Source organism: Pelomonas sp. Root1237 (genome assembly GCF_001425055.1).
Taxonomy (GTDB): domain Bacteria; phylum Pseudomonadota; class Gammaproteobacteria; order Burkholderiales; family Burkholderiaceae_C; genus Pelomonas.
The window spans coordinates 1-57,671 of sequence record NZ_LMDK01000003.1; the positions used below are offsets into that span (position 1 = coordinate 1).

Annotated in this window: 41 protein-coding genes and 1 pseudogene (1 of these 42 running past the window's edge); 16 read left to right on the forward strand and 26 right to left on the reverse strand. The window is 65.0% G+C overall.

All coding sequences use genetic code 11. The annotated features are described in order from the left end of the window. Positions 1 to 45 precede the first annotated feature (45 nt). The 7 genes and pseudogenes from xylB to ASC91_RS04925 all read right to left on the reverse strand — a co-directional run. Positions 46 to 1,305: xylulokinase (xylB, locus tag ASC91_RS04900; protein ID WP_235531831.1), on the reverse strand; the 1,260-nt coding region annotated here is incomplete at its 5' end. 1 nt (position 1,306) lies between these two features. After that, a pseudogene (locus ASC91_RS30175) lies at positions 1,307 to 1,606 on the reverse strand (FGGY family carbohydrate kinase); the annotation flags it as partial. Next, complete coding sequence (locus ASC91_RS04905) at positions 1,606 to 2,838, reverse strand: ROK family protein (protein ID WP_056193159.1); 1,233 nt, start codon at positions 2,836 to 2,838, stop codon at positions 1,606 to 1,608. The pseudogene ASC91_RS30175 and the gene ASC91_RS04905, both read right to left, overlap by 1 nt. 151 nt (positions 2,839 to 2,989) lie before the next feature. Next, positions 2,990 to 3,817 (reverse strand): DUF1080 domain-containing protein, encoded by an 828-nt coding sequence (locus tag ASC91_RS04910; RefSeq protein ID WP_082532435.1) that lies wholly within the window; start codon positions 3,815 to 3,817, stop codon positions 2,990 to 2,992. 80 nt (positions 3,818 to 3,897) lie between these two features. Further along, positions 3,898 to 5,175: an L-fuconate dehydratase gene (locus ASC91_RS04915; RefSeq protein WP_056193164.1), complete on the reverse strand. Its 1,278-nt coding sequence runs from the start codon at positions 5,173 to 5,175 to the stop codon at positions 3,898 to 3,900. A 2-nt stretch (positions 5,176 to 5,177) separates the two neighbouring features. Then, positions 5,178 to 6,032 carry an ureidoglycolate lyase gene (locus ASC91_RS04920; RefSeq protein ID WP_056193167.1) on the reverse strand — a complete coding sequence of 285 codons (855 nt, stop codon included), beginning with the start codon at positions 6,030 to 6,032 and terminating at the stop codon, positions 5,178 to 5,180. 50 nt (positions 6,033 to 6,082) lie between these two features. Next, positions 6,083 to 6,835, reverse strand: coding sequence for an SDR family oxidoreductase (locus ASC91_RS04925; protein WP_056193466.1), 753 nt, complete (start codon positions 6,833 to 6,835; stop codon positions 6,083 to 6,085). Positions 6,836 to 7,093: 258 nt separating this feature from the next. Here ASC91_RS04925 and ASC91_RS04930 point away from each other — a divergent pair, with 258 nt between their 5' ends. Beyond that, on the forward strand, positions 7,094 to 8,434 hold the full coding sequence (locus ASC91_RS04930; protein ID WP_056193170.1) for a GGDEF domain-containing protein: 1,341 nt from the start codon (positions 7,094 to 7,096) through the stop codon (positions 8,432 to 8,434). Between the two features lie 12 nt (positions 8,435 to 8,446). Here the strand turns inward: ASC91_RS04930 and ASC91_RS04935 are convergent, their stop codons facing one another. The 16 genes from ASC91_RS04935 to ASC91_RS05010 form a co-directional block, all read right to left on the reverse strand. Further along, complete coding sequence (locus ASC91_RS04935; RefSeq protein WP_235531832.1) at positions 8,447 to 9,424, reverse strand: YeiH family protein; 978 nt, start codon at positions 9,422 to 9,424, stop codon at positions 8,447 to 8,449. Positions 9,425 to 9,739: 315 nt separating this feature from the next. Then, positions 9,740 to 10,513: a ferredoxin--NADP reductase gene (locus ASC91_RS04940; RefSeq protein ID WP_056193177.1), complete on the reverse strand. Its 774-nt coding sequence runs from the start codon at positions 10,511 to 10,513 to the stop codon at positions 9,740 to 9,742. After that, entirely contained in the window at positions 10,510 to 10,809 is a 300-nt protein-coding gene (locus ASC91_RS04945; protein ID WP_056193180.1) for a DUF971 domain-containing protein, read from the reverse strand. The genes ASC91_RS04940 and ASC91_RS04945 overlap by 4 nt, the downstream gene beginning before the upstream one ends. Further along, positions 10,809 to 11,669, reverse strand: a complete 861-nt coding sequence (locus tag ASC91_RS04950; protein ID WP_235531857.1) for an ABC transporter ATP-binding protein — start codon at positions 11,667 to 11,669, stop codon at positions 10,809 to 10,811. Before ASC91_RS04950 ends, ASC91_RS04945 begins: the two co-directional genes overlap by 1 nt. Before the next feature lie 5 nt (positions 11,670 to 11,674). After that, positions 11,675 to 12,625, reverse strand: coding sequence for an ABC transporter permease (locus ASC91_RS04955; RefSeq protein ID WP_056193470.1), 951 nt, complete (start codon positions 12,623 to 12,625; stop codon positions 11,675 to 11,677). A 5-nt stretch (positions 12,626 to 12,630) separates the two neighbouring features. After that, entirely contained in the window at positions 12,631 to 14,091 is a 1,461-nt protein-coding gene (locus ASC91_RS04960) for an ABC transporter substrate-binding protein (RefSeq protein ID WP_235531839.1), read from the reverse strand. Between the two features lie 64 nt (positions 14,092 to 14,155). After that, positions 14,156 to 14,494 (reverse strand): ferredoxin FdxA, encoded by a 339-nt coding sequence (gene fdxA / locus ASC91_RS04965; RefSeq protein ID WP_056193188.1) that lies wholly within the window; start codon positions 14,492 to 14,494, stop codon positions 14,156 to 14,158. Beyond that, complete coding sequence (locus ASC91_RS04970) at positions 14,491 to 15,444, reverse strand: HEAT repeat domain-containing protein (protein WP_056193192.1); 954 nt, start codon at positions 15,442 to 15,444, stop codon at positions 14,491 to 14,493. The genes fdxA and ASC91_RS04970 overlap by 4 nt, the downstream gene beginning before the upstream one ends. A 2-nt stretch (positions 15,445 to 15,446) precedes the next feature. Next, on the reverse strand, positions 15,447 to 15,680 hold the full coding sequence (locus tag ASC91_RS04975; protein WP_056193195.1) for a ferredoxin family protein: 234 nt from the start codon (positions 15,678 to 15,680) through the stop codon (positions 15,447 to 15,449). 277 nt (positions 15,681 to 15,957) lie between these two features. Further along, positions 15,958 to 17,685: a fumarate reductase/succinate dehydrogenase flavoprotein subunit gene (locus ASC91_RS04980; RefSeq protein ID WP_056193198.1), complete on the reverse strand. Its 1,728-nt coding sequence runs from the start codon at positions 17,683 to 17,685 to the stop codon at positions 15,958 to 15,960. A gap of 13 nt (positions 17,686 to 17,698) precedes the next feature. Further along, entirely contained in the window at positions 17,699 to 18,487 is a 789-nt protein-coding gene (locus ASC91_RS04985; protein ID WP_235531842.1) for a GntR family transcriptional regulator, read from the reverse strand. A 324-nt stretch (positions 18,488 to 18,811) separates the two neighbouring features. Further along, complete coding sequence (locus ASC91_RS04990) at positions 18,812 to 21,139, reverse strand: EAL domain-containing protein (RefSeq protein ID WP_056193201.1); 2,328 nt, start codon at positions 21,137 to 21,139, stop codon at positions 18,812 to 18,814. Between the two features lie 2 nt (positions 21,140 to 21,141). Next, complete coding sequence (locus ASC91_RS04995; protein ID WP_056193204.1) at positions 21,142 to 24,147, reverse strand: hybrid sensor histidine kinase/response regulator; 3,006 nt, start codon at positions 24,145 to 24,147, stop codon at positions 21,142 to 21,144. Beyond that, positions 24,144 to 24,752 carry a YfiR family protein gene (locus ASC91_RS05000; RefSeq protein WP_056193206.1) on the reverse strand — a complete coding sequence of 203 codons (609 nt, stop codon included), beginning with the start codon at positions 24,750 to 24,752 and terminating at the stop codon, positions 24,144 to 24,146. The genes ASC91_RS04995 and ASC91_RS05000 overlap by 4 nt, the downstream gene beginning before the upstream one ends. Beyond that, complete coding sequence (locus ASC91_RS05005; RefSeq protein WP_056193210.1) at positions 24,752 to 26,590, reverse strand: TonB-dependent siderophore receptor; 1,839 nt, start codon at positions 26,588 to 26,590, stop codon at positions 24,752 to 24,754. The genes ASC91_RS05000 and ASC91_RS05005 overlap by 1 nt, the downstream gene beginning before the upstream one ends. A gap of 314 nt (positions 26,591 to 26,904) precedes the next feature. Then, positions 26,905 to 29,154: an ATP-binding protein gene (locus ASC91_RS05010; RefSeq protein ID WP_082532439.1), complete on the reverse strand. Its 2,250-nt coding sequence runs from the start codon at positions 29,152 to 29,154 to the stop codon at positions 26,905 to 26,907. 58 nt (positions 29,155 to 29,212) lie between these two features. Between ASC91_RS05010 and ASC91_RS05015 the strand changes: the two genes are divergently transcribed. The 4 genes from ASC91_RS05015 to ASC91_RS05030 are packed head-to-tail and all read left to right on the forward strand — an operon-like array spanning position 29,213 to position 32,461. Further along, complete coding sequence (locus ASC91_RS05015) at positions 29,213 to 29,854, forward strand: DUF1579 family protein (RefSeq protein WP_157281171.1); 642 nt, start codon at positions 29,213 to 29,215, stop codon at positions 29,852 to 29,854. After that, positions 29,851 to 31,059, forward strand: a complete 1,209-nt coding sequence (locus ASC91_RS05020; RefSeq protein WP_056193217.1) for an MFS transporter — start codon at positions 29,851 to 29,853, stop codon at positions 31,057 to 31,059. The genes ASC91_RS05015 and ASC91_RS05020 overlap by 4 nt, the downstream gene beginning before the upstream one ends. Then, positions 31,056 to 32,009 carry an AraC family transcriptional regulator gene (locus ASC91_RS05025; protein ID WP_056193220.1) on the forward strand — a complete coding sequence of 318 codons (954 nt, stop codon included), beginning with the start codon at positions 31,056 to 31,058 and terminating at the stop codon, positions 32,007 to 32,009. The genes ASC91_RS05020 and ASC91_RS05025 overlap by 4 nt, the downstream gene beginning before the upstream one ends. Positions 32,010 to 32,065: 56 nt before the next feature. Continuing rightward, positions 32,066 to 32,461 (forward strand): 4-oxalocrotonate tautomerase family protein, encoded by a 396-nt coding sequence (locus tag ASC91_RS05030; RefSeq protein WP_056193224.1) that lies wholly within the window; start codon positions 32,066 to 32,068, stop codon positions 32,459 to 32,461. Between the two features lie 204 nt (positions 32,462 to 32,665). On the opposite strand, the gene gstA is transcribed toward ASC91_RS05030, so the two are convergent. The 3 genes from gstA to ASC91_RS05045 form a co-directional block, all read right to left on the reverse strand. Then, complete coding sequence (gene gstA / locus ASC91_RS05035; RefSeq protein ID WP_056193227.1) at positions 32,666 to 33,271, reverse strand: glutathione transferase GstA; 606 nt, start codon at positions 33,269 to 33,271, stop codon at positions 32,666 to 32,668. Between the two features lie 130 nt (positions 33,272 to 33,401). Further along, entirely contained in the window at positions 33,402 to 35,210 is a 1,809-nt protein-coding gene (locus ASC91_RS05040; RefSeq protein ID WP_056193230.1) for a response regulator, read from the reverse strand. Continuing rightward, entirely contained in the window at positions 35,207 to 38,296 is a 3,090-nt protein-coding gene (locus ASC91_RS05045; protein WP_157281173.1) for a sensor histidine kinase, read from the reverse strand. Before ASC91_RS05045 ends, ASC91_RS05040 begins: the two co-directional genes overlap by 4 nt. Before the next feature lie 419 nt (positions 38,297 to 38,715). On the opposite strand from ASC91_RS05045, the gene ASC91_RS28725 reads away from it, so the two are divergent. From ASC91_RS28725 to ASC91_RS28730, 11 genes are all read left to right on the forward strand, one after another. Beyond that, positions 38,716 to 48,765 carry an Ig-like domain repeat protein gene (locus ASC91_RS28725; protein WP_157281175.1) on the forward strand — a complete coding sequence of 3,350 codons (10,050 nt, stop codon included), beginning with the start codon at positions 38,716 to 38,718 and terminating at the stop codon, positions 48,763 to 48,765. After that, positions 48,762 to 49,271, forward strand: a complete 510-nt coding sequence (locus ASC91_RS05070; protein WP_157281177.1) for a hypothetical protein — start codon at positions 48,762 to 48,764, stop codon at positions 49,269 to 49,271. The genes ASC91_RS28725 and ASC91_RS05070 overlap by 4 nt, the downstream gene beginning before the upstream one ends. A gap of 301 nt (positions 49,272 to 49,572) precedes the next feature. Continuing rightward, a complete protein-coding gene (locus ASC91_RS29245) occupies positions 49,573 to 50,337 on the forward strand; it encodes a hypothetical protein (protein WP_157281179.1) in 765 nt (254 codons plus the stop codon). A 419-nt stretch (positions 50,338 to 50,756) separates the two neighbouring features. Then, positions 50,757 to 50,954 carry a hypothetical protein gene (locus ASC91_RS05075; protein WP_056193252.1) on the forward strand — a complete coding sequence of 66 codons (198 nt, stop codon included), beginning with the start codon at positions 50,757 to 50,759 and terminating at the stop codon, positions 50,952 to 50,954. Between the two features lie 153 nt (positions 50,955 to 51,107). Beyond that, positions 51,108 to 53,309: a secretin N-terminal domain-containing protein gene (locus tag ASC91_RS05080; protein WP_056193255.1), complete on the forward strand. Its 2,202-nt coding sequence runs from the start codon at positions 51,108 to 51,110 to the stop codon at positions 53,307 to 53,309. A gap of 2 nt (positions 53,310 to 53,311) precedes the next feature. Then, positions 53,312 to 53,830 carry a type II secretion system protein gene (locus tag ASC91_RS05085; RefSeq protein WP_056193257.1) on the forward strand — a complete coding sequence of 173 codons (519 nt, stop codon included), beginning with the start codon at positions 53,312 to 53,314 and terminating at the stop codon, positions 53,828 to 53,830. After that, on the forward strand, positions 53,827 to 54,258 hold the full coding sequence (locus ASC91_RS05090; protein ID WP_394326310.1) for a type II secretion system protein: 432 nt from the start codon (positions 53,827 to 53,829) through the stop codon (positions 54,256 to 54,258). Before ASC91_RS05085 ends, ASC91_RS05090 begins: the two co-directional genes overlap by 4 nt. A 25-nt stretch (positions 54,259 to 54,283) precedes the next feature. After that, a complete protein-coding gene (locus ASC91_RS05095) occupies positions 54,284 to 54,715 on the forward strand; it encodes a type II secretion system protein (RefSeq protein ID WP_157281181.1) in 432 nt (143 codons plus the stop codon). Then, the gene (gene gspG / locus ASC91_RS05100) at positions 54,712 to 55,176 is read left to right on the forward strand and encodes a type II secretion system major pseudopilin GspG (RefSeq protein ID WP_056193266.1); all 465 of its coding nucleotides are present in this window, start codon (positions 54,712 to 54,714) and stop codon (positions 55,174 to 55,176) included. Before ASC91_RS05095 ends, gspG begins: the two co-directional genes overlap by 4 nt. Next, complete coding sequence (locus ASC91_RS05105) at positions 55,127 to 56,407, forward strand: type II secretion system F family protein (RefSeq protein ID WP_056193269.1); 1,281 nt, start codon at positions 55,127 to 55,129, stop codon at positions 56,405 to 56,407. The genes gspG and ASC91_RS05105 overlap by 50 nt, the downstream gene beginning before the upstream one ends. Before the next feature lie 26 nt (positions 56,408 to 56,433). Next, positions 56,434 to 57,671, forward strand: partial view of a GspE/PulE family protein gene (locus ASC91_RS28730; RefSeq protein WP_082532443.1) — the 5' portion only. 394 nt of this gene lie beyond the right edge of the window; 1,238 of the gene's 1,632 nt are visible here — the first part of the coding sequence; it begins with the start codon at positions 56,434 to 56,436; the stop codon falls past the right edge of the window.

The following is a 57,671-nucleotide window of genomic DNA, read 5'->3' on the forward strand; positions in this document are numbered from 1 at the left end:
CGGATCGGGGCGATGGCGTGGAAATAGCTCGTCATAACTCGGGGGTCAGGCACCGCGCAGGCGGCGGTAGAGGTCACGGAAACGCGCCAGGCGGGGRGCCAGGCGGGCATGGCGTTCGGGGTCGGGAGAGAAGAGGGCCGCCACGGGCGGGCGGGTGCAGAYGGTCTCGACAGCACCCCCGGTGGCCAACCAGCCCAGGCGTGCYGCGCCGAGCGCGCCGCCGGCTTCGCTGCCGGTGTGCAGGACGATGTCGACCTGGAGCGCGTCGGCGATCAGCTGGGCCCAGAAACGGCTGCGTGAGCCGCCGCCCACCAGCGACAGCTGRTGGACCTCGGTGCCKGCCGCCCGCAGCGCGTCCAGCCCRTCGGCCAGCCCGAAGGCCACGCCCTCGAGCACGGCATAGGTGCAGTCGGCGCGATTCGTCTGCGCCTTCAGGCCATGGAAGACGCCGGCTGCAAACGGGTCGTTGTGCGGCGTGCGCTCRCCGGCSAGGTARGGCAGGAAGATCGGCGCGTGGTCTGAGGTGCTGACTGCGCTGTCATTTGATGAAAGTTCAGCCAGCAAGGTRGCTTCATCGGCGCCGACGAGCTGGCAGAACCAGCGCAGGCARCTGGCGGCCGACAGCATCACGCTCATCTGGTGCCAGCGTGCGGGAAGCGCATGGCAGAAGGCGTGCACGGCCGAGGCCGGGTTGGGCCGGTAGCGGTCGTTGACGACGAAGAGCACGCCCGAGGTGCCCAGCGAGATGAAGCCRTCMCCKGGCTGCGTGGCGCCGATGCCGATGGCGCTGGCCGCGTTGTCGCCGGCGCCACCGGCGACGACCACCTCCGCGCCCAGGCCCCAGGCCTTGGCGAGTTCGGGCTTGAGCACGCCGCTGGGCTGGCTGCTCTCGACCAGGCGGGGCATCTGCGCGCGCGTCAGGCCGCAGGCRCCGAGCAGTTCGTCGGACCAGTCGCGCCGGGCCACGTCCAGCCACAGGGTGCCGGCGGCGTCCGACGGGTCGGAGACCTTGTCGCCGGTCAGCTGCAGGCGCAGCCAGTCCTTGGGCAGCAGCACGCTGGMCACGCGCTCGAAGACTTCGGGCTCGTGCTTCTTSACCCACAGCAGCTTCGGSGCGGTGAAGCCGGGCATGGCGAGGTTGCCGGCGATGTCGTGCAGGCGCGGCGCGGCGGCCGTCAGCTCGTCGCACTCGGCGTGGCTGCGGCCGTCGTTCCACAGGATGGCCGGGCGCAGCACGGCATCGTCAGCGCCCAGCAGCACCGCGCCGTGCATCTGGCCGGACAGGCCGATGCCGCGCACGGCGGCNGTCGTTCCACAGGATGGCCGGGCGCAGCACGGCATCGTCAGCGCCCAGCAGCACCGCGCCGTGCATCTGGCCGGACAGGCCGATGCCGCGCACGGCGGCGAACTCGGTCGGGTGGGTCGTGCGCAATTGGGCGACGGCGGTGCCGGTCGCGCGCCACCAGTCGGATGGATTCTGCTCGGACCACAGAGGTTCCGGTGCCGACAGCGTCAATGCGCTGCCTGCGGTACCAACGATGCGACCGCTGTCGTCAAGCAACAGCAGCTTGACTTCCGAGGTACCCAGATCAATGCCGAGAAACATCAAGCAGCCTCCGCTGTTTCAAGAAAAATGGTTCCACCGTCAGCCAGAGGTAACGCGGGGCGGGTCAGTCGATAACGTGCCAGCGCTGCAGCGCCGACAGCGACGGCGTTGACGCCGAAGCGCGACGTGCGCACGATCGGCGGTGGCAAACCGGCTGCAGCGGCATAGGCGTTCAGCGTATCCAGCGCCGGCTTAAGGAATGGTTCGCCCAGCTCGATCGCGGCGCCACCGAGAACGATGCACGCGGGGTCGTAAGTGGCAGACAGGTTCTGCAGCAGCACGCCGAGGTAGCGTCCGGCGGAGGCGACGGCATTCTGGGTCTCAGGGTCGTTCCCCAACAGATGGCTGCGTATCCGAGACAGCGAGGTCATCTCCGTCCCCCTGCCGTAGCCCCGCTGCATGGCGCCCATCGAGATCAGCGCCTCCGCGCAGCCCCGGCGCCCGCAGGAACAACGCGGACCATCGAGTTGCAGCACGGTGTGCCCCACTTCGCCAGCGAAACCTCGGTTACCGGTCAGCAGCCGGTCACCGACGATGACACCGGCACCGAGGCCCTCGCTGATGGAGACGTAGAGCAATGGGTCCGCTGCGGTCGAGGAGTTGAACTCCACTTCGCCAACCGCGGCGACAGCAGCTTCGTTCTGAAGGAAGAGCGGCACGTGCGCCAGCGGGGAGTCAGCCAGTCTTTCGGCCAGCAGTGCTGCGAATGGCACATCGCGCCAGCCCAGGTTGGGCGCGAATCGAAGCACGCCACGCGCTGCATCGACGCCGCCGGGCAAGCCGACACCGATACCCAGCGCCTGCTCGCTGGCGGCGAGCTGCCCGAAGACCTTCAGCAGCGATGCGGCAAGTACTCGAATGCACGACTTGGCCGAGCGAATGGCACCGTAGCTGGCGACAGTTTCTGCACGTATCTCGCCCGTGAGGGACGTGGCAACCACGCGCACGGAGTCGACGCCGACTTCGGCACCGAGCAGCAGCAGTCGGGTTGGATCGATGAACAAGGGCGTGGGGCGGCGACCCATGTCGCCTGTCGGGACGATTTCACGCTCGACCAGCCAACCCTCGGTAATCAATTCACGGGCGAGCAGGCCGACGGTGGATTTAGTCAGGCCCACCACAGCAGCCAGATCGGCTCGTGACTGACCTGGTTTGGCGCACAGTTGCCTGACGAGCGCCATGCGATTGATGACTTTGAGGAGCTGTTGGCTCGCGGCGGCTTCGACCTGCAAGGCACTTCTCCCTGATGAACTTTCGTGGTCGGACCACAACTTGTCGTTGTGTTTTTGGTATGACCAATGTTAGTTGGGGCGATGGACAAAGTAAATAGGGGCGCGCGGCTTCGTCATCGCAGGCCGCGAGTCACGGCAGCAGCAGGAGATTTCACCGAGGCACTCCCGGAGCCTGTTGCCCGGTCCGGGAAGTGGCGGGGAGGGATCGGATCCTGATGTTCCGAAACCATACGGGCTGCGATTCCGCCTGCAGCGCGATATGGCCGAATGACAACTGCAGGGGAGCACCGGCATCCAGCAGGGCCTTTGCGCTGTCCTCCCTGGGATCAAGCTGGGGGTGCTGATAGCGCAGGACCTCGACGCCATTGACGCGATGGACGACTTCCTCGTTGCCTCGAACCTCGACCTCCACCGCTACCCACTCATTCAGGGGGAACAATTTCGAGGTCGACTCGATGATGTGGTCTGTCACCAGCCGGCCCTTCATCTCGAGGTTGGTGCCAGGCGTGCACACATTTCCCGTCTGGCGGCCCGCCGTTGCGCCCGCGCTGAGGAACTGGAATTCCATGCTGGCAGGCCAGGCCTGGTTGAGCCCCATCGTCCAGGGCGACTGTGAATGGATCATCACGCCGCTGTTGAGTTTGGCCCAGGGTGGGGCATCTGCAACGGCAGTGCCCGTGATCCGGTACTCGAGCCTAAGGATGTAGTTGGCGTAGGCCAGGTTGGAGTACAGATGGCCGAACTGTTCGTCGAACTTGCCGTAGCCGTCATAGCTGACCTTGATCACGCCGTCTTCCACCCGAAAGGTGTTCGCGTGATTGTCACCAAGCGGATGCTTGTTGATCTTCACGGTCCATCCTGAAAGGTCGCGGCCATTGAACAGCGAATGCCATTCGCCCTCGTCCTGCGCACGCGCGCGCGCTGGGGTCAGGGCGATGCACAGGCAGGCCAGCATCGTTGACAGAGATCGGTTCTTCATGACGTGGACCTATCCGGAAAAAGGCAATCGCGCGGGCTCTTTCGAGGCCGCGCGATGGTGCTGGAACGGTTCTGGCGAGTTCAGCCCCCGAACCGGTATTGCGCCAGCGAGGCCGGTTTCATCGTGATCGAAAAGCCCGGTGCTTCGGGCGGCATGTAGGCCGCGCCGCGCACGACGCAGGGGTCGACGAAGTGCTCATGCAGGTGATCCACGTACTCGATGACACGGCCGTCACGCGTGCCGGCAATGCAGAGGTAGTCGATCATGGACAGGTGCTGCACGTACTCGCACAGGCCCACGCCACCGGCATGCGGGCAGACGGGCAGGCCGTGCTTGGCGGCCATCAGCATGACGGCCAGGATCTCGTTGACGCCACCCAGGCGGCAGCTGTCGATCTGCACCACGTCGATGGCGCCGCGCATCATGAACTGCTTGAACAGGATGCGGTTCTGGCACATCTCGCCGGTGGCGACCTGCATGGGCGCGATGGCCTGCCGAATGGCGCGGTGGCCTTCGACGTCGTCGGGGCTGGTCGGTTCCTCGATGAACCAGGGCTTGGCAAAGGCCAGGTCCTTGAGCCAGTCGATGGCCACGGGAACATCCCAGACCTGATTGGCGTCGATCATCAGCTTGCGGTCCGGCCCCAGCACCTCGCGAGCGATACGCAGGCGGCGGATGTCGTCCTCGCGGTCGCGGCCGACCTTGAGCTTGACGTGGTTGAAGCCCGCGTCCACAGCCTCCTGGCACAGCCGGCGCAGCTTGTCGTCGGGGTAGCCCAGCCAGCCGGCCGAGGTCGTGTAGCAGGGGTAGCCCTCGCGCTCCAGCGTGGCCAGGCGCTCGGCCTTGCCCTCTGCTGCGCGGGTGAGCAGCGCCAGCGCCTCGTCGGGTGTGATGCAGTCGGTGATGTAGCGGAAGTCGATGCAGCGCACCAGCTCCGCCGGGCTCATGTCGGCCACGAGCCTCCACACCGGCTTGCCCTCGGCCTTGGCCCACAAGTCCCATACGGCATTGACGACGGCGCCGGTGGCGAGGTGGATAGCGCCCTTGTCGGGCCCGATCCAGCGCAGCTGGCTGTCCGACGTGACGTGGCGCCAGAAGCGGCCCATGTCGGCGGCGATCCAGCTCAGCTCCAGGCCGACAACCAGGTGGCGCATGGCCTCGATGGCGCGGCAGCAGATATCGTTGCCACGGCCGATGGTGAAGGTCAGGCCATGGCCTTCCAGGCCCGGCGTGTCGGTTTCAAGGATGACGTAGGCGGCCGAGTAGTCCGGGTCGGGGTTCATCGCGTCCGAACCGTCGAGGTGCTGCGACGTCGGGAAGCGCACGTCCACTGTGCGCAGGTTGGTGATACGGGTCATGGTCAGGCGGCAATGGTTTTCTGGGTCTGCACGCCCAGGCCCTGGATGCCCAGGCGCATGGTCTGGCCGGGCTTCAGGTACAGCGGCGGCTTCTGGCCCAGGCCGACGCCGGGCGGCGTGCCGGTGGAGATGATGTCGCCGGGCTGCAGGCTCATGAACTTGCTCAGGTAGCTGACGATCTGCGCAACGCCGAACACCATGGTGCGCGTGTTGCCGTTCTGGAAGCGCCGGCCGTCGATCTCCAGCCAGAGGTCCAGCTGCTGCGGGTCGGCCACCTCGTCGGCCGTGACGAGCCAGGGGCCGATGGGGCCGAAGGTGTCGCAACCCTTGCCCTTGTCCCACTGCGTGCCGCGCTCGAGCTGCCATTCGCGCTCTGACACGTCATTGACGACGCAGTAGCCGGCCACGTGCTTCATCGCATCGGCTTCCTCGATGTAGCGGCCACCTTCGCCGATGACGACGCCCAGCTCTACCTCCCAGTCGGTCTTGAGCGAGCCGCGCGGGATCTGCACCGCGTCATCGGGGCCGCAGATGGCGCTGGTCCACTTGGCGAAGACGACGGGCTCGGTCGGCACGGGCAGGCCGGACTCGGCAGCGTGATCGGCGTAGTTCAGGCCGATGCAGATGAACTTGCCGACGCGGCCGACGCAGGGGCCGAGACGCAGGTCCTGTTGCGGCGTGCCGCTGACGAGTGGCAGGTCCGTCGGGTCGATATCGCGCAGCCTTGCGAGGCCGGCGGGCGTCAGCACGTTGCCTGCAACGTCATCGACAAGGCCTGAGAGGTCGCGCACGCGGCCGTTGTCATCGAGCAGGCCGGGTCGTTCTTGGCCCACGGGGCCGTAGCGGAGGAGTTTCATGAGAAGTTCGTTATTGACGGATCGGGAGATATGCCGAAATGACGCGCGCCTTAGATCGTGACGCCACCATCCACGCAAACGGCCTGCCCGGTGATGAAGCGCGACGCGTCGCTGAGCAGGAAGACGACGAGCGGTGCGATGTCGTCGACTGTGGCCAGCCGGCCCATGGGCTGGCGGGCGATGAAGTCTTTCTCGGCCTGCACGGGATCGGCCGCCGCAGCGATCCGCCCGCGCAGGGACGGTGTGTCCACCGTGCCAGGGCAAAGGGCATTGCAGCGCAGGCCTTGCTTGACGAAGTCCGCAGCGACTGCCTTGCTCAAGCCGATGACGGCCGCCTTGGTCGTGCCGTAGGCGAAGCGGTTCGCAAAGCCCTTCACCGATGAGGCCATGGATGCCATGTTCAGCACCGAGGCGCCGCCGCCGTGGCGTGCGGCCTCTGCGAGCATGCCCGGCAGGAAGGCGCGCAGCGTGCGCAGCATGCTCTTCACGTTCAGGTCCATGCTGAAGTCCCAGGCCGCTTCGTCGCAGTCGAGCACCGTGCCGTGATGCACGAAGCCGGCGCAGTTGAACAGGCCATGCAGAGCAGGCAACCGACCGGCCAGGCTCTGCACCGACAGGGTGTCGCGGACATCGAGAACCTCGGTACGCAGCGCCGAAGACGCCGCTTCCCGGGCCAGCGCGGCCAAGCCGCTTTCCTGGATGTCCGTGGCGATCACCTCGGCACCCGCCGCGAGGCAGGCCAGGGCGCTTGCACGTCCGATTCCCTGTGCTGCTGCGGTGATCAGAACGGTCTTGCCCGTCAGGCAGGCGGAAGGGGCGTGGAAGTCACTCACGATGGTCAGGGTATTGAAGGTCTGACCAGTGTAGGCGAACATGGCATAAATCGTTAAATTGGCCTTACCAATTTCAATTATCGAAGGCGCTGGCGCCCATCGAACCGATTCGCGGCAGTTGGCCAGGCCGCGTTTTTCATGGATTGCCGTCGACGGCGATTTGCCCCGTGAGGCGAGCGCTTCGTTGTGCCGGCGCCCGCCTTTGGATCTAGAGTGCACAGGACGCAAATGCCGAAGTTTGATGGCGTGCAATCTGACCTGACCAGCATCAGATTCCTCATGGGAGGGATCGTGCTCACCGTGGCCGTGCTGGGTGTTCACATGATGCTGCCCGCGCGAACTCTGGATCTGCTGGAGCCGGGCGTGAGCAAGCATTTCCTGGAAGCCCCCCCTCAGGCCGGCGAGGAAGCCGCGGTGCAGTGGGTGGACGCCGGGCAGTTGCGATGGCGTTGCCAATACGTCGCCTCCGAGAAGTACCAGCCGTGCGTCCTGACCTATCTGCTGACCGGCGACGATCTCAGCCGCGGCCGGGATCTGAGCGGTTTTGACCACATCGAGCTGGAACTGAACTACCAAGGGCCGGCGCCATTCCTGCATCTTGATATCCGGAATTTCGATCCGCGCTTCTCCAGGCTCGAGGACGCCAACAGCTCGCGGATGCACGCGGTCACGCTTCGAAGGCGAGACGTTGAGCAACCGGTGCGCATCAAGTTGAGCGAACTCAACGTGCCCGACTGGTGGGTCCAGATGTTCAATCTGCCTCGCGAGTACAACCAGCCGAGCCTGGACAACGCGACTTCGTTGTCCATCGGCATTCCCGGAGAGCTGACCGGCCAGCACCATGAACTGCAGCTTCGCCGCCTGGTGCTGAAGGGCGAATTGATCAGCGACGACCGCGTCTACCTGGGAATCCTGCTTGCCTGGCTTTTTGGTGCTTGCGCCATGGTGTTGCGTGGCTGGCAGCGACTGCGCCTGAGCCATCGCCGCCAGCAGCGGGAGATCGATGCCTTGACAGCGCGCACGCGTCAGTTGCGCATCGAGCAGGAGAACCTGCGCCGCCTGGCTACGGTCGATGAACTGACCGGTGTGTTGAACCGGCGCGGCCTGGAGCAATCGCTGGGTGACATGGAAGAGGCGGCACAGGGGATGTCGCTCGTGCTGCTGGACATCGACCACTTCAAGCATGTCAACGACCGCCATGGCCATGATTGCGGCGACGAGGTATTGCGCCGCGTTGCGGCCATCGTCGCGGCCAACCTGCGCGCGAGCGATGTCATCGGTCGCTGGGGCGGCGAGGAGTTCCTGATCGCCTGCCAGGGCACGCGTGTGCGTGATGCCGCCCGCCTGGCCGAGAAGCTGCGCGAACGCGTGCAGCAGAGCGAGGTCAGCTGCACTGCGGGCCGCCTCGCAATCACCGCCAGCTTCGGCGTGGCGCTGTCGCCGCCGGGAGGGTCGGCTGCGAATGCCCTCAAGCGGGCCGACGAGGCCCTGTATCGCGCCAAGGAGGCCGGCCGGAACCGCGTCGAGATAGACAGGACGCTGCAGAGCGACTCACCGACCACGGTCTGATTTGTTGGACCCTCAATAGAACCGCAATCCCCAGGCGGCGGCGAGCGAAACGGCTGCAAGCCACAAGCTCGTCGCCACCATCAGCAAGATGGGCCGCCAACCTGCGCTGGCGAGGTGCGGGAACGACGTCTTCATGCCGAGCCCGGCCACCCCCAGCATGAGGCAGGCGCGCGAGGCGAGATTGAGCTGCTCCTGCACTGGCCGCAGGCATCCCAGCGAGTTGAGCGTCGCCAGCGCGACGAACAGCCATAGAAAGCCCGGCACCAGCGCGCCGAGTCGCATGACCATCGGTCGTGCCGTGGGAGGCGGCTCGTCGGCCGAACTGCGGCAGGCGATGGACACGCCCAGCACGACGATGAAGAGCAGGCTGACGCGCAGGAGTTTGACGATGGAGGCCGCGTCGCCGGCGGCCGCAGAGATCGAATAGCCCGCTACCACCACCTGCGCCACGTCATGGATGCTTCCGCCGATGAAGAGGCCAGCACCAGCCGGCGACAGCTGCAACTGCCGCGCGATCAGTGGGTAGGCCACCATCGCCGCCGTCGACAGCAGCGTGGCCAAGACGGCCACGACGAGCGCGTGGCGTTCGTTCGGCGTCTCCCCCTCACCGGCACGCGGCAGCACCGCACCAATCGCCAGCGCCGCCGAGGCGCCGCAGATGGCCGTGGCGCCGCCCGCCAGCATGCCGAGCGCCCACGGCAGGCGCAGTGCCTTCGCCAGCCACCGACCGCACAGGAGGGTGCTGGCGACCGCGAACAACACGACGAGCAAGGTCGGCCAACCGAGCCCGGCGACCTGCTCCCAGCTGATGCGCGCACCCAGCAGCCCCACGCCCAGGCGCAGCAGCGTGCGGCCGCAGAAGTCCACGCCAGCGGCCGTGCGGTCCTGCGGGCTCTGGCTGTGCAGCGCCGCGCCGAACAGCAGCGCGTACAACATCGGGGGCCCCTGATACAGCGCGGCAACGAATGACGCAGCCAAAGCGATCAGCACGCAGGTCGCCCACCCCGGCCAGACTCGCCGCAGGGCCTGGCCATGAGCGTCGAAGAAGGCAGCCCGTGCCAGCATGCGGCCCTAGATCCGGCAGTTGGGCACGACCGAGTGGCTGGCGAGGCGGGCCGCTGGCAAGGCGTGACGACGAAGTGGGCTCATGCCCACGAGGAGGAGCAACGCCGCCAGCGGGCTGAAGCGCCAGACCAGCGGGCGTGCAGCGTTGTTCACCGAAGTGGTGAGGACGGACCAAACGCCAAGGTGTTGATGCATCGATTCTTTCGAAGAATGGTGAGCGGTCAACTGCCGGATCTAGGGCTATTTCTCGACGAAGGCCCGCTCGATGACGAAATGCCCGGGATGGCTCATATTGCCCTCGGTCATGCCCATCTCGTCGAACACCGCGCGCGTGTCGCGCAACATCTCGGGGCTGCCGCACAACATGAAGCGGTCGTTCTCCTTGCACAGTGGCGGCAGGCCGATGTCGCTGGGCAGCTTGCCGTTGGCCATGAGCGTCGGGATGCGCCCCTGGTTGCGGAAGGGCTCGCGCGTGACGGTCGGGTAGTAGATGAGCTTGTCGCGCACCTGGTCGCCGAAGAATTCGTTGTCGGGCAGCTCGCGCGTGATGATGTCCTCGTAGGCAAGCTCGCTCACCTGGCGACAGCCATGCACGAGGATGACCTTCTCGTAGAGCTCGTAGACGTCGGGGTCGCGCACGATGGCCATGAACGGCGCCAGGCCCGTGCCGGTGGCCAGCAGGTAGAGATGCCGGCCGGCCAGCAGGTTCTGCGTGACGAGGGTGCCCGAGGCCTTGCGGCCGATGTGCACCGTGTCGCCAACCTGGATGTGCTGCAGGCGCGACGTCAGAGGGCCGTCGGGCACCTTGATGCTGAGGAACTCCAGCGTGTCGTCCCAGTGCGGGCTGACGACGCTGTAGGCGCGCAGCAGCGGCTTGCCGTCGACCATCAGGCCGATCATCGTGAACTGCCCGCTTTGGAAGCGAAAGCCCGGGTCACGAGTGCAGGTGAAGGAGAACTGGCGGTCGGTCCAGTGGCGGACGTCCAGCACCTTGGCGTCGAAAAGGATGCTCATGCGCAAGGCTCCAGGGAGAGTTGATGCAGATAGGGCCAGGGGTAGATGCCGCGGTCGTGGCCGTCGCTGAAGACGAGCTGCAGGCCCTGCGGCCCGACGGGGTGGAGGGCGGTGAGCTGTGTGTCGATAGGCGCCTGCACGGGCTCGCCGCTGCGCCGGCGCTGCTCGCAACCGGCACATTTGCAGGCGGCGCGCAGCACCGGGCCGCTGAGGCGGGCGGCGCGGCCATCGGCCCAGGCCAGCGCCAGCACGCCACTGGCCTGGTGCCAGACGACTTCGATGGGAACGGCGTCCATCAGACGAGGTGCTCCACGCCCTGCGGGCCGATCTCGGTGCACAGGCCCGCCAGCCCGCCTTCGCTCAGTTCGCCCCCCATGGCCGCGATGCTTTCCTCGCGGATCAGGCCCTTGATCTGGCGCACCATGGCGACGAACTCGGGCTCGGAGGTCATGTCCGGCGTGCGCGGCCGCGGCAGCGGCACGTCCAGCTCGGCCTTGATGCGCCCGGGCCTTGCCGTCATCACGTAGATGCGGTCGGACAGGAACACCGCCTCCTCGATGTCGTGCGTGATGAAGAGCACCGAGATGCGCAGGCGCTGCCACATATTGGTCAGGATCTCCTGCATCACCACGCGGGTCTGAGAGTCGAGGGCGCCGAAGGGCTCGTCCATCAGCAGCACCTGCGGGCTGGTGGCCAGCGCGCGGACGATGCCCACGCGCTGCTTCATGCCGCCGGAGAGTTGGTCGGGGTAGTGGTTCTCGAAGGACAGCAGGCCGGCCAGCCCCAGCAGCGTGCGCGCCTGCGCCTCGCGGTCGCTGGCCGACGCACCCTTCATGCGCAGCCCGAACTCCACGTTCGCACGCACCGTCATCCATGGGAAGAGCGAGTACTGCTGGAACACGACGCCGCGGTCCGAGCCCGGGCCCGTGATGGGTTGACCGTCCAGCAGCACCTGACCGCCACTGGGCTTGAGGAAGCCTGCCACCGCGTTCAGCAGCGTGGACTTGCCGCAGCCGGACGGCCCGATCAGCGACACGAACTCGCCGGGCCGCACATGCACGTTGGCGGCGCGCACGGCTTCGAAATCCTGGCCTTTTGAGTGGAAGCGGATGTCCAGCTCGCGCACGTCCACGCGGCCACGGGATGCTGTCGCCATGTCCATCAACGTCCTCCTTGCGAATGGGCCTGCCAGGGCATGGCGAGCTTGGCCAGCAGCCGGATGGCGCCGCTGCACAGCAGCCCCAGCACGCCGATCGTGATCATCCCGAGCGCGATCTCGGCATAGCTGATCAGCGAGTAGGCCTCCCACGTGAAGTAGCCGATGCCGAACTGCCCCGAGATCATCTCGGCGGCGATCAGCGACACCCAGGCCACGCCCATGCCTACCGCCAGGCCCGTGAAGATGTGGGGCAGGGCGCCGGGCAGCACCACGTGCCTGAGCAGGCTGGCCTCGCCCGCGCCCAGCGTGCGGGCGGCGCGCAGCAGCACCGGGTCGATCGCCTCGACACCATGCACGGTGTTGAGCAGGATGGGGAAGAAGGCGCCCAGGAAGGTGATGAAGACGATGCTCACCTCGTTGTCGGGCCACAGCATGATGGACATGGGCACCCAGGCGATGGCCGGGATGGGCCGGAAAACCTCCATCGCCGGCATGGCCAGCCCGCGCACGATGCGGTAGCGGCCGATCAGGATGCCCAGGCCGACGCCCAGGCCCGTGGCCACCAGGAAGCCGAGCAGGATGCGCCGCACGCTGATGCCGATGTTGGTGACGAACTTCGGGCTGGCGTTGACCTCCACCACCTTCTCCAGCACTTGGGCCGGCGTGGGGATGTTGTTGAAGCGGATGTAGGCGTCGAGCTTGTAGCGCGTGGCCAGGTGCCAGAAGAGCAGCACGCTGGCGATGGACAGCGCACCCATCAGCACCGCCGCGCCACGGCCCCGCCAGAAGCGCTGCCGCAGGCTGGGCGCAGCAGCCGCGGGCAACGGCAGGGGCAGCGGCGTGATGCCCTGGCCCACGTGGGCGGGCGGGGCCGCCTTGGGCGCCGCCGCAGGCATTGCAGCAGGCGGCGCCAGGGGCGGCGTGTAGGTTTGGATGCGGGGCAGCGCGCTCATGGTGTTCACTTCACGCTGACCGCGACGACAGTGGCGTTGGCCTGCCCCAGGGCCTCCGCAAAGGTGGCGAGCTTGCCGTGCGTCCTGGCGGCGTAGGCCTCGGCGTCTTTCTTCAGCAGGAAGGGCACGGCCAGCGGCGCCTTGGGGTTGCTGGCGTCGACCGCGTAGAAAGCCTTGTCGGCGACGACCTTGATGCCCAGCTCCTTGTCGTAGAGGTAGGCGACGTTGACCTTCTTGCCCGCCGCCTCGTACTGCTTCACGCCAGCCAGCAGGCAGGCGGGCGAGCTGGCCACGACGATCTCGCCGCTGGACAGCCAGATCTCGCCGGCCTCCTTGGGCCGCGTGACCGGCACCTTGCAGATGGGGTCGTTGCCGGCGATGTCGTAGTTGGCGAGCGTCTGCTTCTGGGCCTCGTAGTCCTGGCCGCGCTGCTTGAAGGCTTCGCGCAGATAGCTCTCGTTGACCCAGGCGACGGCGTCGAACTCCTTCACGCGGCCCAGCTTGGCCAGCACGCCGTGTGCGATCTTGATGGTCTCGACCCAGCGCGGCTTGATGCTCGGGTCCAGCGTGTGAATGCCGCCCGGGCCGAGGAAGAGGTAGACGACCTCCTTCTCGATCTTGGTCCACTCTTCGATCTTGGCGGCGGCCAGCTTGGGGTCCTTGCGCACCCAGTCGTTGGCCTCCATCAAGGCCTTGATGTAGGCCACGACGGCCTCGGGGTATTTGTCGGCGAACTCCTTGCGCACGACGACGCCGTGGAAGGTCGGAACCTTGGTCTGTGCGCCGTCGAAGATCTTGCGGGCGAAGCCGCGCTGCGGCAGCAGGTCGGCGAAGGGCACGAAGTCGCCGTGGGCGTCGATCTTCTTTTCCTGCAGATTGGTGGTGCCCACCTCGGGGCTCTGGCTGACGAGGTTCCAGTAGTCCGCCGGCCAGCCGCGCTCCTGCATGGCCTGCAGCATCATGCCGTGCGCCGCCGAGCCGAAGGGCACCGACACCGTCTTGCCCTTGAGGTCGGCCAGCTCGTAGTAGGGGCTGTCCTTGTGCACCACGACGCCGTTGCCCGAGCCGAAGGCGTTGTAGGCGATGACGGCGACGAGCTGGGTCTCGTTGCCCTTGTTGAGCTGCCCGGTGGCGCCGTTCACCAGCAGCGGGTAGTCGCCCATCATGCCGATCTGCAGCTTGCCGGCGACCATGCCGTTGGTGATGGGCGGGCCGGAAGTGAAGTTCTGCCAGTCGAGCTTCCACTCGATGTTGGCGTACTTGCCCGTCTTGGGCAGGTGCTTCTCCAGCAGCTTGAGCTCCTTGAGCACCACACCGCCGGTGACGGTGTTGGTGGTGGTGTTCTGCGTGCCGATGCCGATGGTCACCACCTCCTTGGCGGCGTGGGCCTGCAGGAGCGTCATGCCGAGCGCGAGGCCGGTCAGGCATCGCAGGATGGCGGCGGGAACATTCGAGAGCTGGGTCATCCTCATCTCAATCTCCTGGGCTATCGGGTCAGATTCACAAAAGTCGGCGCGTCAGTTCCTGTCGTCAGGCCGGCTCGGTGCTTTCGGTCAGCAGGGCGCGCTTGTGCGTCTGGCTGGCCCAGTGCTCGGCGTCGGGCAGCGGTTCCTGCGCGGCAGTGATGAGCGGCCATTGCGCGGCCAGGCGCCGGTTCAGTTCGGCGTATTCGCGCTGTTCGGCTGGCAAGTCCTTCTCGTCGAAGATGGCCTCGACCGGGCACTCCGGTACGCAGACGCCGCAGTCGATGCAGGCGCTGGGGTCGATGACGAGAAAGTCGGGGCCTTCGTGGAAGCACTCCACGGGGCAGGCGGCGACGCAGTCGGTGTACTTGCAGCGGATGCAAGCCTCGGTGACGACGAAGGTCATGCCGCACCTCCATTCATCTGGATGGTGGTGAGTGCGAGCTTGGAGAGCTTGCGCACGTCCGGGTCGGGGTCGCGCAGCGTGCGTTCCAGCGGCGTGATGGCGCGCGGGTCGCCGATCTCGCCCAGTGCGATGACGGCTTCCTTGCGCAGGTTGCTGACCGGATGGATCAGCGCCTCCACCAGCGCCATCACACCGTCGCGCGCCTTCAGCTTGCCCAAGGATCGAGCGGCCTTCACCCGCACCTGCCAGTACTCGTCGTCCATGGCGCGCACGAGGTTGGGCACGCCCAGCGCCGAGCCCGTCTTGGCGAAGGTCGTGGCGGCTTCCTCGCGCACCTGCCACACCGGGTCGTTGAGAGCCCGGCTAAGCGCGGGATGCACGCTGACCTCGGCATCGTTGGCAAAGCTCAGCGCACCGACGGCGACGCGGCGCACCTCGGCGTCATCGTCATGCGCGGCGACTTCGGTCAGCGCCGAGATGGCCTGCGGCTTCTTCAGATAGCCCAGCACGCTGACGGCAGCGCGGCGCACCTTGGCGTCGGCATGGGCGAGCGCGGCCATAGCGGGGTCGAAGGCGGCGTCCACGCGCAGGGCTTTCACGGCCTGCAGCGCGGCGGCCTGCACTTCGGGGTCCGCGTCGCCCAGGTAGGGCAGCAGCGCTGTGGCGGAGGCTGAGTCTTTCAGCTCTGCGAGCGTGTAAGCGACGGCGGCGCGCACCTCGGCGTCCGGGTCCTTCAGCAGTGGGGCGAGCGCCGCCAGCACCTCGGGCTCCTCGAAGCCTTCGAGGGCCTTGGCGGCTTCCAATCGCACGGTGGCATCGGCATCCGAGAGCGCCGCGATCAGGAGCGGCGCGATGTCGTCTTCCTCGTCGGTGTAGGGCAGGTCGATGACGGCGATGCGGCGCACGCCTGCATCGCTGTTGCGCAGCCGGTCATGGATGGTGGCAAGCATGATCACCTCACCAGGTAGGGGATGTCGACGCGCACGGCGCCGGTGGGGCAGTCCTTCTCGCAGGGCATGCAGTACCAGCATTCATCGAACTTCATGAACGCCTTGTTCTTCGTCAGATCGATGGCCAGCACGTCGAGCGGGCAAACGTCGACGCAGACGGTGCAGCCCTTGTCGGCGATGCACTTGTCTTCGTCGATGACGACGGGGGCCTGGGTGCGGGTGATGGTGATGGTCATTGCGGTCTCCTGAGGGCCTGTTGACGCTATGGCAATGGGTCGCGAAGGCCCGCCGCCACGGGCCAATCAAGGCGTGACACGCCGCCCGCACTGATGTGCGGGCAAGTGGCGCAACGCGGAGTGGCCCGTGGCGGCGGGCCTTCCCGAAGGGTTGTGGCCAAAACGACCGCGCGCGGCGTTGCAAATGCTCGCCGGGTGTGCAACCCGGCTCCGCTTTGCGCCTTGCTCGCGGCCGTTTTGGCCACAACGCGACCCGTTGCCATAGCGTCAACAGGCCCTAGGCGGCAGCGGGCGTGGCGACGCGCAGGCGCTGGTAGGCGGACTTCTCTTCCTCGTTGAGCTCCACGACGTAAGGCTCGACCTCGCGCTTGCGGAATACGGCGTTGCCGTTGGCGTCGCTGGTCACGTTGGTGTGGCAGAACCAGTCGGCGTCGTTCTTCTCGGGGTGGTCCACGCGCAGGTGGTACAGGCCCCAGCGGCTCTCGGTGCGGTACAGCGAGGCGCGCGCGGCCAGCTCGGCGCAGTCGCGGATGGTGTGGGCCTCCATCGCGCGCATCAGCTCGTGCGGGTCGGCCGCGCCCATGTGCTGCAGGTCCTCGCGGATCTCGTCGAAGCGCTGCAGGCCGATCTCCATCTTGCGGGTGACCTTGGGCGGCTGCAGGTAGTCGTTGACGATGCGGCGCGTCTTGTATTCGACCTGGAATGGCGTCAGGCCCTCGGTCCTGCCCAGCGGCGCATAGACGCGGGCCTTCTCCTTCTCGACCTGGCCGGCATCGAAGGCCGGCGCCGCGATGCCGCTGACATAGTCGGCCGCGTTCTCGCCACAGAACTTGCCATAGACGAAGGCGCCGAGCATGTAGTTGTGCGGGATGCTGGCGCAGTCGCCGGCCGCGTACAGGCCGGGGATGGAACACTCGCCGCGCTCGTTCGTCCAGATGCCCGAGGCGCTGTGGCCGCTGCAGAAGCCGATCTCCGAGATGTGCATCTCGATCATCTGCTTGCGGTAGTCGGTGCCGCGGCCCTCGTGGAAGCGGCCGCGGCTGGGGCGCTCGTTGGTGTGCAGGATGTGCTCGATCTCGCTGATCGTTTCCTCGGCGAGGTGGTCGAGCTTCAGGAACACCGGGCCCTTGCCGCCTTCGAGTTCGTTGAAGAACTCCATCATCATCTGGCCGCTCCAGTAGTCGCACTCGATGAAGCGCTGGCCGGCGTTGTTGGAGGTGTAGCCGCCGAACGGGCCGGTCACGTAGGCGCAAGCCGGGCCGTTGTAGTCCTTGATCAGCGGGTTGATCTGGAAGCACTCGAGGTTGGTCAACTCGGCGCCGGCGTGATAGGCCATCACGTGCCCTTCACCGCAGTTGGTCGGGTTCTCGTAGGTGCCGAACAGGTAGCCGCTGGCGGGCAGGCCCAGACGCCCGGCCGCGCCGGTGCAGATGACCACTGCCTTGGCCTTGATGACGTGGAAGTCCGCCGTGCGGCAGTCGAAACCCATGACGCCGGCAATCTCGCCGTCAGGCCCGGTCAGCAGCCGCGTGGCCACGACGCGATTGGTGATCTCCACCCGCGCCCGCTTGAGCTGGCGATAGAGCACCCGCTTCATGTGGTGGCCCTCGGGCATGGGCAGCACATAGCTGCCCAGGTGGTGGACCTTGCGCACCGAGTAGTCGCCGGTCTCGTCCTTCTCGAACTTGATGCCCCAGCGGTCCAGCTCCTCGATCATCGGGAAGCTGTTGGCCGCGTAGGCATAGACACCCTTCTGGTCGACGATGCCGTCGTTGGCGACGGTGATCTCCTTGGTGTACTGCTCGGGTGTGGCGTGACCGGGAATGACGGCGTTGTTCAGGCCGTCCATGCCCATGCTGATGGCGCCGCTGCGCTTGACGTTGGCCTTGTCCAGCAGCAGCACCCGCAGCTTGGGATTCTTCTCCTTGGCCTTCACCGCGGCCATCGGGCCGCCGGTTCCACCGCCAACGATGACGAGGTCGTATTCGTGTTCGATCGTGTCCATGCGCAGGCTCTCCTCAAGAGGCTCGTTCGGAAACAGGCACGCGATCGACGCGCACCTTGTACTGGAAGGCGTCACCGCGGTAATAGAGGTGTTCGTAGTCGATGGGCGCGCCGTCGGCGGTGTGCGTCGTGCGCTCGATGAAGAGCACGGGCGAGCCCTCCTCGACCTTGAGCTGCCCGGCCAGCGTCTCGTCGGCCAGCGTCGAGCCGATCTGCAGCTCGGCGTGGCCGAGGGCCAGGCCGTAGTCGTTCTCCAGGATGGCGAAGATGTCGCGCGCGGCCAGGTCTTCCTTGGCCAGGCGCTGGCCGATGGCTGCGGGCACGTAGGTCACGTCCAGCGAGATGGGCTCGCGGTTCAGGAAGCGCAGGCGGTGCAGCTCCGTGACCTTGGCGCGTTTGGCCAGCTGCAGCTTCTCGGCCACCTGCGGCGGCGGCAGCACCGTCTTGATGGACAGCACGCGGGCAAAGGTCTCGTAGCCCATCTGCCGCATCGCCTCGCCGAAGCCCTGCAGGCGCCCCAGATCCTGGAAGGCCTTGGGCTTGGAGACAAAGCTGCCCTTGCCGTGGATGCGGAAGATCAGGCCTTCGTTCTGCAGGTCATTGAGCGCCTGGCGCACGGTGATGCGGCTGACGTCGAACGCGGCCATCATCTCGCTCTCCGACGGCATCTGCTGATGCGGTTGGTAGCTGCCGTCGAGGATGCGGGCGCGCAGGATCTCCTTGATCTGCGTGTACAGCGGCAGCGGTGACGACAGCTTGATGCGATGAGCGCCGTCCGCCTCGGGGGCGGGGACCAGCGTCAAGGATTTCCTAGCTGCAAGAGCGCCTTTGCTCATGGCCGTCCAACTCGTTATGACAAGTCATCACGAGCAGGAGCCGTGCCAGCTTTTCCAGGCTGGGTTTGCACGCGGCTGGTGCCGTAGCGCGGCGTCTGCCGCAGGGCCTGTTTCCGGCGTCTGACGCCCGGGACGGCGGCGTCAGGAAGGTCTCATCGAGACCGCCCGCTGCCCCTCACGCCACGTGTTCTGGCAATGCACCGAAGCGGGTCCATGCCCCAATTTGAATGCGCCAAATGTGTGAATGACCCGCCGCTGGCGGAGCCCTGAAAACCGGACATCGATCCGCCGTCAATGCTCCAGAGGCTGGCGTCGCATGGGCAGCGCGATCCTTTCGCCGGCCGCCCCCGTGCCAGGGGCGGCCGCGGTCATTGCCAACTGCCGGCCCTCCAGCAGCATGCGGGCGTATTCCTCGGCCGGCACCGGGCGGCTGAAGTGGTAGCCCTGGATCTGGTCGCAGCCGCTGGCCCTCAGGAACTCCAGCTGCGCGGGGGTCTCGACGCCTTCCGCAATGACGTGCATGCGCATGCTGTGAGCCATGGCGATGATGGCCAGCGAGATGGCGGCGTCTTCTGGGCTGCGTGTGATATCGGTGATGAAGGACCGGTCGATCTTCACCGAGTTGAAAGGAAAGAGCTTCAGGTAAGCGAGCGAGGAGTAGCCGGTGCCAAAGTCGTCCAGAGACAGGTGCAGGCCGAACTGGCGGAGGTCATGCATGGTGCGCTCGGCCGCGATGGGATCCTGCATGACCAGGGTTTCGGTCAGCTCGAGTTCGATGGCGTCGGCGCCCAGCCCGTTGTCGCGCAGGGCCTGCTCGACGCACTGGCGTACCCGGCCCTCGCGGAACTGCAGGGTCGACAGGTTCACCGCGACCGGCCGCGTCGCGATGCCTCGCGACCGCCAGACCGCCTGCTGGGCGCAGACGGCCTGGATGACCCATTCGCCGATGGGCACGATGAGGCCAGTCTCTTCGGCGATTGGAATGAAATCGCCCGGCGGCACCAGGCCGCGCTTGGGATGCTGCCAGCGGATCAGGGCTTCGGCCGCGGTGATCTGGCCATCGGCCAGATTGACCTTGGGTTGGAAATGCAACACGAACTGCTGCTGGGCCAATGCTTCGCGCAGCTGCCCCTCCATCTCCAGCTTCTCGGCCATGCGGGCATTCATCTCGGGCGAATAGGTGGCATGCTTCTCGCCAGCCAAACGGGCCTGCTTGAGGGCGGACTCGGCATTGCGAAACAGCGATTCGGCACTGGCGCCGTCCTCCGGATACACGGACACGCCCAGGTGGGCGGACAGGCTGACGTCGCTGCCATCGACTGACGTGGGTCGGCCGATGACTTCGTCCAGCACGCGCAGCAGCGTCGCGACGTCCTCGTCGCCCTTGTAGCTGCCGGCGACGGCGAAGTTGTCGCCCGCCAGCCGGGCCACGTTGTGGCTGCGCGCGAATTCGGTGGCCAGGCGCTGCCCGAGTTGTCTCAGCAACTGGTCCCCCACGTGCCGGCCCAGGGTGTCGTTCAGCCGTTTGAACCGGTGGAGGTTGGCAATGACGGCCACCACGCCGCCGCCGGCCGCAGCCGCGGACTGGATGGCAAGGTCAAGGCGGTCCAGGAAGACGAGGTTGTTGGGCAGGCCGGTCAGTGCGTCATAGCGGGACAGGTAATGGACCTTTTCCTCCTGCTCGATGTGCCTGAGCGCAAACGAGATATCGCCAGCCAGCTCGCCGAGCAGCTTGAGCTCGTCTTCGTCGAAGAGATGGGCCTCCGTGGCGTACAGCGCGATGACGCCGACGAGCCGGTCACCGGAAGTCAACGGCAGCGCAATCGCGGAGCCGACCCCCTTCGCCGGCGCAACGGCGTGGACAGCCGCACCCATGTCCTCCTGCGAGAGGTCGTTGCAGTACACGACGCCGCCGCCATCGAGCGCCCGGTAGGGAAGTGAGCGTCGACCTGGCGCGCCGGTGGCGCCCAGAGCGCCGCGCAACTCGTCGAGCTGCCCGGCATCCAGGCCTCGCGCGGCAATGGGGTCGAGCCTCTTCAAAGGGCCGTGGGCGAGGCCGATCCAGGCACTCGCGAAGCCGCCATCCTCGGCGGCGATGCGGCAGGTTTCATCGAACAGCGCCTGCCGGTCGCGCAGCCTGACGATGGCCGAGTTGATGCCGCTCAGGACGCTCTTGATGCGGCTGAGCCGGCTGATCTTCAGCTGCTGGGCCTCGAGCTCCTTGACGTAGCGCTCCAGCATGGAGGTATGCACCAGCGACAGGTGGGTGCGCACCCGTGCCAGCACCAGGGCCGGCGACACGGGCTTGACGATGTAGTCGACCGCGCCGCAGTCGAATCCCGCGGCCTCGTCGCCGACGTCGGCCAGCGCCGTCACGAAGATGACGGCGATGTGCTGGGTCTGGGGGGCGGCCTTGAGCCGGCGGCAGACCTCATAGCCGTCCAGGTCGGGCATCTGGACGTCCAGCAGGATCAACGAAGGCTGGTGCTTCTGCGCGGCGGCGAGGCATTCACCGCCACTGCGCGCGAACGCCAGCGGATAGTGCGGCGCGAGGATCTGCTTCAAGGTTGCGAGGTTGATCGGCTCGTCGTCGACGATGAGGATGGGTCCGTTCGGCATGCCTACTTCCTTTGCTCTTCCAGTTCGGCGACGAGGTCCCGCGCCATCTGTTCCGCGCGCCGGAAATCGAACTCCTCGACGCTGGCAAGCAAGGCGGCCAGCGTGGCCTGCGGCAGCAGCCCGTCCAGGCGCTGGAACACGGGTGCGGCCAGGTCCGGGTTGTCGCTGTCCAGCGCGTCCAGCAGCTCATGAAGCAGGGCCGCCACCCGTGCCCTGTCGACGGACGGGCTGACCGGCGCCGGCCGCGGTTCATTCGCGGCGGCGTCAGCCGTGAACGCCGCAATCGATCGGAGCGCCTGGGCGAAGGCGGCCTCGAACGGCGCCCATTCGTCGAAGGGGTCCCTGCCTTCGATCAGCCGATGCTCCAGGCGGCCGGCAGCGCGTGCCAGCTGGGGAAGAGCCAGGTTGCCCGCAGAGCCCTTGAGCTTGTGCAGCAGGGCGGTGGCTTCCTTTTCTTGCCCCTGGTTGAGCAGCTTGTGCAGCTGCGCCGCGCTGTCGGCGTTGTCGCGGGCAAACTTGGCCAGGAACTTCCGGTAGACGGCGAGGTCCTGCCAGACCTTGCGCGCGTCGGCCACCGAGATGCCTTCAAAGGGCACGCCGTCCTCGGCCTGCGGGCCGACCGGCGCCACGGCCTCGACGGATGCGATGTCGGCCGGCTCGCGCTGCGCGGTCAGGCGCTGAATGGCCGCGATCAGCTCATCGACGGCAAAGGGCTTGGCCACGAAGGCATTCATGCCGGCTTCCCGCGCCTCTTCCTGCTGGACCTTGAACGCGCCGGCCGTCAGCGCGATGACCGGGAGGTCTGCCAGGCCTGGCGTGCCGCGCAGCACGCGCGTTGCCTGGTAGCCGTCCATCACCGGCATCTGGACGTCCATCAGCACGATGTCGACCTCGCCGACATGGACCGTCAGCCAATCCAGGGCCTGCAGGCCGTTCTCGGCCAGCTGCACGGTGGCGCCTTCGGACTCGAGGATGCGCAGCGCGACCTCGCGGTTGATGTCGCTGTCGTCAACGACGAGGGCGCGCAGGCCTACAAGGCGCTGCGTCGCCTCGGCTTGCGGGCTGTCGGACATGGCCGCAACCCCCCGGCGCCGCATGGCCTGGGCGACGCTGTTGTACAGCGAAGAGCTGGTCACGGGCTTGTTGAGCACGCCGTCGATCAGCTCGCTGCCCTCGCTCTTGAGGAGCTCGTCCCGGGAGTAGGCCGTCACCATCAGCACGATGGGCGCTTGCTGTCCCTCCATCGTGCGGCGGATGGCCCGCGCGGTCGCCAGCCCGTCCAGGCCGGGCATCTTCCAGTCCAGCAGGAGCACGTCATAGGCCTCGGTGCCCTGAAGTCGATTGCGCACCTTGCCGAGGGCGGCTTCGCCGGAATCGGTCAGCGTGGGTGCCCAGCCCATGGCCCGAGCGGTCAGCGCAAGGTTTTCGCGCGCCACGTCGCTGTCGTCCGCGACCAGGACTTCCAGTTTTGACAGCGCCGCGGGCTGGTAGTTCTGGATCGGGACCCATTTGAAAGGCAGGCTGAACCAGAATTCGCTGCCTTTGCCAGGCGTGCTGATGACGCCGATCTCTCCGCCCATCTTGGTGACGAGCTGGCGGCAGATCGCCAATCCCAGCCCGGTACCTCCGAAGCGGCGCGTCGTTGACATGTCCGCCTGGGCAAAGGCCGAGAAGATGTGGCTCTGCTTCTCCAGCGGAATGCCGATGCCCGTGTCGCTGACCGAAAAACGAAGGCGAGCCGAGCCGTCGGTGCGCTCCAGCAGCGCGATGCCGACCTTGACGACACCGCTGGAGGTGAACTTGATGGCGTTGCTGGTCAGGTTGATCAGGATCTGTTCGAGCCGCAGCGCATCGCCGTGCAGTTCGCCACCAACATCGGGCGCCGGCGAGATGACAAGCTCCAGATCCTTGTCGCCCGCATTGGCGCTCATGATGTTGGCCAGGTTGTCCAGCACGCCGTCCAGGTGCAGGGGGGCCTCTTCGATCTCCAGCTGGCCGGCCTCGATCTTGGAGAAGTCCAGGATGTCGTTGATGATGGTCTGCAGCGACCGGCCGGCATTGCGGATCTTCTTGACCAGGTCCAGCGCATCGGGCTCCAGCGGCTTGTTCGCGAGCAGGTAGGCCAGCCCGAGCACGGCATTCATCGGCGTGCGGATCTCGTGGCTCATGTTGGCGAGGAAGTCGGCCTTGGCGCGGCTCGCGGCCTCGGCCTCCTGGGTGCGAACGACCAGCTCCGCGGTGCGCCGCTCGACGCGCTGCTCCAGCTCCGCGTTCAGCGTGCGTACGGCCACCTCGGCCGTGCTGCGCTCGGCGATCTCATGCTCGAGCGTCTGCAGCATGCCGTTGAAGGATTCGGCCAGCTCTCCGATCTCGTCCTCGGTCGTCTTGCGGGCACGCAGGCTGAAGTCGCGCTGCTGCATGACCTGCTGCGCCACTTCGCTGACAGCCAGCATGGGCCGGGTGATGCGGCGCTGCAGCCGAAAGGACACCAGCAGGCCCAGGGCGAGGCTGCCACCGAGCACGACGCCGAAGATCAGGAGATAGTCCCGCAGCCATTGGGCGACGTCGTAACGGCCATCGATGTAGACGGCTCCCAGGCGGCCATTGGCGCCATTGACCGGCAGCATCACGATCAGATTGCTGCGCAGGACCTGTACCCCCGCGGATGGCGGCTCGGCAGGCAGGGCCGCGCCAGGAGTGGCTGCGTTCACATAGCGCGCAAACAGCTTGCCGCCTGCCGTGTAGATTGCCGCGGCATTGATATTGGGGTCACCGCGCAACTGGCCGAGGGTGTCGGTGGCAACCTTGGAATCATCGAACTCCAGGGCTGTCGCGCTGCCCTGGCCGAGGATGTCGGCTAGCGTTGTCAGTTCGCGCACCGAGCGGTCGCGGTTCTCCACCATGTCGTGATAGAAGAAGGCGGCGCTGGCCCCAAGCAGTGTGCAAGCGTTGACGGCAAGCACCATCAGCAGCAGCTTGGTGCTTATCGAACGCAGCCGGATCCTCATTCAGAGGCCCCTGGGTTCCCGCGCTGTGCGACAGCCAACAGGCGCGAGCTGATCTTGAGCCCATGCCGCTCCGCGTTGCGGACCGAGATCTCGAAGCGCACCCGGTTGTCCACCAGCATGAAGTTGATGACGCAGCCTGCGTCGATGCCGCCTGGGATGTCCGAGACCGTCAGTGTCGGCAGGGCCTTGTAGGGCTCGAGCGTGCGCCTGAGTTGCGGGGTGTCGGCGCCGCTCACAAAGATGAGCTGGACACTGCGGGGCAGTTCTCCGGCCTTGAGAAGGCGCACCTCGACGGGGTGGTCGCTCAGTGAACGGCCCGACGTGAGCTTGTTGAGCTCGGTGGCGATGTCCCCGGCGCCGACGATGCCGATGGTGAAAGGCATCGTGGCATCCACGAAGGCATTCGGCGGCCACTCCACATAGCCGGCGAACTTGTACAGATAGGCGGCCTTGATCTGGGCTTCCAGCGCACGGCTGTCGTTGTCGGCGGCGCCGCTTTGCGCGGCGGCGAAGAAGAGAAGACCTGCGATCGCCATGCGCCGCAGCACTGGCACATTGCCGCGCCATTGCAGGAGGCACCCGAGAAATAGGCTCAGGCGCGGCATCAGAATCTCGCCGTGGCGGTGATCTGGGCGGTGCGCCCGACCATGATCGGGTCGGCCCCGGTAGCGCCGCCCTGCGCGAACTCGCGGTGATTTGCATGCAGGAGATTGCGCGCCGAGACGGCGAAGGCCAGCCTGTCGGAGTACCGCCAGCCGACACGCGCATCGGCCTCGTTGTAGCCGGGCACGGTGGTGAAGCGCAGCTTGGCGACCCGCCGTAGCGTGACATCGATATCCACGCCCGCCGCCAGCGACCAAGAGGACTGCAGCCGAACCTGGTAGCGGGGATCGTTTCCGGGCGCGATGGCGGCCACGTTGGCGCCGCTGAAGCGCTCGTGCATCGAGGTCAGTCCCGCATGAACAGCCCAGCTCCTGCTGACCTGGTAGCGGCCCCAGGCCTCGACGCCATAGACCTCCGCTTTGGATGCATTGATCAGTACGAAAGTGCGGTCGCTCAGGCGCCGGTAATTGCGCAGGCTCGAGTAGCGGCTGCCGAATACCGTGACCGAGTAGGACAGGTTCTCGCTGGGTTGAGCTCGCGCGCCAACCTCCAGCGTGTTGGCGATCTCCGAGCGGAAGTTGGGGCCGCCCGCCAGCTGGTAGGGAGGCTGCGCTGGCACGAAGAACTCGACGTCGATGCGGGAGGGCGTGCGCACCGCACGGGACGCTGCGCTCCACAACAGCAGTTGGGGCGACAGCTTCCAGCCCAGCCGGGCGCTTGGCATCCATTCCGTGCCCGTGTAACTGTTGTGCTCGGCCTTGGTGCCCAGTGTCAGCGTCGCGGTTGGCGAAAGCTGGCGCTCATGCTGAACGAAGGCATTCGTCCAGTGCAGGCGCCGGGATGCGGGCAGAAAGGCCAGGCTGCCGTAGTTGCCGACTTCGTCCTCGGCCATGCGGTGGCCGCCGCCGAAGATCCACTGGCTGCCCTCGCTGGCAGCCAGCAGGTACTGCAGGTCGACATCGACGACCTGCAGGTTCTCGTTGTAGGAGCCAGGGACATCGCGCCAGGAGCGGTCGACGTAGGTCTGCAGATTCAGCGTTGCGCCGTCGTCCATCGGTCGTACCCAACGCGCCAGCAGGTTGCCACCATGGTGGCGCTGGTCGGCGGCATTGGGCTGGCTGATCGACTCCTTGTAGGCATCGCCCTGCAGCGTCAGCGCGCCGCCGCCGGCGTCGATGCCCGCACGAAAACCCAGCTGGAGCTTCTCGAAGCCATCGTCGGCATCAATGCCGCTGGCTCGCTCGCTGTCCTGGCGCCGGTTGTACTTGGCATAGGCGCGCATGGCGCCGCCGTCGTCGAAGCGCCAGCCCTGGCGCAGCGACAGGCCCTGGCTGAGATTGCCAGCCGCCGCCGACGCGAGCGTTCCCAGGCTGCCCTCGGCGGGCGTCGTGATGACATTGATGACGCCGTTGACGGCATTGGCGCCCCACAGCGTGCCGCCCGGGCCGCTGATGACCTCGATGCGCTCCACGTCACCCAAAGGCACGTCCTGGGATTCCCAGAACACGCCGGAATACAGAGGCGTGTAGACGCTGCGGCCATCGATCAGCACCAGCAGCTTGTTCGCCGTGGCCGAATTGAAGCCGCGCGCGCTGATGGCGTACTGGCTGGCATTGATGCGTGCAACCTGCAGGTTGGGTGCCAGGCGCAGAGCCTCGGCCAGCGTATTGACGCCGGCGCGCTGGATGGCCTCCTTGGTGATGACGTAGATCGAGGCCGGCGCGTCGGCCAGGCGCTGCTCCCGTTTCGACACCGAAGTGATCTCGATGTCGCCGAGCTGTTCCAGCGACAGGTCTGCCAGGTTCGTGTTGCCAGCCGCGCTGGCCACGCCCTGTGCCATCACCAGAAGCGAAAAGAGCAGGCCCAGGCCATGAACGCAGCGCGGCGCGCGCGGCCACCGTTCAACTCTCCCACCTGTCTCCTGTCTCGGCCGGCTGCGCAGCGTCTCAGACATGGCCGCCTCGTTCATTTGATTTGTAGGTCAGCTCATTCTGTGAGTCATGTGCTACAGAGGCAACGCAAACACAATGGCCGCACCGTCGTTATGGTTTTTCGGCCGTTGGTGGGGGAGTCTGAAGTTAGGCCCCGATGCCGGTTGCGCCGCAAGTGTGTCAGTTTATTTGATAAGTTAGCTTTAGGATCGACCGGACGACTTCAGACCGCTCTGTGGCGGATGGCGTCGTCGATCGCAGACAGCAGATCACCCTGGTCAAAAGGTTTGGCAACCCGGCGGAACCAGAGGATCGGCTCGCTGTCACCCTCGGGCATGGTGTCGGCCCCCGCGCTGATGGCGATCACCGGAATGCTGGCGGTACGCGGATCCTGCGACAGCAGTTGAAAGGCCTGGCGCCCGGTGAGTTCCGGCATCCGGTTGTCCATCAGGATGACGGCGGGTGCATGGGCGAGGGCCAGCGCCACACCCTCGCGGCCGTTGCTTGCCGTGATGAGGCGCAGGTCCGGCCGATGCAACAGCTGCGCGCGCACGAGGTCGTGGCTGGGCAGGTCGTCCTCGACCAGCAGCACGGTGAGCTGCGGCTGGATGTCGCTCACGCCGCCGGGGCGCTCCTGCGGGCCGACGCCGATCTCCGGCTTTCGCGACACGGCTTCACCGCCAGCCAGCTCGAACCAGAAGCAGCTGCCCGTTCCGGGCGTGCTGTCCACGCCGATTCGGCCGCCCATCAATTCGACCAGGTGCCGCGTCACGACCAAGCCGAGGCCCGTGCCTTCCACGGCGCCCGGGCCTTCGCCGGAATGCCCCAGCCGATTGAAGGCCTCGAAGAGCTGGGCCAGCTCCTGCGGGCGCAGTCCGGAGCCGCCGTCTTGTACTTCGATGCGCACACGCTCGGCGCCGGAGGGTCGCACCCGCAGTTCAAGCGCACCGCCCGGCCGGTTGTACTTGATGGCGTTGGACAGCAGGTTCAGCAGCACCTGCTTGAGTCGCGTTCGGTCCGCCACCACGGCCAGGGCGTCTGGCGGCGCCTCGAAATTCGTCTGCAGGCCGCGGGCCTGGGCTTGCGGCATGACCATGGCCTCGCACTCGGCCAGCAACTGGCGCAGCGGCAGTACCTGCATGTCGAGCTTCAGCTTGCCGGCTTCGATCTGCGACAAGTTGAGCAGTTCACCGATCAGCGTCAGCAGGTGCTCACCGGCCTTCTGGATATGGGCGTTGAAGGCCGCTTGCCTTTCCGCGGGCAAGCCGTGGCCCGGGGAGGCAAGCATCTGCGAGAAGCCAATGATGGCGTTCAGCGGCGTCCGCAGCTCATGGCTCATGCGGCTCAGGAACTCGCTCTTGGCCTGGTTGGCATGCTCGGCGGCGCGGGTGGCAGCGACGAGCTCGCGGTTGGATGCTTCCAGCTGTTCGGTCCGCAGGGCCACCCGGTGCTCGAGCTGCTCGTTGAGGTCGCGCATGGTGGCTTCCACCGCCTTTTGGACCGTCACATCCTGCAGGGTGCTGAACCATCGCAGGCCGCCGACCTCGGCCACCTCCTCGAGGGGCTCGATCACCTGGGCCACCTGCACGACTTCGCCATCGGCGCGCACCAGGCGGTACTCCACTTCGACTTTGGCCCGCGTGCGCGCCGCTTCGAGGCTCGCGCTGCGGTAGCTGGCCCGATCGTCGGCATGCACCCGTTGGTTCATCCAGTCACGTGTCGTGCGCGGCATGTCCTGCGGCGCGCAGCCGACGAGCTGGGGCAGGGTGTCGGACCAGCGCTCGAAGGAGCCGTCCGGGCGGGTCACCACATGGCTGAGTTTGGCCACCCCCTGGGCGCGCCGAAGGCCAGCCTCGCGCTCGCGCAATGCCGCTTCCGCCTGCATGCGCAGGGTCACGTCAAGCGGTGCGACGAAGCGGGCAGGCCGGCCTTCATAGAGCAGCTCATGCGAGGTGATTTCGACGTAGATCAGCCGCCCGTCCTTGAGCCGATGCCGCCAGACGCCGCTGTTGAACACCTCGGCGGGCGTGAGGCGTACTGACGTCTCCACGGCACCCACGTCTTCCGGTGGACGGATGTCGCGGATGGACATCGAAAGGAATTCCTCCCTCGTGTAGCCGTATTTCTGGCAGGCCACTTCGTTGACGTCGAGAAAGCGCAGCGTCTGCAGGTCATAGACCCACATGGGCAAGGGGTTGCAGGCGAAGAGCTGTTGATACCGGCGTATGTCTGAGCCGCGTCTTCCCGCCAACTCACGCGCCAGCAAGCGCTTCCTGCGCAAGGTTTTTCTGCTTTGGTGAGCCACTTTCCTGGATCTCGTGACCATTCGTCCGCTCCTGCAAGCGTGGCCATAGTTCCCAGCGCGACAGTGCGCTGTCCCGACTCTATGCGCATCCGCGCACGCTCGGCCATCACCGCGGGACGAACGGCCAAGCAAACCGGTCAACGGGCCATGGCACGACGCCGCATCCATAGGCAAAGTTGACGCTCCTGTTCACGAAAGGGACCCTGTGAAGATTCGCTGGAAGCGCATGCGCGCAACGGTCATCGGCATTGCGACGCTCGGCATGATGCTCGGCACCACGCACGCCCAGGACAAGGAGGTCGGCACCGCGCCATCCGTCGCAGCGGCCACCGACTTGCCGCCATGGCTGCGCCGTGGATTGCCTGGCCCGGGCCACGCCATGCTTGCGCCGCTGGCGGGTATTTGGCGCGTGCAGATGGGTGTCTATGCCACGCTGGGCCGAAGCGCCGACGCACCGCCGATCACCTCCGACGACTTCGTCACGCGCCGCGAATGGGTGGCCGGCGGCCGCTACCTTGAGGACACAACCGAAGGCACGTTGGAAAAGTCACGCTATTGGCGCCGCGGCTGGCTGGGCTACGACAACATGGCTGCGCGCTACGAATGGGTCACCATTGACGAGGCGAACGCCGGGATGATGCGTTATGTCAGCCGCACGGGGTCGGGGCCGCAAACAAGCATTGACCTGTTCGGCACGTTCGTGGATCAAGGCGTCGCGGGCGAAGCTTTCGTTGGCAAGACGGTCCCGATGCGCACGGCGATACGCATCGAAGGGCAGGACCGTCACGTCATCGAGCTCTACTTCACGCCACCGGGCCGCAAGGAGGCGCTGGCTACCCGCGCGATCTACACGCGAACCGCACCGTGAGCCGGCAGCCCGACGCGCGCGCCGCACTGGTCGTGCTGGCGGTGGGAGCCTTCGTCTTCGGCACCGCAGAGTTTGTCATCGTCGGCGTGCTGGACCTGGTTGCGCGCGACCTGGGCACGTCGATCAACAGCGCCGGCTATATGGTGATGGCCTATGCGCTGGGCATCGCGATCGGCGGCCCCGTTGCAACGACGCTGACCACGCGCCTGGAGCGGCGCTCCGTGCTCGCGCTGTCGTTGGCGGTGTTCGTCACATTCAACCTCATCGTGATCGTCTCGCATGAGCTCGGTCTGCTTCTGGTCGCGCGCTTCGTGCCCGGCGCCATGCACGGGCTTTTCGTTGGTGCCGCCTCCGTGGTTGCGGCTGGGCTCGTGCGTCCTGAGCAGCGCGGCCAAGCCATGGCGATGGTCTTCGGCGGCGTGGCCGTTGCCACCGTACTGGGCGTACCGCTGGGGACGTGGGTGGCGCAGGCGACGGGCTGGCGCACGGCCTTCGCGGCTATCGTCGCGTTGGGTGCCGCGGCCTGTGTCGCAACGCTGTGTTTCGTGCCGCGCTCGAATGTTCGCCTTGCTGACCCGTTCGGGGTGCAGGTGCGCGCCGCCTTCGCGCCGCGCGTGCTGGCGTTGCTGGGCGTGGCCGCGCTGCTGATGGGCGGGCAGTTCAGCGCTTTCACCTTCATCGCGCCGTACCTGAAGCAGGTCAGTGGCGCAGCGGACGCGACGATCAGCGTTTATCTGCTCGCTTACGGCGTTGCCAGCGCCGTCGGCATGTTTGCCGGCGGGCGTCTTGCGGACCGCGATGCTGGCCTCACGCTGGTGGCGGCGAACGTGGTGCTGGTGGCCGTGCTCGGTCTGTTCTACCTCTTCGGTTCGAGCCCGATGGTGGCGTTGATCGCGCTTGCTGCCTGGGGCCTGGCGGGTTTCGGCATGGTTCCGGCGATCCAGTTGCGCGTGGTGGCGCTGGCGGGCCCTGGTGCCGACCTCGCCGCAGCCCTCAGCGCCTCCGCAGTCAATGCCGGCATTGCAGCAGGATCACTGGCCGGCGGCGTGGCGTTGGCGCGTTTGGGCGTCGAGGCGCCGATGCAGATGGCGCTGCTGCTGTGTGCGCTCGCGCTGCCCGCGACCTGGTCGACCCGGCGCCTTGCCGTACCGAAAGACCCCGTCTTACGCTCACCCGGACAGCCCGCGCACACTCGGCCGCCATGAACACCCACCGGGATAATCCAGGGCCCCCCGACCTCGACCTGCTGAACCCCGTTCTGCAGGACCTGCGGCTGGTGCGTGCGTCGTACTGCCGTACCGACATGACGGCGCCGTGGGGCCTGCAGATTCCGCGTCAGGATGGCGTGTGCTTCCATTTCGTGGTTGAGGGTGGATGCTGGCTGAGGCTGCCGTTGCAAGAACCCTTCTGGATTGGTCCGGGCGACGTGGCCTTGCTGCCGCGTGGCACCGGCCATGCGATCACCGACGCGCCCACGACGCCCGCCCGGCCGCTGGAAGAGTTCGACCAGGATTCGACCGGTCCCACCACGCACAACATGCGTGCCGGCGGTGGTGGCGCGCGTTCACTGATCGTCTGTTGCGCGCTCGAATTCGACGAACCCGCCGTGCATCCGCTGACCCAGTTGATGGACGAGGTGCTGGTGCTGCGGCGTACTGAGGCGAGTGACCCTGTACTGCCTACGTTGTTGTCCTTGATGGCCGCCGAGGTGGCGGCGCAGCGCGTCGGCGCCGCAACGATGATGACGCGGCTCGCCGATGCCGTGGTCACGGCCATGGTGCGTGGCTGGGCCGAGACCCACGCGGGAGACCTGAAGGGTTGGCTGGCCGGTGCGCGCGACGCACCGATTGGCCGCGCGCTGGCGGCGATCCATCACCAACCGGGTCATCTCTGGTCGGTCGTGGCGTTGGCGAAGATCGCCGGCTTGTCGCGTTCGGCCTTCACCGAGCGCTTCACTGCCGCTGTCGGCCTGTCTCCGGCACGCTATATCGCGCACTGGCGTATGCACGTGGCCGGCGCGTGGCTCCGTCATGGCCGCCTGACCGTCGCGGACATCGCACAGCGCCTGGGCTATGAGTCTGAAGCTTCTTTCAGCCGCGCATTCAAGCGCCTCTTCGGCGTACCACCGGGAAGGCTGCGCTGGCGGGCCGGCTGACGCCGCCGGCCGGCGCGGCAATTCACTTTGTTGCATTGCTAAACACAGGAGACACGATGCCCATCATCAACGTCAAAGTCAGCGCGACGCCGTCGCCGGAAATGAGCGCCCGCATCGCCAGCCTCCTGCTCGAGAAGACGAGCCGCATCCTCAAGAAGAAGCCCGAGCTCACCGCCATTGCCATCGAATACGTCGACCCTCACCATTGGATCGTCGGAGGCACTTCGCTGGCGGCGCAGCAAAAGAGCAGCTTCTATTTCGACATCAAGGTTGTCGACGAGACCAACACAAAGGCTGAGAAGGCGCTTTACGTGTCCGAGGTATTCGAGGCCTTTTCGCAATTGCTCGGCAAACTGCATCCGGAAAGCTATGTCTACGTGCAGGATGTCCGGCCAACAGCCTACGGGTACGGAGGTCTAACGCAGGAGTACCGGTTCCAGCACGGGGCGTGATCGCTCCGGAATACACGAGATGGTGGCAGGCAGGTGTGTGGTGCCGCTCGGTGAGTTCTATCACCTCCAGAAATATGTCTGCAACGCCCCGTCGGACGTGTCGCATGGCGTCCCAGTCATTGTTGGTCGCAAGCAGCGCCCGCGCCGCACGGCCTGCGCGCCGGCGCCCGGCACGCTTTTGTCCGGCACGCGATGTCCTGCGTCTCAAGCCTGGCCTTCGGCCTGCAGGGCCGCCTGGACCTCAGGGCGCTGGCGCGTTCGCGCCTGGTGGGCCGCCAGGTTCTCCAGGCCCGCGATGTCCACGCCGACGCGGCCGGCCCAGCCGGTGATCACGAACAGGTAGGCGTCGGCCACGGTGAAGGCCTCGCCCATCAGGTAGGACTTGCCGGCCAGTTGCTGGTTTACCCAGCCAAAGCGATCGAGCAGTTTCTTCTTGAAGATCGGCCTGGCCTCTTCGGGCAGGGCCGGATTGAACAGCGGCGAGAAGCCTTTGTGCAGTTCGCTGCCGACGAAGGCCAGCCATTCCTGCACGCGCGTGCGTGCCAGGGTGCCGGCCGGTGGCAGCAGGCCTCGGTCGGGCGCGCGTTCGGCCAGGTACTGCACGATGGCTGCGTTCTCAGTGATGCGCTGGCCGTCGTCCAGTTCCAGCAGCGGGACATAGCCGCGCGAGTTGATGGCGTAGTAGTCGCTGCCATCGAGCAGTTGGTGGGCCTTCAAATTGACCTGCACGGTTTCGGCGGTCAGGCCTGCTTCCAGCACCACGATGTGTGGGCACAGCGAACAGGCGCCAGGGGCGAAGTAGAGCTTCATGGAAAGGTCTCCTTGCGAGCGAGCGTGAGCCATGCAGGCTAATCCAATCGCTTCAGTCGTTCAAACCTCGAGGATTGCCGGGTGAGGGCAGGGCGCGCAACGCGCCCGCCCGGACCATGCCGCCGCTCAATCAGTCAGCGCCTGCCGTGGGCGGCCATTGCAGGCCGAGCTGCTCTCCGATATGGGCCCGCAGCGCTTCCAGGGACACAGGCTTGGTCAGGAACACGTTGACGCCGGCCTGCAGGCAGGTGGCACGGTGCTCGGCGGTGGCCGAGGCCGAGACCGCGATCACGGGCACGGTGGCCAGCTCGGCGTCCCGCCGCAGCCGGCGCGTGGCTTCCACGCCGCCGACAGACGGCATCATGCTGTCCATCACGATCAGGTCCGGCCGGAAGCTCCTTGCCGCCGCCAGCAGTTCGCTGCCATCGCTGGCCTGCGCCACTTCGAAGCCGGCGTTGGTGAGGAAATCGCACATCAGCGTGCGGTTCGCCGCCACATCGTCGACCACCAGCACGCGTCGTGGCGGCCCCGCGTAGCGCGCCACGCCGGGCACCCTGCGAGGCGCGGCCTCCGCCCGCTGCGCTATTGGCAACGGCAGCTCCACGCGAAACCGGGAGCCGCGCCCGAACTCACTGCTCACCTGCACTTGTCCGCCCATGTCATTCACCAACGCGCGGGTGATCGCGAGCCCCAGCCCCGTGCCAGCACTGCGGTGCTGCACGTCGCCCACCTGCTCAAAGGGCTTGAAGATGCGTTCCATGTCATCGGGGCGCATGCCGACACCGGTGTCCTCGATATCCAGCCGCAGCAACACCTGCCCGGGGCCAGTCGGCTCGGCACGGGCGCGCAGCGCTACCGTGCCGGTGTCGGTGAACTTGATCGCATTGCCCAGCAGGTTCAGCAGCACCTGGCGCAGCCGGCGCTCGTCGGCCAGCACGGCCTCGGGCAAGCCCTCACCGGCCTCGAACACGAAGGCCAGACGCTTCTCGTCTGCCTTCACCCGCATGAGGTTCACGACCGTCTGCAGCAGGCCGGTCAGGTGCACCGGCTCCGGGTTCAGGTCCGTGCGACCGGCCTCGATGCGCGCCAGGTCGAGGATGTCGTTGATCAGCGCCAGCAGGTGCTGCCCGCTCTGGTGGATGGTGTCCAGGCCGCGCGCCTGGCGCGCGCTCAGGCCGCCCTCCATGGTCAGCAGTTGCGCGTAGCCGAGGACGGCATTCAGCGGTGTGCGCAGCTCGTGGCTCATGCCGGCGAGGAACTCGCTCTTCGCGCGGTTGGCCGCTTCGGCTGCGTGCCGGGCGGCGCGCTCGGTCTGGAGCATCCCGCGCTCGAGTTCGATCGTCGCGGCATGCGCGCGATCCCGGGCATCCAGCTTCGACAGGGTGCTTCGCACCTGGCTTTCGACCGCCTCCTCGCTGAGCGCGAGCACCCTGGCGATCTCGGTGTAGGCGTTGCCCTGAGCGATGAATCGCAGGACGCTGATCTCCGCCGGCGTGAGGTTGTCGTCGATGATCTGCTCGGCCAGTTCAAATGACCCTTCCGACGGAAGCGCGTGGCGGCCGGCGTGCACGGCGCGGATGGCGTCGAGCAGCTCCTTGTGCAAGGCGTTCTTCAGAAGGTAGCCGCGCGCGCCGGCTTGCAAGGCGCGCTGCGCCTGAGCGTCGCCGGCGTAGGTGGTGAGCACGATGATCCGGGCTTCGGGAAACTCGGCCCGGATCGCGCCGATCGCGTCGAGCCCGCTCATGCCGGGCATCTGCAAGTCCATCAGCGTGACGTCCGGGCGGTGCGCGCGGAATTGCTGAATCGCTTCGCGTCCGTTCGCCGCTTCCGCCACGAGGGCCATGTCCGGCTCCACGGAAAGCAGCATCGCGATGCCCTGCCGCACGATCGGGTGATCGTCGACGCAGAGAACCTGGATGCGGGTCAGATCTTCGGTCATTCGCCGACCTCGCTGGGTGCGAACTTCTTGTGGAGGAACCACGATCGAGCCGGTACTGGCCGACTGTACGCCTGCGAGCTGGGCGCACTGAATACCACTTCCGTTCCTGTCCCCGGGCCGCTGCGAACCGTCAGCTTGCCACCGACGAGCTCGGCGCGCTCCCGCATGCCGCTCAACCCGAAGTGCCCTTGTTTTTCGCCCGCGTGCAGCACTTCCGGGTCGATCCCCTTGCCGTCGTCGCGAACCCGTACGCACAGCTGCCGCTCGTCGTAGCCAATCTCGACCTGGATCTGCTTTGCATCAGCGTGGTGGAAGGCGTTGCGCAGCGCCTCGCCGGCGATGCGGAAGGTCTCGTCGCGCACCAGCGGATGCAGAGCTTGCGGCGTTCCCTGCACTTCGACATGCGCCGATGCCGCGTGACCGCTCTCGTTCGCCAGATCCTCGGCGAGCGCCCGCAAGGCGTCCGCCAGGTTGTTGGTCTCCAGCGCCGAGGTCCGCAAGCCCTGCACGGTGTCGCGGCCCTCCGTGATCGCCTCGGCTGCATGGTCGATGGCGCCCGCAAGGATCTGCCTCGACTCGCGCGGGCGATCAGGCAGCAGGTTGAGCGCGGCCTGGAACTGCAGCAGCAGCCCGTGAAAACGCTGCAACAGGGTGTCGTGCAGGTCGCGAGCGATGCGCGTGCGTTCGGCAATACGCGCCTCCAGCGTCGCCTCCAACTGCCGATGCAGCCGCCGGATGCGCATGTGCAGCCGGAGTTGGAAAGCGCTCCATGCCAGGCCGATGAGCAGGACTGCGCCGGCCAGGCGGAACCAGGTGGTTTGGTAGAAGGCCGGCGGAATGGCGAACTCGAGCTGCGCGCCTTCCTCGTTCCACACGCCGCTGTTGTTGGACGCCTTCACGTGGAAGCGATAGTTGCCGGGCGGCAGATTGGTATAGGTGGCCTGGCGCCTGTCGACGGCCTCCTGCCAATCGTTGTCGTGCCCCTCCAGCCTGTAGCGAAAGCGCGTGCTCTTCGGGTCAACCAGGCTCAGCGCGGTGAACTCGATCGTCATGTCGCGGACCAGCGGGGGCAGACGAAGGCCGTTCTCGACCGCATAGGGCTTGTGGTCGGCGAGCAGAGCTTCGATGTGAACCGGCGGAGGCAGCGGGTTGAAGGGCAGGTGGTCGGGGGCGATCACCTGGACGTCTGCGCCCGACACAAACCAGAGCTTGCCGTCCGGCCCTTTCGCCACGGGAGGGTTGAAGTAGGCCGGCGTGAGCGCCAGCAGCGGCACGCCATCCGCGGCGCCCCAGACCTTCGTGGCGACCCGGCGGCTCGGGTCGGCGATCCAGGCAGCCAGGTCATCACGCAGAACCCGCACGAGTCCGCAGGACGCATACATCCACAGCGACCCGTCGTCGTCCAGCGTCGACCAGTGCACCGTGTTGCAGGGCAGGCCGTTGCCGACCGTGAGCGTGGCGACGCGGCCATCCTTGATCCGACTGAGGCCCCCCTCTTCGGTGGCAGCCCAGACCGCTCCTTCGGCATCGAGCCGGAGACCGGCGACGTGGCCCGCGCCCAGCCCTTCGGCGGGCGTGTAGGCGGCCTGGACCTTGCCGTCCTTGAAATACAACACCCCACCGTCCTGCCAGAAGGACAGCCACAAGCCACCTCGGTCGGCGACGACGACCTTGGCCTGTTGCCGGCGACCGAGCGCGGCCCACGGGATGTTCTCGGCGAATCGGCCCTTGTGCAGCCGTGCAAGGCCATCGTTGCCTGAAAGCCAGAGGTCGCCCGCCCCGTCCCCCGTGATGGAATAGATCTCTTTGCTGGGCACACCGCTGACGGCGACGAAGCGGTCGTTCGCAAAGTAGGCGAGGCCACGGCCCGTGCTCACCCAGAGTCGCCCCTCGGCGTCCTGGTGCAGGGACTGCACCCTGGCGTCGGGCAGGCCGTCGCGTTCCCTGTAGACGGTCGGTCTCGCGCCCTTCCATCGGGCCAGTCCATCGCCGGTTGCCACCCAGACGCTGCCGTCCGTCGTGGCCAGCACAGACTTCGTGCCGTCATTGGGCAGCCCTTGTTGCAAGGAGAGGGTGGTGACAGGCAGCTTTCGGAAGCGGTCTATTCCCTTCTCGCTGCCGAACCAGATGTTGCCCTCGCGGTCTTGGAAGAGACTGCAGGCGATGTTCCCGGAGAGGCCGTCTGCCCGGGTGAACGCGTCGGCCTGGCCCTCCTGCAAATGGAGGATCCCGTGGCCTTCGGTTCCGATCCAGAGTCCGCCATCGCGGTCCCGCAACAACTTGTTGGCCTTGACGTCGCGGTCAGAGAGCCACTCATCGGGCTTGGCAGCGCTTCGCATCGGAGCAGGCACCAACCTGTCGCCGTCGATGCGCTGGATTCCTGCGCCACGGATGCCAATCAGGAGCTGTCCATCGGCGGTCGTGCTCAGGTCGCCCACTCGCACGCCTGGCGTCTCGAATCGTTGCGGCGTCCCGGGCTTCCATCGCCAGAGGCCCGAGTCCGCACCCACCCACAGCGCCCCGGATTTGTCTTCGGCCAGGCTCCAGACGAACTGGCCAAACCCGCCTTCGGGCATGGAACATTGGGCCTGACCTGCGCGGATGGCGCACAGCCGTCCCTGTTCGCCCAGCAGGCCGGCCCAGACCGTTCCGTCGCGGTCCTCGAACAACGACGTCACGAACCCGTTGGGGATCTGCGGATAACGGGTCAGCTCGATGCCATTCCAGCTGACCAGGCCATTGAAGGTGCCAATCCAGAGCGTGCCGTCGCGGGAAACCAGCAGGGCGTAGGGATTGCTTGGCAGCGACTGGCCTCTCGGTGGTTGCCAGGGAACGAACCGAAGGCCGTCGAAGCGAAACATGCCAAATGACCCACCGACCCAGAGATATCCGTCTGGGGTTTGTGCCATCGCAAAGACGAGGCCCAGCAAGGCGCCGTCCCGAGCCGTCCATGAGGTGTGCGCGTATTGGGATACCTGCAGGGGAGGATCGAGCGCGAGGGCAGGGGATGGCGAGGTGAGCAGAGCCAACGCCAGGAGCAGACCCGGCAGGAAGTGTCTCTGACGCTGGCCTTCCAGTTGCCCCACTGAATTCCTTTGCCTTCGCTTGCCGCTGGCAGCAAGTGAGCAGCGTATCGCAAAGGCGCGCTGCCGGGCGGTTCAGAACGTCATTGCCGATCGGGCTCGGCAAGCCAGACCAACGGCTTAACTTTCTCGGCTTAAAGAGGTCTATGTGCTCGAAGAGTTGAAGCCATAGGCTGCGCAGTTGGCGAACAACCTCTTCGCTGCATCTGGGGCTCTATTGGCTGATGGCGTTCATGCATCTTTGCGAGCAGATCCGCAACAGGTTTGAATCGGCTCCTGCATGACTTCGTTGCTCCGTCGAACGGATTCGCTCGGGTTAACCCTGGCGAGCGCCATTCGTGCGTTCGCTCAGAATGCGCCGCACAAAAAGGTTATGAGGATGTGATTGCTTGGTGCTATCCAGCAACGCATGAGGGAGGTTAGTGAACAAGATCGATCAAGGGCAACGCGCCGACCGCGTTGCAAGTCAGCGCCATTGCGACGTATCTGGGCGTTCTAGCCGCGTCGTGGCTGCACTGCTCCGGCTCTGGGTTCTTCTTCTGATGGTGCTGGCGCCTACGCTGGCCACAGCCGGCTGTTATCAAGACGGCACCGAGTGGTTCTGCGCAGCCCCGGATATTTCGATCCGCTCACCCGCTGCAGGGCAGTCGTTCTCAACGACAACGCCGGTCTCTGTGATCGTTGATGCGAGCGACTACGCCCCTATCGATGCACCTCATACCTCGTTGATCTACGAGATTCGTCTCTACGTCAACGGCACGCTCAGCCGATACCAGCGCTATACGCCGGTAAATGTTGCAGAGGCTACCGCGCAGTTCGACCTTGGCGCATTGACCGCAGGGACCTATGTGCTGAAGGCGGTGGTGGCAGACCAGCAAGGTCGCGAGCGAAGCACGCAGATTCAGATCACCTCGACCGGCCCCGTTCTATCGGCCACTCAAACGACCACCACAGCATCTCCGAACCCCGTGCAGGTCGGCCTGCAAGTCATGGTTGGTGCACAGGTGACCGGTGGAAGCACGCCAACCGGCACCGTCACCATCCGTGAGGATGGTAAGGCTGGTACGGCGGTCACGCTTAGTGGCGGGCAGGGCAGTTTGGCAATGTCCTTCGCCGATCCAGGTTGGTACTACGTTTCTTCAACTTACAGCGGCGACAGCAGTCACCAGGGGTCCACTTCGTCAAGCGTGACGATCGTTGTTCAGAAGCGCCAGACATCGGTGTCGCTCAACGCGAGCAGCACCAGCGTACTGACGAACCAATCGTTCACGTTGTCCGCGGCCGTCAGTGGCGCCAGCCCGGGCGGGACGGTGACGTTCAAGTCCGCAGGCACAGTGCTGCAGACGGTTGCCGTCAGCAACGGTTCTGCGTCTCTCACGACCAGCCTGCCCAACGCCGGCACCTACGCGGTTACGGCGGAATACAGTGGAGACACCAACAATGTCGCATCCACGTCTGGCTCCGTGAGCATTGGCGTCAAAGCGCCTGCGAGCGTTGTATTGTCAAGCAGCCCTGCCTCTCCGGCTGTTTCCGGTTCCGTGACGTACACAGCAACCGTGACCGGATCATCGCCGTCGGGAGGGGTCCAGTTCAACGACAACGGATCTCCGCTAGGCAGCGCTGTGACGCTGTTGAACGGTAGCGCGTCTTTCACGACCAGCTACGCCACCGCGGGCAATCATGCAATCGGCGCGAGCTATGCCGGTGACGGCAATAACACTGCAGCAACGGCCTCGACGCTGACCGTAGCGGTGGTGCCCCGCTCGACATCCACCAGCGTCTCTGCTGGGACCGCAGCGCCAGGCCTGAACCAGCCGGTGACGCTGTCTGCATCCGTAAGTGGCACCAACCCGGCGGGGACCGTCACCTTCCTGGCTGACGGCGTCGCGCTTGGCTCGCCCATTTCACTGTCCGGTGGCAACGCTTCGACCAGCGCCACCTTCGCGACGGCTGGTGCTCGCACCATCACGGCCCGCTACAACGGCGATGCAAACAATGCCGGCAGCCTGTCGGGTGGCACGGTAGTCACGGTGCAGAAGGGGGCGAGTTCGACGAGTGTCAGCGTCAGCGCGACGGCGTTGGTCGTCAACCAATCGACGACGCTCTCGGCCACGGTTGTCGGTTCATCGCCCGGCGGCAGCGTGACGTTCCGCAGCAACGGTGCGGTGCTGCAGACGGTAGCGCTTTCGAGCGGAGCGGCCTCGCTCAACACCAGTTTTGCTGCGGCTGGAAGCTACGCCATTACTGCTGAGTACAGCGGGGACAGCAACAATGTCGCATCCACGTCGGGCTCCGTGAGCGTTGGCGTAAAGGCGTCTGCAAGCGTTGTATTGTCAAGCAGCCCTGCCTCTCCGGCTGTTTCCGGTTCCGTGACGTACACGGCGACGGTGACCGGATCATCGCCGTCGGGGACGATCCAGTTCAGCGACAACGGATCTCCGGTGGGCAGCGCTGTGACGCTATCGAACGGTAGCGCGTCTGTCACGACCAGCTACGCCACCGCGGGCAGTCATGTAATTGGCGCGAGCTATGCCGGTGACGGCAATAACACTGCCGCAACGGCCTCAACGCTGACCGTAACGGTGGTGCCTCGCTCGACCTCCACCAGCGTCTCTGCTGGGACTGCTACGCCGGGTCTGAACCAGCCGGTGACGCTGTCCGCATCCGTAAGTGGCACCAACCCGACGGGGACCGTCACCTTCCTGGCCGACGGCGCCACGCTTGGCTCGCCCATTTCACTGTCCGGTGGCAACGCTTCGACCAGCGCCACCTTCGCGACGGCTGGCGCTCGCACCATCACGGCGCGCTACAACGGCGATGCAAACAATGCCGGCAGCCTGTCGGGCGGCACTGTAGTCACGACGCAGAAGGGGGCGAGTTCGACGAGCGTCAGCGTCAGCGCGACGGCATTGGCCGTCAACCAATCGACGACGCTCTCGGCCACGGTTACTGGTTCATCGCCTGGCGGTAGTGTGACGTTCCATAGCAATGGCACGCCGCTGCAGACGGTTGCGCTGTCGAACGGCGCCGCATCGTTCAACACCAGTTTCGCCGCCGCCGGCAGCTACGCCATCACGGCTGCATACAGCGGCGACGCGAACAACGCCATTTCAACTTCGTCGAGTGTTGCTGTTGGCGTGAAGGCCGCCGCCGCCGTCAGCCTGGCGAGTTCGCCGGCATCGCCTGCAGTCTCCCAGTCGGTGACCTACACGGCGACGGTGACGGGCACTTCTCCGACCGGCACAGTGCAATTTGTCGACAACGGCACGCCGCTCGGGGCGCCAGTGGTCGTGGCGTCCGGTAATGCTTCGTTCACGACGAGCTACTCGACAGCAGGCAGCCGGTCGATCAGCGCAACCTATTCCGGCGATGCGAACAACGCCACCGCCACCGCAACGACGCTTAGCGTCAATGTCGGCAAGCGATCAAGTGTCACTGCCCTCGCGGTTGGAAACGTGACACCTCTTGTAGGCGAGAGCACCACGCTGACGGCTACTGTGGCGGGTTCGAACCCAACTGGCAGCGTGACGTTCCTTGCCGACGGCACGCCGCTTGGGGCGGCGGTGCCCTTAAGCAATGGCACGGCGTCGTTCGCGACCAGTTTCGCCAGCAGCGGTGTGCGATCACTGACCGTTTCATATGGCGGTGATGTCAACCACACCGCCAGCACTTCCGGCGCTCAGTCGGTGTCGGTGCAGAAGCAATCGGCCGGTGTCGCCCTGACTCTGGCGGCATCGTCAGTCAAGGTTGGTCAGTCCGTCCGATTGACTGCAACACTCACTGGCGCGGGAGGTTCCGCTCCAACCGGTACCGTTTCTTTCCTCAGCAATGGTTCAGTGATTGCCTCCGCAGTCCCGGTGGTCGGGAGCAGCGCGGTGTTCGACGCCAGTTTTACGACGGTCGGCAGCCGCAGCCTCACTGTTTCGTATGGGGGGGACGCCAATAACAGCGCAGTGACATCGGTGGCTGTTGCGCTGTCCGTCGTCAAGCGCGACAGCACAGTCACGCTCGTTTCCAGCGCCGGCAGCGTTCAGCCAGACCAGACCGTCAAACTGACTGCAACCGTTATGGGCACATCGCCAACGGGCAGGGTCGACTTCTTTGATGGAACGAAATCTGCTGGTACCGTACCTTTGCTGGCGGGTAAGGCGTCAAGCACCGTTCCCCTGTCTTCAGTCGGTGCACATACGTTGACTGCGCGCTATGTTGGCGACAGCAACCACAATGTCAGCACCTCACCAGGAGTGGTGGTCAGTGTTGCTGTGCAGACCGTGCAGGTGACGGTGCCCCATCTCGGCAACGCCAAGGCGGGTTCCCTGCCGGGAGCCGTTCAGGTCAATGGCAGCAAGGCGTCCTATTCGTTGCAATTGGCAATGCCGCCCGGGGTGCTTGCCATGACACCAGCGGTCTCGCTCGATTACGGCGGCGGTGCCGGCAACGGCATTGCGGGGGTGGGTTGGAATATCGGCGGGCAATCGGGCATTGCGCGTTGCCCGCCGACGCTTGCCCAGGATGGGCGTGGTGACGCACTGCGGTTGAACACCAAAGACCGGCTTTGCCTCGATGGCAAACGGTTGGAACTGGTCGGCCCTGACACATCCAGCGCACAGACTGCGGATGAGTTCAATACCCGCTATTGGGCTGCGAACGCGGGGTACCGCACGGAGATCGACGCCTTCGTCCGCGTGCAGCGTGTGAACGACGGCTTCACCGTCTATGCCAAGGACGGGCGCATTCATCAGTACGTCAGTACAAACGCGCTGAACCCGACGCTGCCGCCGTCGAGCGTCGTCCGCAACTGGCCTTTGGCAAAAAGCCAAGACCGCAACGGCAACACCATCGAGTATCAATACACCCGCGACACGCAAACCGGTGAGCAACTGCTGTCCCAGATCTCTTGGGGCGCAAATAGCAACTTGCCGCAAAGCCATTTCGCGAAGGCTGTGTTTGGCTACGAGAGCCGTCCCGATACGGAAACGCAGTTTTTCGCCGGTGATCGTGCAGACCTGCGCCAGCGTCTGAAAACCGTCACCACGTGGACGAACACAAGTACGGCCACGCCAGTGCAGGCGCTCCAGTACACGCTGAGTTACGGCACCAGCCCGAGCAGTGGGCGCAGCATGTTGGCCAGCGTGCAGGCATGCTCGCCTGTAGACGGATGCCTGCCTGCGACCACGTTCCAATGGGGTGAGCCCGATTCGGCCAAGTCGCGTGCCTTTGTCAGCAAAGGCACTTGGAACGGGCCGGTGCTGGAAGACCGCTTCCGTGCCAATACCTCTGCCACCGCAGGTCATGCGCAGGACGAAATGTTTGTGTCCGGCGACTTTGATGGCGATGGCCGTGCCGATGTCATGACGCGTTTCGGAGGCGCAGGCATCACGCTATATCGCAGCACGGGAACGAGCTTCGTCACCTCGCAGCCGTTTGCCGGCCTGGACGCGCAGATGGCTATCGTCGAGGTGGGCGATTTCGACGGCGACGGCCAAACCGATGTGCTGATGGCGCGCGGAAACCTCGACATGTACGGCGTGGTCCAGGTCACGAACGAAGTGTTGAACGGTTGGAAGATCTGCTACTCGCGCCTGCGCCAGGGCGGAACCTTCTCCTGCACGGACTGGGCCGTGGATGGGGTAAATGCCACTCAGCGCGTCGTCTACGACTTCAACGCAGACGGTCGTGACGACCTGTATTTCTCGGGAGGCAGTCCTGGTGACGGCAACATGGGCACACAGCGCAGTTGCATCTCGACAGGGACAGGCTTCACATGCCAGGTGCAGGCTGCCGGCGCGGGCATTGATCTGGGCCCCGGACAGAGCAGCTTCACGCAGTTTTCTCCGCTGGCGACCGCTGACTTGGACGGTGATGGACGGCTGGACTTCATTACAGCCGGCCAAGCCGTCTACAACGCGGAAGGCAACTTCTGGACGTTCACTGAACCCTATATCGCTGGCCGGGGCTATTCGGCTGAGGCTGGTGGGCCTGTCACCTCGTCCTACTCCTTGCTGCATGACTACGGTGTTCCGTCGCAATACACCGTCAACACGCCACCTGACTATCGAGCAAGCGCTGTCGGCGTTGCTGGCGACATCAACGGCGACGGGTTGACCGACTTCTTGTTCCTCTACGGCCCGACACCCTCAACTCCGCTGACGAGGCGCCTGTGCCTGATGACGGGCAGCGGGTCGCCGTTCTGCGAAAACCGAACTGAGGCGTTCCTGACGCCGGACTGGTACGTCGGCAACATTGAAGGCGACGGCGTGCCGCGAGCGCTGACGGCCCGGCCCAAGGCGGGTCTCAACACTCCGCCGCAGGCCTGTTTGATCCGTTTTGGCGGATCCATGGACTGCAAGCCGTGGGCCATGCCACCGCAGCCTGCCGGACTCAGCCCCAATCCTCCAACCGACTGGCAACAGTCGCGCCTCTTCTTCTTGGATCTGACCGGCGACGGGCATCCCGAAGTCGTCTACTACCAGGCGGGCGGCCACTGGGAGGTGTTGGAGCATGCGCGCCTGGCCAAGGACGGCGAGGCGCTGGACCGACTTGTGCAAGTCACCAACGGCGTTGGCCTGCCCACGCGCATCGTCTACTCCACGCATGGCGATCCGAGTGTCTACACCCGCGACGCCGTCGACCCCGACGGCAACCTGAGTGCCACGGTCTATCCGCAGAAGCCCGTGCCGTTGATCGACCAAGTGGTCAGCGCCGTCAAGGTCGGCAATGGCCAGGGCGGCTGGCTGGAGACGCGCTACCGCTATGCGGGCGCTCGTTCGGACCAATCTGGCCGCGGTTTCCTGGGGTACGGTCGCATGGAGGCACTGGACGTCGCCAGTGGCGTGACCACCACGACCTGGTTCAGCCAAACTTGGCCCACCATCGGTATGCGCACGGCGATGCGCCAAACTGCGGCATCGGGCGTCGTGCTCGTTGACAGTCGCAGTGAACTGGATTCGCAGTCGATCGCTCATCCGAACGGCCGTACCACGCGTTTCCCGTTCACCAAGACGCAGACGGTGACGAAGAACGATCTCAGCGGCGATCCGCTGGGAACGGTTGCCACGGCCTGGGTTTATGGCGATGGCTGGGGCAACGCAACGCAGGTCACGGAGACCGCATCAGCCGATAGCGAGACCTTCGTATCCGGCACGACAACCACCTACGAGAACCGCACTGCCGATTGGTTGCTCGGCTTGCCAACGCGTGTCGAGGTCAAGAAGACCCGCGCCGGCGTGTCCGTCACTCGTACGAGCACCGCGGAGTTCGACGCCAAGGGCCAGCTGTCCAAGCAGACGGTTGAGCCGGATGCCCCGGCCTACCGTCTCGTGACGGAGTCTTTGCGCACCGGCAACTTGTATGGTCTGGTGACCGGCACGCGGCAATCGTGGACCGACCCTCAAACCGGCCAGCTGGTGCAGCGCACTTCCAATTCCACGCAGTTGGACCCGAACGGTCGTTTCATCCTGAAGGCGACCAACCCTCTGGGCCATGAAGAAGCCAAGCAGTACGACCCTCGGCATGGCGGGGTGACCCAGGCAACGTCGCCGAACGGCATCGTCACGAACTGGACGGTCGATGCCTTCGGTCGCATCACGAAGGAACAGCGCGCAGACGGCACCGAGACGAGGAACGTCATCGTGCAGTGCGACGCGGAATGCCCGCCCGGCGCTGTTCAAGCAACCGTGGTCGATCAATACCAAGGTGGTCAGCGTTACGGCGTTCCCAGCATCACTTACGCCGACAGCGCCGGCCACGTCCTGCGCAAGCGCACAAATGGATTGCAGGGCCAAGTGGTCGTGGCGGACCAGCGATATGACGTGCGCGGCCGCTTGAAAGAGGTGGACCAGCCACATGATGTGACTGCGTCGGCCACGCTGGCGTCCCGTACGGATTACGACGACCTGAACCGGCCGACCTCGGTCACCTCGCTGGACGAGGCCGGCACGGAGCGTTCACAGATCACGACCTACCGTGGCCTTCGCGTCACCACCACCAACGCCAAGAGCCACAGCATCGACAACTATCGTGATGCGCTGGGCTTGCTGAAGCGTGCGGTGGATGCCAATGGCAAAGAAACTCGCTTTGAGCGTGATCCATTCGGTGGCCTGACCAAGACGCGTGACCCGATGGGTAACGAGGTCGTCGTTGTGTTGGACCGCCTGGGTCGCCGCACCCAGCTGTCGGACCCTGACCTCGGCATCACCAAGTATGAGGTCGACCCGCCCGGCCGCGTCTGGAAGCAGACGTCGGCCAAGGCGCAGGTCACGACGATGGACTTTGACTCGCTGGACCGGATGACCGCGCGCCATGAGCCGGATCTGGAGAGCCGCTGGGTGTACGACACGGCCACCAAGGGCATCGGTCAATTGGCCGAGGCATACACCCTGCAGGGCCAGCAGAAAGACTACCGGCGTCAGCACACCTTTGATGCATTGGGCCGCCCGGATACGACCACCATCACACTGAACAGCGTGGTCCAGTCGAGCAAGGCAACCTATGACGACAAGGGTCGCACCGCCGCGATCAGCCACCAACGCGGCAGTGACGCCGCCAAGACGTTCAGCTACCGCTACAGCCCCACCGGCTACCTGGCTGGGCTCGACCGGGGCGCGACGTCGCTCTGGACGATTCAGCAGCAGGACGCTGCAGGCCGGGTGCGCCAAGCTGACCTGGGCAACGGGCTGATCCGGTTCACGGCGGTCAACCCGAATTCGGGCCGAGTGAGCAGCGCCTCGGTGGAGCGCGGTTCAGGCGCCGCCATACTGAATGAGGGTTATCAATACGACCCGTTGGGTAACGTCGTGCTGCGCGTGCTGTGGGGGGAGGCGACAGGCTTCGTTGAATCGTTCGATTACGACCCGCTGCAGCGTCTGAAAACCTCGCAGGTCACGGGCCAGCCGCAGCAGGTCTTCAACTACGACGATATTGGCAACCTGGTGTCCAAGACCGGTGTTGGCACCTACACCTACCCAGCCGCTGGGCAACCGCGGCCGCATGCGGTCACCGCCGTCACGGCCCAGAGCGGTAACTACGTTTACGACGACAACGGCAACCTGATGTCGGGGCCCAACGGCACGTCGCTGGTTTGGAGCAGCTTCGACATGCCCAGCCGTATTGCGAAGGGCAGCGCCTGGAGCCAGTTCGCGTTCGGGCCGGAACATCAGCGTGCACGGCAGACGCGCAGTGATGGCACAACCGTGCTGTACATGGGCGCGATGGAGCAGGAAACCAATGCCAGCGGCGGCATAACGCTCAAGACCTACTGGCCGATGGGCCTGGGTGTGGAGATTGATCGGCCTGGCGCACCATCGAGCGACCTGCTGTGGACGCATACGGACCGGCTGGGCAGCGTGATCGCGATCAGCCAGGCCGACGGGCAGTTCCGTGAGAAGCTGGCTTACGACGCCTGGGGCAAGCGCCGTACGCTGGACGGCACGGCCACGCCGGATACCTTGGATGGGCAGGCCGACAACCGCGGTTTCACGGGCCATGAAATGCTGGACAACGTCGACATGGTCCACATGAACGGGCGCGTGTATGACCCCTATCTAGCCAGGTTTGTCAGTGCCGATCCGATCATTCAGGAACCCGAGCATAGCCAGAGCTATAACCGATATAGCTACGCCTGGAACAACCCGACGAATATGACGGATCCCACCGGCTTTTCGAAAGAGGAGGCTGAGAAGAAGAAGACGCAGGAAGATGTCGTGAATGACCTTGCGAAAGACTATTGCAAGAAGCAAGGCTATGGAAATTTGAATTGCGTGTTCGATGCAAAGTTTGCGCTGAATAAGTTTTTTGATGGCCTTAATAACGGTGCTGCCAATCCTGCGGAGGCAGGCTCAAATAGCGGTCCCGCCCAGCAGTCTAGGGAGAAGTCGGCAAACTCGGCGAATAATGGCTCACCGGTAGAGCGCTGCTCGGCTGGCGTATGCATTGATCAACGCACGCTGATGGCACGGGCGCAGGGTTTTGATGACAGTCCGCAAGGACGCCTCCAGCAACATCTTGCGGAAGCTCAAGCGGGCGCTTGGAACGCTTTTCGCGAAGCCTATTTAACCTCCGCTAAGGTGTCTCTGAGCGTTCTTTCCTCAGCGGACCTCTTTGCAATTGACCTTTTGAAAGGTATCGGCATTTGGCGCTACATTTCGGCCACCCAGCCTGTATTCGAAGGAACCGTGATTCCAAGGTCATTTGAATTGGCTGCTGGTAACGCGCGCGTGTGGGTTCATCCCAATGCGTCTGAACACATTGCGGAAATGGCGGTAAACTTGGCTTCACGTGGCTTGAGCCACGAAGCGATTGCATTGAGAATTCAAATGCAAATTCTTCCAGGTCTTCGCGCAGCCGTTGCCGAAGCAACTCAAAATGGAATTCCTGCCACTATCGTACGGGTCGGTAGATGGGAGCTGAAATTTGCGGCTCCTCGGGCCGAAGGGCAGCTCCCAGCTCTTATCCATGCCCAACCCATCAAATGATTAAAACCGTCCAAGTATCGAATGTCGCACGAATGGCTCCCGTTTGTCATATTGATATTGATGGATATGTGCCGCTTCGATGGCGCTCATACGCGGATCTGATAAAAATCGCGCGCCTTCGGTTCGGGAACTTTAGTGAATCGTTATTTGAATTTCTATTGGATCAAGAAGATATGACCATCCGCGGGATGGCGCTAATTTCTGTTGATTCTATTCATCGGCCGAAAGCGGCGACGGGATTGCCTAGGACTCTAGGCTTGCCAATTCTTAACCTTCTTACCAAAGACTTTTTAAACGAGGCCTATGGGCTGCGTATTGACGCGGAGGTGCCGTTTTCTGTCGGTTACGGGGACGATTTCGTTGAAGTGGATTTGGGGGGGATGGAAGAGGCTGGGCGAATAATTCAATGTGATCAAGCCGAATTTTATTTGAAATTAGAGACGCTATTGGGTGTGCGTGTAATCGGCCTGACGGCGGAGCAAATGTTACAGATTCGACAGTTTTGATTTTCTATGTTCGAGTCGCTTACGAGTCTTGCGAATTTTTCGGAATAGAACTTGGAGCTGGGCAGATTTGAATAAGTAGTCGCAGACTTTCTGCTAGAACTCTTTCGCTCTCATGGTATTGAATTTAGGTGGCTCTTATCAAGGTTGATGTTTGAATAGGGTGGCCTGAGGCAGGCGGCGGTGTTTACTGCTGGGAGCCGGCAGTGGGACTTTTTTAAATCGACGATGTCGGTTTACGATGCTGCATAGCATTGGCCAGGTAAAATGTTGGAGTTTTGTGAATGGAGGCCAGGCCACTTACGTGGCCGCATCCGACTCGCTGGTCGAAGCTGAAGTGCTAAAGTGGTCATTTCAAAGGTGCACTGAAATGGCGAAAAGATTGCTTTCTATTTTTGTTAATAGAGGTAATGCGTGTTCCGCGGCGGCAATCCTAATGCCTTTGTTTTTTGGGCTTGCGATATACGTCGCGCTAACTCGCGCTGCCGATGCTATATGGGCTCAACTGCAGAGGGCGAATGATGCGGTCCCTGCAATGCGGGGACAACTGAACAGCGCCCGGTCACCGGGAGGCAGTGTCCCGTTCGTCACCCGCTTGCCTTCGATTCAGCCTTTCCCGCGCATCGCGATGCATTTGCAGGAAGCGGTCGACCGGTACGGGGTTCAGGTCGTCGGAATTTCCTCCACCCAGCAGCTGCCATCAGCGCACGCATTGGGGCGCTTGACTATCGACTTTCGCCTGCGCGGTTCATACGGTTCAGTCAAGAACGTACTGGCTGATTTGTTGACGCGGGATTCACAGTCGGCCGTTTTGCAGCGGTTGTCGATGATTCGCTCGCCCCAGCCGGGTAATGCAACTAATTTGATTTCTACAGGGAAAGCGCGCGACTTGTCCGCGTCGCCTGCTGAATCGAATGTTGACGCGCACGTTGTTGCAGTTTGGCTGACCTGCCCAAGGTCGGAAGGGGAGCGTTCTGCCCCAATGTCGGGTGAGCAGACAGATGCGCGTGCTTCTGACATTACTTACGACTGCATGGAACCAACGGCCGCTGTGCGTGGAGCGCCGTGACGGCCAGGACGATGGCAAAACGATCGCTGATATCGCTGGCTGGCGGGTTCAGCCGGGTGCGCCCAGGTTTGCGCTGGGCATTGGGCCTGTCTGCCGTGGCATCGCTGGGGGCCTTGGTGTACTCGGCTGATCCAGCGGTTGAGGCTGTGGCGGTTCCATCGAGCGCCGGCCGTACGGCTTCGGAAGCGCCCGGAATCGCCCCCAAAACAGGCATTGCGGTTCAGCGTTCGGCAATCGCACTGCCGACGCGCTTGCCGGAATTTCCACTAGAGGCCGCAGAGCGCGACCCGTTTGCCACCTTGCCCGCGGCTGGCATTGCGGTGCCTCAGCCGCCTCCGGCAGCGTTGCCGCTTCCCACTGCTGCAGCGCCGCCATCGCCCCCTCAAGCCCCTGCGCTGGACTATCGATATCTCGGACGCATGCTCGATCCCGATGGACACCAGAAAATCTATCTCGCCCGCCAGAACAAAGACGTCCTTGTCGAGCCGGGCATGGTGCTGGAGGAGGGCTATCGCGTCGAGGCGATCACCGACGATGAGATTCGTCTTCTGCACGAGGCGTTGCAACAGCGCGCCGTGATTCGCATTCCGCCCCCGCCCCCGCCGCCGTCGCCTTGATCCGCCTGTTCGCTTGCCTTCTTGATGTTCCACCGACACAACCGCAGCCCTCGTTGCCAGCGCCATCCCGCCTGCTTTGCCAGCGCTCTTGCTGCGCTCCTTGTTCTTGGGGGATGCGCCGAGAGCCGCATCCGCAGCGAATCAAGCAAAGCGTTGGTCAGCGGCCAATACAAGCAGGCGGTCGTTGCATTGGAGGAGGGCGTCAAGGAGCATCCCGATAGCACGTCGCTGCGCAGCGCCTTGCTGCAGGCGCGCGCTGAAGCGCAGGCACAGCTCATCTCGAAGGCCGTCTCCCAGCGCGTAAACGGCCAGTACGACGCCGCGGCCGCAACGTTGCGGGAAGCACTGGCGCTCGACCCGGGCAATGCACGCCTGCAGTCGTTGCTTGGCGACCTTGACCAGGAGCGCAAGAGCGCGGCCGACCTGGCCGCTGCTCAGCAATGGGCGGATGCCCGGCAACCCGACCGGGCACTGCGCGCGCTTGAACAAGCGCTGAAGGACAACCCGCGCCATGCCGGCCTGCAGGAACTGCAGCGCCGGTTGCTTGGCGAGCAGCGCAACGCGCAGGTGCAGGCCTTGAACAGCGGGCTGGCCGAATCCCGCCCGATCTCGCTGGATTTTCGTGACGCCAGCTTGCGGACGGTGCTTGACGTGGTGACCCGCCACAGCGGCGTCAACTTCGTGCTGGACCGCGATGTGCGTGCCGAAACTCGTGTGACGGTACTGCTGCGCCAGGCGCGCGTGGACGATGCGCTGGACCTGATCACCTCCAGCAACCAGCTTGCGAAGAAGGTCGTCGACGCGCGCACCGTCGTCATCTATCCGAACACGCCGGAGAAGCAGCGGGAGTACCAGGAGCAGCTGGTGCGCGTCTTCAACCTCTCGAACAGCGACCCCAAGGGCGCCGCCGCCTTCCTCAAGGCGATGCTGAAAATCCGCGAACCGTTCATCGACGAGCGCACCAACATGCTGGCGCTGCGCGATTCGCCCGAGAACATCCAACTGGCCGAGCGGTTGCTGGCCGTCTACGACAGCGCCGAGCCCGAGGTGCTGCTGGAGCTCGAAGTTCTGGAGGTGAATGCGACGCGCCTGACCGAGCTGGGAGTGAAGTTCCCAAACTCCTTCTCACTTTCACCGCTGGCGCCGAGCGGCACGACACAGTTGACGGTGGCCAATCTCGACAACATCGGCCGGGACCGCATCGGCGTCGGCATCGGCAACCTGCTGGTCAACCTCCGACGCGAGGTGGGCGACACGTCCACATTGGCCAACCCGAAGCTGCGCGTGCGCAACAAGGAGCGTGCCAAGATCCTCATCGGCGACAAGATCCCGATCGTCTCCACGACCAGTGGTACTGGCGGCTTCGTGTCCGAGAACATCAGCTACCTCGACGTGGGCCTCAAGCTTGATGTGGAGCCCACCGTATTCGCCGACGACGAGGTTGCCATCAAGGTGAGCCTGGAAGTCAGCTCGCTGGGCAGTTCCATCAAGACGTCTGCCGGGTCGATTGCGTACCAGATTGGCACTCGCAATGCTTCGACCCTGCTGCGTCTGCGTGATGGCGAGACTCAACTGCTTGCGGGGCTCATCAGCCGCGACGAGCGCTCCATCGCCAGCCGCATTCCCGGCCTCGGCGACCTGCCATTGCTGGGGCGCTTGTTCTCCAGCCAGCTCGACGACGGCAAGCGCTCTGAGTTGCTCCTGGCGATCACGCCGCATGTGTTGCGCAACGTCAAGCGGCTCAATGCCAGCGAAGCGGAACTCTGGGTCGGCACCGACGCAGCGCCCAAGTTGCGCCCCGTGGGTGGGCTGCAGTTCAGCGCACAGCCACCGGCTGCTGGGCCGCCGGCTGGCGCCTTGCCGGCGGCTGCGGGTACTGCTGCCGCGCCGGCGAAGTTGCAGGGTGGTGCCGCAGAGAACCTGGCGCCCGTATCACCCGCGCCGTTCAAGGGCCCTGGCAGCTTGACGCTTTCTGCGCCCGCATCGGCCCAAATCGGCGAGACGGTCGAGGTGCGTCTCGGTGTGCGCGATGCGCCTCTGCGTGGGTTGATGACCGAGTTGCAGTTCGATGCCGAAAAGCTGGCGTTGATGGAAGCTGAGGAGGACGACTATTTCCGCCAAGGCAATGCGGTCACCAGTTTCGGCAAGCGGGTCGAGCCCGGTCGCGTGAACCTCAGCGTGCTGCGCAATCAGGCGTCGGCGACCGAGGGCGCTGGCAACGTGTTCAAGCTGCGCTTCAAGCTGTTGTTGGCAGGCCGCGCCGATGTACGTGTGGCCTCGGTTCAGCCGGTCTGGACCGAGCCGTCTGCTGACAAGCCTGCCTTGCCAGCCCCAGCCGTCATCGAGGTCAAGTGACCATGCGGCCGTGGCGCGCCCGCAGTCCTGCGCGTGCAGCTTGCCGCGCGAGACGAGGGCACGGCTTCACGTTGATAGAGCTGCTGGTTTGCCTGGCCATCCTCGGGCTGCTCGCTTCGATGGCTATGCCGATGGCGGAGATGGCCTGGCAGCGCGAGAAGGAGCGTGAACTCAAGCGAGCACTCTGGGAGATTCGCGATGCACTGGATGTGTACCGGTCCGCACGTGAGTCCGGCGCGGTGCTTGGGCCAGCAGACCAAGCCCCTTACCCATCCACGCTGCGGGAGCTCACGCTCGAAGTTCCAGATGCCCGAGCCGACCGGCAGGGGCAGACGCTGCGGTTCCTGCGAAGCGTCCCGCGAGATCCGTTCGCCGATCCGGCCCTGCCCGCCGAACAGACCTGGGGACTGCGTGGCTATCAATCCGAGGCTGAAGACCCGCGGCCAGGGCGCGAGGTCTACGACGTGCATTCGCGATCGGGCCTGGTGGGCCTCAACGGCATCCCGCTCAAGGCTTGGTGACGATAGCCATGGGCGTAGCAAAGCATCGGCGTGGCAAAGCGAAGGTCGTGATCGGTCGACACGGGTTCACCGTGATTGAGCTTTTGGTCGTCCTGGCGGTCATGGCGTTGTTGTTGAGCGTGGCCGCGCCGCGCTACGTTCAGCACGTCGATCGCGCTCGCGAAACAACGCTGCGTCATGACTTGTATGCCATGCGCGACGCGATTGACAAGTTCTGTGCCGACCAGGGGCGCTATCCGAAGGATCTGTCTGAGCTCGTGCAGCGCCGCTACTTGCGTGACATTCCCGTGGATCCACTGACAGAGCGACGGGATACATGGACCGTCGTGCCAGGCCGTACCGGTAGCGCCGTGGAAGACGGTGTGGCGGATGTGCACAGCGGTGCGCGCGCGACTGCGCTGGACGGGAGCAGTTATGCGTCCTGGTGAACGGCCGCCACGAGGTTACGGACTGGTGGCGATGCTGCTACTGGTGGCGTTGACGGCAGCGGGCCTGTCGACGGTGGCGCAGTCTTGGGCGGAGTCGGCGCGACGCGACAAGGAACAACAGCTGCTGCGCATCGGGGCGCTGTACGTGCATGCGCTGGAGGACTACCGCCGCAAGTCCCCCGGTACCGAAAAGGTATTGCCGATGGAACTGGAGGAACTCGTGATGGACCGACGCTTCGTCGGCACGGTGCGGCACATCCGTCGGCTGTACCCAGACCCTGTTGGCACCGATGGTCGCTGGGGCGTCATACGTGGTGACAATGGCCGCATTCAGGGCGTTCACAGCCTCAGCGCCGACGAGCCTTTGATCGGCGCCAGCATCGAACGCCCGGGATTGCAGTTGCCCGCTGCCCGCCGCTATGCCGACTGGCGATTCGTCGTGGATTCAAAGCGATGACTGCAATTGGCAGAGGCGGAGTAACGGCCGGCGTCTTCGTACGCTCACGCCCGCGCTACGTGCTCGGGTTCACGCTGCTCGAACTGTTGATCGTCATGGTGATCATCGGGCTGCTGATGGGTATCGTCGGGCCTCGTTTCATCGGGCAGATCTCGCGTTCAGAGGCTACAACTGCGCGGGCGCAGATCGATGCACTGGACAAGGCGTTGCAGGCGTTTCGCCTCGACCTGGGCCGGTATCCAAGTTCATCAGAAGGATTGCGTGCGCTGATCGAAGACGCCTCAGGCGACAAGCGCTGGCGGGGGCCATACCTGGCCAAGGGGCTGCCCGTGGATCCTTGGGGAATGCCGTATCGCTATCACTCGCCATCAGCGTACGCTGGCAGGGACTACGACCTGGTGAGTTTTGGGCGTGATCGTGCGCCTGGCGGCGTCGGCGACGACGGCGACGTTCAGCTGTGACACCCGCACATCCTGGCCCACCGAGATGAAATTCCGCGTCCGCGTTCTGGATCCAGTGCTCATGTCCATCAGCGAGACGCTGGTAGAGGCGCCGTCGAAAGAAGCGCTAGGCAGTCAACTGGCTGATGGCCGCCGGATCATTGCGGTGGTCCCTTTGCGCGATGGTTTGCCGAGCATGACATCTGCGCGTGGTTCCCCGGGACGGGCGCTGGATGTCGCTTGGTGGTGCCGAGAGTTGATGACGCTACTCAAGGCGGGCATGACCGTGGTCGAGGCAATTGAAACCCTGCATGTCCAATCGACGGGTGATGTGGCTCGCGCAAGCGTCCAGCAGGGTTTGCTTGAGCAGTTGCATCAAGGCAAGCCGCTGTCGGCGGCGATGGAGTCGTTGAACCGTTTTCCCATGGTGCTGATCGCCAGCGTCCGCGCTAGCGAGCGCAGCAGTTCGCTGCAAGAGGCGTTGGCCAACTATCTGCGCTATCACGACATGCTTGATGCCTTGCGCAAGAAGGTCGTGAGCGCGGCGATCTATCCCGCGTTGGTGCTCGGTCTTGGCCTGCTGGTCTGCACCTTCCTGGTAATGGTGGTGCTGCCACGCTTCGCTGCCATGTATGCGGATGTGCGCGGTGACATGGGATGGTCGACCCAGGTGCTTGTCACTGCCAGTGGCTTTGTGCATCAACATCGACCAGCCTTGTTGATCGCTCTGGCGCTCACCGCAGCGGCGGCCATCATGGCTTGGCGCCGTGGCGCCATCCAGCACGTGGCGCTGCGCTTCGTCAGGGCCGTGCCACCGGTCGGCCGCGCATTGCGGGAGTTCCGAATGGCGAAGTTCTATCACGCGGTCACTGTGATGTTCCGCGGGGGGTATCCGCTGGATGAAGCCCTGAGGCGCTGCGAAGGCCTTGCACTAGGAGACGACGTTGATGCGGCCATGCGTGCTGCCCATGACGCCTTGACGCAGGGAGCACGGGTGTCCACCGCGTTTGCTGATGCTGGGCTGACTGACACGGTGACCCGACGCCTGCTTGCCGTCGGGGAGCGCTCCGGCCACTTCGACCAAGTGCTTCAGACGATCGCCGAACGCCACGCTGACAATTTCGCGCTGTTCATGGATCGCGCCACGCGCATCGTTGAGCCGTTGATGCTCTTGTCTGTTGCATTGCTCGTGGGTGGCATCGTGGTATTGATGTATCTGCCAATCTTCGACATCGCTAGCAGCATCCGCTGACTCGGCCTTCCGATAGACCTGTTTTGATGAATCCAGAATCTTCCGAGACGTTTCTTGCCGCGTTGCAGTCGGCTCGCCGCCGCATCGCAATGCCGGCTGAGGACAATGGCGATGTCACCGTGCTCGATCAGTTGCGACGCGATGTGCGTTGGCGCGATTGCCTTCCGAGCTTGCTGCGCGAAGTCGGTGGACTGGAAACTGTCGACAGTGCCGTGCTGCGCGTCAAACCGGCCATCGAGTTGTTCGGTACGTCTGGTGCCGCGATGGCACGCCAGTTGCGCGCCGTTCCAGTACTGCTGGGTGGCGACCCGAACCAGCTTCGGCTGGCGATGGCGGACCCGTGGGACGATGTGGCTTTGCGGCGAGCCACTCAGTCTTTAGGGCGGCGTGTCCCTGCGCTAGCCGCGACCGGCGAGCAACTGGCTGCTTGGCTTGGCGCTGCAGCGTCACCTGATTCTCCTGTTGGCCAGGAAGCGGCTGCTGCCGGCCCGGTCGTAGCGTTCGTAGATCGAGCGCTTCAGCACGCCTACGAAGTCGGTGCCAGCGACATCCACTTCGAATGTGGCCGCAAGGGCGTGACGGTTCGGCTACGACGTGATGGCGTATTGATCCCGCACGGCCAGCTTGACGGCGTGCGCCTGGCGGAGGAGGTCATATCGCGCATCAAGGTGCTCGCGCAGCTTGACATCACCGAACGTCGGCTACCCCAGGACGGCCGCTTTCGTACAGCGTTCTCTGGTGCGGAACTCGATTTGCGCGTGTCCATCATTCCAAGCGTGTTTGGCGAAGACGCAGTATTGCGGCTCCTGGACAAGGCCCAACTGCGAGATCCTGGCGAGCAGGTGTCGTTGGATCGACTTGGATTCGATGTTGATAGCGCTGAAAGGATCCGCGATTTGGCGGCCTTGCCCCATGGCATGTTGCTGGTGACCGGGCCGACAGGCAGCGGCAAGACAACAACCGTCTACGCGGCGTTGTCTGAGGTCAACAACGGGATAGAAAAGATCGTCACCATCGAAGACCCGGTCGAGTACGAGCTGTCGGGCGTGCTGCAGGTGCCTGTGAACGAACGCAAGGGACTCACGTTCGCTAGAGGCCTGCGTGCGATCTTGCGGCACGATCCAGATCGCATCCTGGTTGGTGAGATCCGCGACGCGGAAACCGCAGAGATCGCCGTTCAGTCTGCATTGACGGGGCACCAAGTCCTGACGACGGTGCACGCCAACAGCGTGTTCGACGTGACGGGACGCTTCAAGCACTTCGG

Bases quoted from the DNA above. Each gene is read 5' to 3' on its own strand.
- ASC91_RS04910 (WP_082532435.1), bottom strand. From the start codon at position 3,817: ATGAAGAACCGATCTCTGTCAACGATGCTGGCCTGCCTGTGCATCGCC.
- ASC91_RS04915 (WP_056193164.1), bottom strand. From the start codon at position 5,175: ATGACCCGTATCACCAACCTGCGCACAGTGGACGTGCGCTTCCCGACG.
- ASC91_RS04920 (WP_056193167.1), bottom strand. From the start codon at position 6,032: ATGAAACTCCTCCGCTACGGCCCCGTGGGCCAAGAACGACCCGGCCTG.
- ASC91_RS04930 (WP_056193170.1), top strand. From the start codon at position 7,094: ATGCCGAAGTTTGATGGCGTGCAATCTGACCTGACCAGCATCAGATTC.
- ASC91_RS04940 (WP_056193177.1), bottom strand. From the start codon at position 10,513: ATGAGCATCCTTTTCGACGCCAAGGTGCTGGACGTCCGCCACTGGACC.
- ASC91_RS04945 (WP_056193180.1), bottom strand. From the start codon at position 10,809: ATGGACGCCGTTCCCATCGAAGTCGTCTGGCACCAGGCCAGTGGCGTG.
- ASC91_RS04950 (WP_235531857.1), bottom strand. From the start codon at position 11,669: ATGGCGACAGCATCCCGTGGCCGCGTGGACGTGCGCGAGCTGGACATC.
- ASC91_RS04955 (WP_056193470.1), bottom strand. From the start codon at position 12,625: ATGAGCGCGCTGCCCCGCATCCAAACCTACACGCCGCCCCTGGCGCCG.
- ASC91_RS04960 (WP_235531839.1), bottom strand. From the start codon at position 14,091: ATGACCCAGCTCTCGAATGTTCCCGCCGCCATCCTGCGATGCCTGACC.
- fdxA (WP_056193188.1), bottom strand. From the start codon at position 14,494: ATGACCTTCGTCGTCACCGAGGCTTGCATCCGCTGCAAGTACACCGAC.
- ASC91_RS04970 (WP_056193192.1), bottom strand. From the start codon at position 15,444: ATGCTTGCCACCATCCATGACCGGCTGCGCAACAGCGATGCAGGCGTG.
- ASC91_RS04975 (WP_056193195.1), bottom strand. From the start codon at position 15,680: ATGACCATCACCATCACCCGCACCCAGGCCCCCGTCGTCATCGACGAA.
- ASC91_RS04980 (WP_056193198.1), bottom strand. From the start codon at position 17,685: ATGGACACGATCGAACACGAATACGACCTCGTCATCGTTGGCGGTGGA.
- ASC91_RS04990 (WP_056193201.1), bottom strand. From the start codon at position 21,139: ATGCCGAACGGACCCATCCTCATCGTCGACGACGAGCCGATCAACCTC.
- ASC91_RS04995 (WP_056193204.1), bottom strand. From the start codon at position 24,147: ATGAGGATCCGGCTGCGTTCGATAAGCACCAAGCTGCTGCTGATGGTG.
- ASC91_RS05000 (WP_056193206.1), bottom strand. From the start codon at position 24,752: ATGCCGCGCCTGAGCCTATTTCTCGGGTGCCTCCTGCAATGGCGCGGC.
- ASC91_RS05005 (WP_056193210.1), bottom strand. From the start codon at position 26,590: ATGGCACAGGGCGTGGCCAGCGCGGCTGGCAACACGAACCTGGCAGAC.
- ASC91_RS05010 (WP_082532439.1), bottom strand. From the start codon at position 29,154: ATGGATGCGGCGTCGTGCCATGGCCCGTTGACCGGTTTGCTTGGCCGT.
- ASC91_RS05015 (WP_157281171.1), top strand. From the start codon at position 29,213: ATGCGCGCAACGGTCATCGGCATTGCGACGCTCGGCATGATGCTCGGC.
- ASC91_RS05025 (WP_056193220.1), top strand. From the start codon at position 31,056: ATGAACACCCACCGGGATAATCCAGGGCCCCCCGACCTCGACCTGCTG.
- ASC91_RS05030 (WP_056193224.1), top strand. From the start codon at position 32,066: ATGCCCATCATCAACGTCAAAGTCAGCGCGACGCCGTCGCCGGAAATG.
- gstA (WP_056193227.1), bottom strand. From the start codon at position 33,271: ATGAAGCTCTACTTCGCCCCTGGCGCCTGTTCGCTGTGCCCACACATC.
- ASC91_RS05040 (WP_056193230.1), bottom strand. From the start codon at position 35,210: ATGACCGAAGATCTGACCCGCATCCAGGTTCTCTGCGTCGACGATCAC.
- ASC91_RS05070 (WP_157281177.1), top strand. From the start codon at position 48,762: ATGATTAAAACCGTCCAAGTATCGAATGTCGCACGAATGGCTCCCGTT.
- ASC91_RS05075 (WP_056193252.1), top strand. From the start codon at position 50,757: ATGCTCGATCCCGATGGACACCAGAAAATCTATCTCGCCCGCCAGAAC.
- ASC91_RS05085 (WP_056193257.1), top strand. From the start codon at position 53,312: ATGCGGCCGTGGCGCGCCCGCAGTCCTGCGCGTGCAGCTTGCCGCGCG.
- gspG (WP_056193266.1), top strand. From the start codon at position 54,712: ATGACTGCAATTGGCAGAGGCGGAGTAACGGCCGGCGTCTTCGTACGC.